This is a genomic window from Vogesella sp. EB (assembly GCF_001037925.1).
GTDB lineage: Bacteria > Pseudomonadota > Gammaproteobacteria > Burkholderiales > Chromobacteriaceae > Vogesella > Vogesella indigofera.
The window spans coordinates 1-55,486 of record NZ_LFDT01000019.1; the positions used below are offsets into that span (position 1 = coordinate 1).

Sequence of the window (55,486 nt, forward strand, 5' to 3'; positions counted from 1 at the left end):
AAACAGTACCACTACCATGCAAACCTAGGACTTCTCTCCTTATCGCTGGTATGGCTGGCGGGGGCAGATCACAGACTCCTTTTCAGTGGAAAGGAGTCTGATTATTGGTGGCTACGCAATACGGCGAGGAGGAGGCTGCGGATCGGCCATTGCCGCCGTTCGATCAGTGAGGCATTTCAGTCAGTAATGTATCGCTTAGCGGCCCGTGGCCAGTGAGTCGTACTGAGCGACCTTTCTGAAAGTATTCATACGGGTCGCTCAGAGACTTTCAACAGGACATCTTAGCCATGGCAGCCCTGTTGTCCGATTCCATCATAGCTTCGGAAAACGTTTTATCCGTTATTTCAATGACAAGTAGATATCCGTTACCAGCTCATTCTCCGGCGTTTCCGGCATCAAGTTCAGGTAATGGAAATAGAGCGGAAAGTCGCGCAATTCTTCGCCGCTTTCGGGCAGCCAATTCCGATAAAGCGGGTAGATGCTCTCGCCAATCCGGGTGTGGGAGCCGTGATACCGCACTCGGGCGCAACGACCGCCGGGTATGGTCTTCAACACCACCCCCTGGGGGTTGGACGGGACCTCGGCTGTCACCTCGCCACAGATGTCGAACCGGAATTGTGCGGGCTCGGTGGTATCCGGGTTGTCGTAGGCGATGCCGAAGCTACGGCGGCTCTGTCTGGGTGAAAGGCCGCTTTCCTTGCGCCAAGCAATGAATTGGGCAACAGAGTCGTTGACCCTCTGGGTGGAACCGCGATGTTCTAGCGCGGCGACACGGGTAGTTTCGAAATTGACGATCTCGACCTGCACGGATTGATTCCTTTCTGGTACTCGGAACCGGTAGCGCTCGTGCCAGGACTCCCAGTCTGGTTGCCTCCTGAATTGGGAGGGAAACTGGCCGAAGGTGTTCCTGAAAGCGCGGCTAAACGATTCCGGGTTCTCGAAACCGGCTTCCAGGGCGATGTCGATGATCTTGGCGCCACGGTCGAAGGCGAGCTGTTGTGAAGCTCGCCGCCGCCGCAGCAGCAGGACGTATCGAGCTACGCTGGTGCCGATGTAGTCGGCGAATTGCCGGTGAAATGGAACTTGGAGAAGTTGGCGACCCGGCTAAGTCGTTCCACGGTCAGCGCTTCGCCCAGGTGTGCCTCGATATAGTCGAGTACCTTGCCTAATCGTGCCGCGTACGCCGTTGTCCGAAGTTCGTTCATCTGTCTTCCTCTGTCCATGGGAAGCACTATGCGTGTTACGACTCGCAAAATCCTGACTACGATTGCTGAGTGTATCGACCACGCCCAGAAACCATCAGCCAACTGTGACCGTCTGCAATCGGTTGCTCAACTTTCCCAAGCGGCAGTCTGGTCTGTTCCCTGTGATCGTTAACTTAAGGCGTCTGGACTGCCCAGATTCGTACAGCACAATCAGATCAACGCGCTCCAGTAAGTGTAAGGCGCAACCAAGCTAGGGCTAGCGTGAGAACACGTTCTAGCCCCGGCCACGGGTTGCTACCAGCCTAGCCTTATCTGGCCGCAGTCAGCGTGGTGTAGCTGGTAATCAGATTGCGGTAATCCGGAATGTGGTTGGAAAACAGCGCGCCCAGGCCTTCCACATCATTGCGCCAATCGCGATGCAGTTCGCAGGCTACGCCAAACCAGGTCATCAACTGGGCACCGGCACCCGCCATACGCTCCCAGGCAGCATGGCGGGTGATTTCGTTGAAGGTCCCGGAGGCATCAGTGACGATAAATACCTCGAAGCCCTCGGCCAGCGCCGACAACGCCGGGAATGCCACGCACACCTCGGTAACCACACCGGCGATGATGAGCTGCTTCTTGCCGGTGGCCTTCACCGCCTTCACGAAATCCTCGTTGTCCCAAGCATTGATCTGTCCTGGGCGGGCGATGTAGGGGGCCTCCGGGAACTGCTCTTTCAGCTCCGGCACCAACGGGCCGTTCGGTCCGCTTTCGAAACTGGTAGTCAGGATGGTGGGTAGATTGAAGTACTTGGCCAGATCGCCCAGTGCCAGCACATTGTTCTTGAACTTGTCCGGATCGATATCGCGCACAAGCGACAACAGGCCGGCTTGGTGATCCACCAGCAGTACGGCAGCATTGTTCTTATCAAGACGGGTATAGGGGGTAGTCATCACATGCTCCTTTAGCTAACAAAATGCACCGGCTGCTGCCAGCACACGGGGTAAACACGCTAGGCAACAGTTTCAGCTTGGTCCAGCAATCCGGCCGAACACGCCTAGGTGCAAGTCCTGGAAGGCCTGCCGGATTTCTTCATCGCTGTTCATCACGAAGGGACCGTGGCCGGCAATCGGTTCATTCAACGGTTCGCCACTCAGCAGCAGCAGGATGCTGTCGACATCTGCCTCGATCTGCACATCGTCGCCATTTGGCCCGAGCAGGGCCCATTGCCCGTCGCCGACGATACTGCCGCCCAAGCGCACCAAGCCTCGCAACACGACAATGGCGGCACTCCTGCCGTTGTGCAGCGGCAAGTTGGCCTGCCTGTTCTTGTGCAGGCGCACATCCCATACATCCATCGCGCTGAAAGTGCGTGCCGGCCCAACATGGCCAGCGAACCCACCGGCGATCAGTCGCACGCTACCAGCCTCTTGCGGTAGGAGCAGAGCTGGAATGTCCTGATTCAGGATAGTCTGGTAAGCTGGGGGCGCCATCTTGTGGCGAGCGGGCAGATTCACCCACAGCTGCGCCATTTCCAGCGTGCCACCTCCATGTGTGAAGGACGCCGAGTGAAACTCCTCATGCAGGATGCCAGCCCCTGCCGTCATCCACTGCACATCACCCGGGCCGATCAAGCCGCCACCGCCGACGGAATCGCGATGCTCCAGTTCCCCCTGGTAGACGATGGTCACCGTTTCAAAGCCACGGTGGGGATGCTGCCCCACGCCCCGGCGTCGTTCAGATGGCGAAAATACAGCCGGCCCGGCCAGATCGAGCAACAAGAACGGACTGAGGTGCTGTCCCAGTGATTGATAGGAAAACAGGGTACGCACCGGGAAGCCATCACCCACCCAGTGGGTCTGCGGCGCACTGTAGACACCAAGTACGGGTTTCATGTCCTACCTCCTGACTGTTGTTTTCAGCTTATCTGCACAACAAACAGTCCGGTAGAGCCGTAAAATGCCGACAGTGTTCTACCAAAGGAACGACCATGGATGACCTGAACGACCTCTATTACTTTGTGAAAGTGGTAGAGCACGGCGGCTTCACCCCGGCAGGGCGTGCCTTGCAGATGCCGAAATCCAAGCTGAGCCGGCGCATCTCGGCACTGGAGGAGAAATACGGCGTAAGGCTGCTGCAGCGCTCAACTCGGCACTTCTCGGTAACGGAAACGGGGAAGGAGTTTTACCAGCATTGTGTAGCGGTGCTGGTAGAGGCGGAGGCAGCACGCGAAGTCATGCTGCGCCAGCACGCTGAACCGCAGGGCATTGTGCGCATGAGCTGTCCGACCGCTCTGCTGGAATATCGCATAAGCGAGCTGGTCTGCCGCTTCATGGCGGCACACCCCAAAGTGCAGATTCACCTGGAAGCAAGTAACCGCCGCGTGGATCTGCTGGGCGAAAGACTGGACATCGCGCTGAGGGTGCGCTTCCCGCCACTGGATAACAGCGACCTGGTGATGCGGGTACTGGCGGAAAGCCCGCAGCGGCTGGTGGCCTGCCCTGGCTTTCTCCTGGAACGAGAGCTACCGAAGCATCCCGCCGACCTTGCCGGGCTGCCCAGTCTGGATTGGGGGCCACCGCGCGATCATGTCTGGCACTTGCAGGGGCCCGAGGGGCAGGAGGCCCGGATCAGGCACCAGCCGCGCTACATCACTGACGACATGACCGCCCTGCGACAGGCAGCGCTATCCGGTGTCGGTATGGTGCAGCTGCCCTGCATGGTAGTGGAAGAGGATCTGCGGCAGGGCAGGCTGGTGGACATCATGCCGGGCTGGGCGCCCAGCGGCGGCATCATCCATGCCGTGTTCCCGTCACGACGCGGGCAGCTGCCGGCGGTGCGCCTGCTGATCGACTACCTAGCGCAACACATCCGAAAAGACTGATAGCCGGCCCCGGCTCCCGGGCAGTTCAGTTCAATCAACCAGTCACGTATGTAGTCACCGTTTGTGTCCGCAACAAATCCGGACATGGCCTATTGACCTTGCCATCGTGGCAAGGTCCAGACTGCATGTACGGCCAAGGTTGGCCGCATCATTGCGAAGGACATGCCATGTATACCCTGCAAGTAGACAATATCGGTTGCGGCAGCTGTGTCGCCAAGATCAACCAGGCGCTGAAGGATCTGGATAGCCAGGCATCGGTGGATATCGACCGCACCAGTGGCCGCGCCAGTATCCGTACCGACGAGGCGCTGCAGACCGTCTGCGAGCTGCTGACCGAGATGGGCTATCCGGCCCGGCCGGCGTAAGCGCTCCCGCCCCCGCATGCCCCTGCCCCCACAGGGGCATGTTGCTTTTTGAGCGCTGCCGCCATTGATTCGATTTTCCAAAAATAGGACTTGACCTTCCCATGATGGGAAGGCCGATGCTGAATTCACAACCCCGATAAAGGAGTCAGTATCATGTCCCGTCCTACTTCTGTCGCTGCCAGCCAGACCCTGCGCTTTCCCGTGCTGGGCATGACTTGCGCCAGCTGTGTTTCCCGCGTGGAGAAGGCCCTGCACCAGGTGCCGGGCATCCAGGCGGCCAGCGTCAACCTTGCCACCGAGACCGTTACCCTGCATACCGAGCCGCATTTCGCGCTGGAGGCGGCGCATGCCGCCATCGCGCGTGCCGGCTACCAGGTTGGCAGCGACACGGTGCAGCTGGAAATCCGCGGCATGACCTGCGCCAGCTGCGTCAGCCGGGTGGAAAAAGCCCTGCTGGCGGTGGCGGGCGTCACTGCCGCCAGTGTCAACCTGGCCACGGAAACCGCCCGCGTCAGCTGGCCGGCGGGTGGCGACAATGCGCTGCTGCTGGCAGCGGTAGCCAAAGCCGGCTACCAGGCCAGCCTGCGCGAGCAGGCACAAACTGCACCAGTAACGCACCATGTACCGTGGTGGCCGGTGGCGGTGGCGGCCTTGCTGTCGCTGCCGCTGGTGCTGCCGATGTTCGGCGAGCTGTTCGGCGAGCACTGGATGCTGCCGGCCTGGCTGCAGTTTGTGCTGGCGACCCCGGTGCAATTCTGGCTGGGCGCGCGCTTCTATCGCGCCGGCTGGAAGGCGCTGCAGGCGCGCAGCGGCAATATGGACTTGCTGGTAGCCATCGGCACCAGCGCGGCCTACGGCTTGTCGCTGTACCAGTGGTGGCTGCATGCCGACCATGGTGGCGGGCATCTGTATTTCGAGGCGTCGGCGGTGATCATCACCCTGGTGCTGCTGGGCAAATGGCTGGAAGCACGCGCCAAGCAGCAGACCTCTGCCGCCATCCGGGCATTGCAGGCGCTGCGTCCGGCCACGGCTCGCGTGCGCCGCGATGGCGTCGATGTCGACCTGCCATTGCAGCAGGTGCGACTGGGCGACCTGGTGGTGGTGCGTCCGGGCGAGCGGGTGGCCGTCGATGGCGTCATCCGTGAAGGCAGCAGCCAGCTGGATGAGTCCATGCTCACCGGCGAGAGCCTGCCTGTCAGCAAGCAGGTCGGCGATCCGGTCACCGGCGGCGCCATCAACCACGACGGCCTGCTGCTGGTGGAAACCCGTGCGCTGGGCGAGGACAGCACCCTGGCCCGCATCATCCGCATGGTGGAGGATGCCCAGGCCGGCAAGGCGCCGGTGCAGCGGCTGGTGGACCGGGTGAGCGCGGTGTTCGTGCCGGTGGTGCTGCTGATCGCCGTGCTGACGCTGGTCGGCTGGTGGTGGTTCAGCGGCGATATCGAGCAGGCGATTCTCAATGCCGTTGCCGTGCTGGTGATTGCCTGTCCCTGTGCGCTGGGTCTGGCCACGCCGACAGCCATCATGGCCGGTACTGGCGTGGCGGCACGGCACGGCATCCTGATCAAGGACGCCGAGGCGCTGGAGCTGGCACATGGCGTACAGGTCGTCGCCTTCGACAAGACCGGCACCCTGACCGAGGGCAAGCCCAAGCTGATGCATACCGTTGCGGTCAGCGGCGACGAACAGCAGCTGCTGCAGCTGGCCGCCAGCCTGCAGCAAGGCAGCGAGCACCCGCTGGCCAAGGCTGTGCTGCAGGCACTGCCGGAGGCACCCGCCAGCAGGGTGGCGCAGTTGCAGGCGCTGCCGGGGCGCGGGCTGCGCGGGCAGGTAGATGGCGTGGAATGTCTGCTCGGCAATCAGCGGCTGATGCAGGAGCACGGCATCAGCCTGTCGTCGATGCACAGCTTCCAGCAGGAGGAGGAGCTGCTGGGCCGCACCGTGTCCTGGCTGGCGCGTGCCGGCGACGGCAAACTGCTGGGTATGCTGTCCTTCGGGGACAGTGTCAAACCGGCTGCGACAGCCGCCATCAGCCAATTGCATGCACTGGGTATCCGCAGCGTGATGATCTCCGGCGACAACCGGGCGGCAGCCCGCCAGGTGGCGGATGCGCTGGGTATCGACGAGGTGATTGCCGAGGTGCTGCCCGCGGACAAGGCCGGCCACATTGCCCGCTTGCGCCAGGACGGCAGCCGTGTGGCCATGGTGGGGGACGGGGTCAACGATGCGCCGGCGCTGGCGGCTGCCGATGTCGGCATGGCCATGGGTACCGGTACCGATGTGGCCATGCAGGCGGCGGGGGTAACGCTGATGCGTGGTGACCCCACGCTGGTGGCGCAGGCGGTTGCCATCTCCCGTCTGACTTACGGCAAGATCCGGCAGAACCTGTTCTGGGCATTTATCTTTAACCTGGTAGGCATTCCGCTGGCAGCGCTGGGCATGCTCAGCCCTATCATCGCCGGGGCCGCCATGGCGCTGTCCAGCGTCAGCGTGGTATCCAATGCGCTGCTGCTGCGTCGCTGGCGGCCGGCCAAGCAGCATTAAACCAAGGCGGGCCGCATGGCCCGCCTGTGTCATACCCTTGGTCATAAAAAGAGGAGCGAAGCATGAATATCGGTCAGGCCGCTGCTGCCAGCGGCGTTTCCGCCAAGATGGTCCGCCACTACGAAAGCATCGGCCTGATTGCGCCGGGGCAGCGTACCCAGTCCGGTTACCGCCAGTACAGCGAGCGTGAGGTGCACCTGCTGCGTTTCATCCGCCAGGCGCGCAACCTGGGCTTTCCGCTGGAGCAGATTCGTGTGCTGCTGTCGCTATGGCAGGACACCGGCCGCGCCAGTGGCGATGTCAAAAGGTTGGCCGCAAGCCATATTGCCGAGCTGGATGAACGCATCCGGGCGCTCAGCGACATGCGCAATACCCTGCAGACCCTGGCCGATGCCTGCTCCGGCGACAGCCGGCCAGATTGCCCCATCCTGCAGGGGCTGGCCGACGGCCATGGCGGGCAGTGTGCCCACCATGCGGATGCGGCTCACCCCGCCAGCGGCGACTGAGCGGGAAACCACAGCGTGAAGCAGGTGCTGTTGTCGGCGGAGGTAACGCTGATGCGCCCGCCGTGCACTTCTGCAATCGAGCGGGTGATGGCCAGCCCCAGCCCGGCGCCATCGGATTCACCGGCCACGCGGGCAGGATCGGCGCGGAAGAAGCGGTCGAACAGCCGTGGCAGTTGCTCCGGTGGTATGCCGCTGCCGGCATTGCACACCCGTACCGTGCTGCCATCATCCTGCTGCGCGATGTCGATGGTCACCACGCTGCCGGCCGGGGCATGGCGCAGCGCATTGGAGAGCAGGTTGCTCAGCGCACGGCGCAGCATCAGCCGGTCTCCCAGCAGCTGGCCGCTGCCGCTTTGCTGCAGCCGGATGTTTTTCTCTTCCGCCAGCGCATCGTAGAACTCCAGCAGCGCCGCTACTTCGTCCTCGATGGCAATCCGCTCCCGGCTGGGCAGCACCAGTCCGTGCTCGGCCTTGGCCAGGAACAGCATGTCCGACACCGTGCGCGCCAGTCTCTGAAACTCCTCGGCATTGGAAGCCAGGATGTCGCGGTATTCGTCGGCGCTGCGTGGCTGGGCAATGGCGACCTGGGTCTCGGTGAGCAGGTTGCTGATCGGGGTGCGCAACTCATGCGCGAGGTCGGAGGAAAACTCCGACAGCTTCCGAAAATCCTCCTGCAGCCGGCGCAGCATGGCGTTCAGCGATTCGGCCAGGTCGGCCATTTCCGGCGGTACCGACGCCACCGGCATCTGGGTGTCCAGTTGCTGTCCGGTAATGGCTTGCGCCCTGGCCTTCATGGCGCGCAGCGGTGCCAGACCGTTGTGCGCCACCCACCAAGCCAGCACGCCGCCCAGCAGTGCCGACAGCAGGATGTAGACCGCCAGTGACCGGCCTATCATCTGCATGAAATGCTCATGCCGTCCGGTGTCGATCGCTGCACAGATGGTCAGCTCGGTGCGACCACCGTCGGCCAGTCTGCCGCTACTGCACATGCCATGATAGTTGGCGTTGCCATACTGCCAGCTCACCATCTGCCGGTTCGCGGCCGCATCAACGGCGGGGAAGTGGAACGCCGCCGGTGATTGGGAGGCATACACCGGGTAGCCCAGCCGCTGCAATTGCACGTACAGGTCGCGGTGGTTGTGTACCACGTCGTCCAGCCGGTCGGCCAGCGTGGCGATATCGGGCGAAGTGCTCATCACCTCGCGGATCAGCCCCAGCTTGTCACGCAGGTCGTCGGCATCCTGCTCGGCAAAGTGGCGGTCCATCATTACGCTGACCAGCACGCCCAACCCGGTCAGCAGTAGCACGGAAACCAGCGCGTAGAGCAGGGTCAGTCGTGCCGTCAGGGAAAGGCGCTGCCTCATGCGTCCGGCTCCGGCACTTCCAGCACGTAGCCCATGCCGCGTACGGTGTGGATCAGCCGCGGCTCGAAGCCGTCATCCACTTTTGCCCGCAGCCGGCGCACGGCGACGTCGATCACATTGGTATCGCTGTCGAAATTCATGTCCCACACCTGCGAGGCAATCAGGCTGCGCGGCAATACTTCACCCTGCCGGCGCATCAGCAGCTCCAGCAGGCCGAACTCTTTGGCGGTGAGGGTGATGCGCTTGCCGTCGCGGCTGACGCGGCGGCGCAGCAGGTCCAGCTCCAGGCCGGCAATCTGCAGGGTGGTGGCCTCTACTGTGCCACGGCCCCGGCGCAGGATGGTGCGCACCCGCGCCAGCAGCTCGGCAAAGGAAAACGGCTTTACCAGGTAGTCGTCCGCGCCCAGCTCCAGGCCTTTTACCCGGTCTTCCACCTGGTCGCGGGCGGTCAGGAACAGCACCGGCATGGTCTTGTGCTGCAGCCGCAGCCGGGTGAGCACCTGCCAGCCATCCATGCCCGGCAGCATCACGTCCAGAATCAGCAGGTCGTGCCCGCCCTCCAGCGCCAGGTGCAGCCCTTCCAGGCCGTCATGCGCCAGATCCACGGCAAACCCCGCCTCCCGCAAGCCCTGGCGCAGGTACTCGCCGGTCTTGATCTCGTCTTCGACAATCAGAATCTTCATCGCTGTTTCCTGTAGCAATGCCGACAGTTTGCCACCGTCAACGCGCCGCTGCGCCAGATGACAGATTTGTAATCTGGCTGTCAGTTTGCTGTTGGCCTCAATCCGCCACACTGCTTGCACCAAAGTCAGAACCTGTATTCCCGCCATGCTGCCAGATTTACCGCGTGTTGGCCGGGAAGGAGACCGGAGCATGAACAAACCAAGAATGCTGCTTGCCGCCTTGCCACTGCTGGTCGGTGTGGCACAGGCACAGCAGCCCCCAGAGAGCGAATGGCGGCAGGCCAACCGGCAGGTCGCCGAGTTTCCGCGCGGCCACGCCGATGTATTGAAGTGGGAGCAGGCGCATCTCGCCGCCGCCACACCCGCTCCTGCCAAACCAGCCACGCTGGTGCTGAGTACGCTTGCCGACGGTGTGCGGCTGGCCTGGCAGGCCCACCCGGAGCTGGCCAAGCCCCTGGCCCAACTGGGCGCGGAGGAGGCTGGCTTGCTGGCCAGCGGCCAGTGGCAGGCCTTGTCCGCCGTCAAGCTGCGCAGGATCGAAGACGCCGCGGAGCTCATCGAAGTCGCGCATGGCACCCGAAAAACGCTGTTGGCCGCGATGGCGGTCGAGCAGGCACTGCCCTGCCAGCAGCAAGCGCTACAGGCGGCAGAGGCGGCGGCGGAGCTGGGCGCCCGCATGGCGCGGACCGGCAACTGGAGCAAGCTGCAGGATGCCAGGGAGCAGCTGTTGAAGGTGAGCGCCCTGCAGCAGTGGCAGCGCAGTCAATACGCAGCCGATCAAAGTCGGGCCGCGGTGCTGAAAGCCTTGCAGCAGTGGACGCGTCGCCCATCACAGACAGTCAGCCTGCCGCCGGGTCTGCCGGCGCTGCCGACATCCATCCTGTCCGAACAAGCCTTCCAGAGCCGTCTGGAGAGCATGGCCGCCACGCTCCCCGCGAGCGAACACATCACGATGCGCGCCAATGCCGAGCTGGCCTATAGCGCCTATCGCACGGCTTTCACCCTCGCCAGCAGCAGCCAGCAAGACATGCTCAAGCTGCGGCAGTTCATCTACGACGAAACCGTGCTGCGCTACAACGGCATGCTGTTGAATACCTGGGATCTGTTGGCCGAATCCCGGGCACTGGCCGAGGCCCGTGTGGAGGCCATCGGCGCCGTGCGTGATTTCTGGCTGGCCGAGGCAGACCTGCAGTTGCTGCTGCTGGGCCATGTGCCGGAAAGCTTTGTAACGTTGGCCGCAGGCGGCGGCGACAGCCCTGCCGCGGCGGGCCATTGAAAGGACTATCCATGAGCATCGATCAATCCCGCCGCCAGTTCTTCGCCGGGGCGGCCACCGCCGTGGTCGGCGCCACCGTGGCCCGTTCGGCGCTGGCCGCACTGCCGGAGGCGGTGATCCAGACCTCGGTGGAAACCGCGCCGCCGCTGCTGCCGGAAAGCGGCCGCCCGTACAACCCGGTGGTTACCCTGAACGGCTGGACCTTGCCGTGGCGCATGAACAACGGCGTCAAGGAGTTCCACCTGGTGGCCGAGCCGGTGGAGCGCGAGATGGCACCGGGCTTTACTGCACAGCTGTGGGGCTACAACGGCCAGAGTCCGGGCCCGACCATCGAAGTGGTGGAAGGCGACCGCGTGCGCATTTTCGTCACCAACAAGCTGCCGGAACATACCAGTATCCACTGGCACGGCCAGCGCCTGCCCAATGGCATGGATGGCGTATCCGGCCTGACCCAGCGCAGCATCAAGCCTGGCAAAACCTTCGTTTACGGGTTCGTGGCGCGCCGCCCCGGCACCTTCATGTATCACCCGCATGCCGACGAAATGGTGCAGATGGCGATGGGCATGCATGGCTTCTGGGTGACGCACCCCAAGGGCAAACACCCGCTGATCGACGAGGTGGACCGCGACTTCTGCTTCCTGCTCAACGCCTTCGACGTGGAGCCTGGCAGCAAGACACCCAAGGTCAATACCATGACCGATTTCAATATCTGGGCGTGGAACAGCCGCATCTTCCCGGGCATCGACTCGCTGAATGTGCGCCTGAACGACAAGGTGCGCATCCGGGTCGGCAACCTGACCATGACCAACCACCCGATCCACTTGCATGGCCATGAGTTTCTGGTCACCGGCACCGATGGCGGCCCGACGCCCAGATCTACCCGCTGGCACGAGGTCACCACCGACGTGGCCGTCGGCCAGATGCGGCAGCTGGAGTTCGTCGCCGACGAGGAAGGCGACTGGGCGATTCACTGTCACAAGAGCCACCACACCATGAATGCCATGGGCCACGACGTGCCGACCATGATCGGCGTGGATCACCGCGGGCTGGTGGGCAAGATCCAGCAGGTGGCACCGGACTACATGCTGATGGGCGAGCGCGGCATGGCCGACATGGGCGAGATGGAGATGCCGATTCCCGATAACACCGCGCCGATGATGACTGGGCAGGGACCTTTCGGCCCGCTGGAAATGGGCGGCATGTTCAGTGTGCTGAAAGTGCGCAAGGACCAGCCGGCCGGCAACTACAAGGATCCGGGCTGGTTCCGCCACCCGGCAGGCACGGTGGCCTACGAATACAACGGTGAACTGCCGGCTGCGTCACGCCAGCCGGCTGCGGCCAACCCTGCCGCGGCCACGGTCAAGGCCAAAAAACCGGGAACGCACCCGGAGCAGCATTAATCCCGCACCACCATCAGGAAAGAAAGCACTGCATGAAAACCACCCACCGCCTTCTCATTACCACGCTATTGGCCGGTCTGAGCATTGCACCGGCCATCGCCGCCGGCACCCACGCGGGCAGCCACGGTGAAAGCGCCATTGGCCAGCCGGGCAAGACCGCCAATGTCACCCGCACCATTCAGGTCGACATGTCCGACAACATGCGTTTTTCCGCACCGCTGATCACTGTGAAGCAAGGGGAGACCATCCGCTTCGTGGTGAAAAACCTGGGCAAGGTAAAGCACGAGTTCAGTCTGGGCACCAAGCAGGAACTGCTGGAACACTACGAAGTGATGAAGAAATTCCCGGACATGGAGCACGACGAGCCCAGCAAAGTATCGCTGGCTCCGGGTGCCAAAGGCGAGGTGATCTGGCACTTCAGCAAGGCGGGTACGGTCAACTTCGCCTGCCTGCATCCGGGCCACTACGATGCCGGTATGAAGGGGCAGATCAAGGTGGCAAAAAAATAATGCTGCTTCGTGGCCAGCTAGCCGCCGCAGGTTGGCCGCAACACCGTTTTCACACTTCTGGAGCATGACAACATGACTATCCGCGCACTGATTCTTGCCACCACCCTGGGGATGGCTACCCTCAGCCCCCTTGCCCATGCCTCTCAACCGGCTACCGCCAGCAGCATGGCGATGCTGACCGATGGCGAAGTCCGCAAGATCGACCCGGCAGCCGGCAAGATCACCATCAAGCATGGCCCGATCCAGCATATGGATATGCCTGGCATGACCATGGTGTTCACCGCCAGGGACAAGGCGCTGCTGGACAAGGTCAAGGTGGGTGACAAGATCCGTTTCATGGTCAGCCATGAAGACGGCAAGATGCTGGTGACCGAGATTCAGCCCGCCAGCTGATGCACATGGCCGGGGAAGCCCGGCCATGCTTTATTTCCTTGATGCCGACCATACAACCATGCCGTCACTGACCCGCAAGCAAGTCCTCCTCCCGGTAATCACCGTCGCCCTGTTGGCCGCAGGCCTGGGCGCCTACCTGTATATCGGCCGCTCGCCGCAGCCGGCAGCGTTCACGCTGCAGCCGGACGATACTGCCCTGGTAGCGCGCGGCAAGCAGGTTTACCTGGCCAATTGCGCCAGCTGCCATGGCGGCAAGCTGGAAGGCCAGCCGAACTGGCGCGAACGCAATGCGCTGGGCATGTTGCCGGCGCCGCCGCACAACGAAACCGGCCACACCTGGCACCACCCGGACGAGATGCTGTTTGCCCTGACCAAATACGGCATTGCCAAGGTTGCCAACATGCCGGACTACCAGTCGGCCATGCCCGTCTATGAAGGCACACTGAGCGATGCCGATATTGTTGCCGCACTGTCGTGGATAAAAAGCCAATGGCCTGGCGAGACACGCGCCCAGCACGATGCGGTAAACCAGCGGGCGCGGAAAGGCTGACCATGCCAGCCAGAAGTGATTGACCGCCATCAAGCCCGGTTGGTGGGCTGCGGTCTATAGTGCTATTAACGTTTATGAGAGCCTGTCATCATGCGCCTCACCCAAACAAGAACCCGGCAACTGTGTCGCCTGTTACTGACGACATGGTGTCTGGTGTTTGCGTTTGGCGTGCTGCTTGGTTGTCAGGGGCAAGTGCAGGAAACCACCCATCGCTTTGCCACGCCGGGCACCATGCAGACCCTGCAACTGACGGCAACTGACCATGCCGGAACTCATGACGAGTCCTCCCTGTGCGAACAAGCCTGCCAGACGCTTTCCGCCCCCGTCGCCAAGGGTGACGTCAGCTTTACGATGCCCTCCCTGCTGTCTGTCCTGCTGATTACCTGGTTCCTGCTGCCGCCATTGCTGCTGCGATCACCTGCCATCGTCACACGTCTGAATTCCCCTGCCACTCCCGGTGGCACACCTCCCCGCCCACATCTGCTGTTCCTGCGCTTCAACAATTAGACCGCTTTGCATTCACGCCACTACGACGCCCTGCCTCGTAGCGACTTCACTCGCGCCTGTTGCGCGAAAACCGTCCGTTCTCACGTTTAAGGAATCCAATCATGAAAAACCAGAAAACCTGGTCTGCGGCACTGCTGCTACTGGCGCTGGCCACGCCAACCTGGGCGGCACAGCCACCGATGCCAGCAAGCCCTGCCAACATGGAAATGCAGATGCAGAGGATGCGCACCATGCACGACAAGATGATGGCGGCGAAGACGCCACAGGAACGGCAAAAGCTCATGGCTGAGCAAATGCAGTCAATGCAGGAGGGCATGGCCATGATGCAGAGCATGGATAAAGACATGATGGCCAAAGGCATGATGCCGTGTCAGGGCATGGGCGCGGGGGCCGCAGACGCTAAGGTGATGATGGACCAGCGCATGAAGATGATGGACATGCTGCAGCAGATGATGGGGCAATCAGGCGGCATGATGCCCATGCAGTAAATCGGGCACCAGCAGGTGGGGCGTGGCTCGAATAGCGCGCACGCCCCACACGCTCACCCGCCCTCTCGCAGGAGTATCCCGATGAAGTCCTCACACTGGCATACCGGTCGCAGTCTCGCGATCACCATGGCCATCAGTTACACCGTTTGCGCCCTGTTGTACCGGCTGTGGCCGGAGCAAGGCGTTGCCTTCCTGAACGCCCTGTTTCACGGACTGGACTTTGGCAGGCTCAGAACATCGACACCATTCAGCCTGGGGGATTTTTTCTTCCCGCTGACGGTGCTGGTGGTGTGGGGTTTTGTCACTGGCACGGTGTTCAGCTGGGTGAGCCAGTGTCTGGCGCGCTGCTGTAAGCACCAGGCGCACTGTGCGCCACCTGACAAGGAGTGAAAGCATGGCTAGCGTCAAAGACCCGGTCTGCAGCATGACCATAGACAGCGGAACCGCTGCGGCCAACTATCGCTACGCGGGGCAGGACTACTGGTTCTGTTCCGCGCACTGCCAACAGGCATTTATTGCCGACCCGCAGCGCTATGCGCCGGCGAATGAGGCACAGATGGCTGCGGTGCCACATGAGCATCATCACCAGCACACGCATGCGGCAATGACAGATGCCGCTGCGCCCGGCGACAAGGCTAAAGACCCGATCTGCGGCATGGTCGTCAATAAGGCCACCGCGCTGAAAAGCGAACGCGGCGGGCGTAGCTACTACTTCTGCAGCGAGACCTGCCTGCGCACCTTCGAGTCGCCGGAGAACGAACTCAAGTCGATGAAGACCCGCGTCGCCATCGCCATGACCGGGGTGCTGGCGCTGGCCGTGCTGCGCGCCGGCGCCTTCCTCGGGCTGGCGACCGGTGCCACGCTTTTGAGCTGGGCGCCCATTCCCAATCTGCCATGGTTCACCTGGGGAATGTGGTTGTTCCTGCTGGTGACCCCGGTGCAATTCATCGGCGGCTGGAGCTTTTATCGCGGTGCCTGGAATACGCTGCGCACCGGCAACATCAACATGGACTTCCTGATCGCGCTGGGTACCTCGGTGGCGTACTTCTACAGCGTGGTGGTGATGTTCTTTCCGGACGTGCTGCCGATCAAAGTAGCCGAGCGCGACGTGTACTTTGAAGTCTCCGCCGTGATTATCGCCTTCGTGCTTTTGGGGCGTTACATGGAAGAAATCATCAAGAAGAAATCTTCCGCCGCCGTACGCCGGCTACTGGACCTCAAGCCTGCCACTGCCCATGTGCTGCGCGATGGTCAGGAGCTAGAGATTCCGGCCGGCAGCATCATGGTGGGGGAAACCGTGGTGGTGAAGCCCGGCGAGAAAGTCGCCACCGACGGCGAAGTCATCTCCGGCCAGTCCACGGTGGATGAGTCGATGCTGACCGGCGAATCGATGCCGGTGGAGAAACAGGTCGGCAACACCGTGATCGGCGGCACCCTCAATCGTGCCAGGGTATTCAGTTTCCGGGCGACGCGCATCGGCGCCGATACCGCACTGGCGCAGATCATCCGCATGGTGGAAGAAGCGCAGACCAGCACCGCCCACATCCAGCGGCTGGCGGACGAAGTGACCCGCTACTTTGTGCCGGCAGTGATCAGCGTGGCGGTACTGGCATTTGTCGGTTGGTGGCTGGCCGGCGACTTCCCGCAAGGACTGCTGGCCTTCATCGCGGTACTGATCATCTCCTGCCCGTGTGCGCTGGGTATCGCGACCCCGGCGGCGCTGATGGTGGGTGTCGGCAAAGGGGCGGACGGCGGCATGCTGATCCGTGGCGGCGAAGTGCTGGAGCGCGCGGAGAAGCTCAGCTGCGTGGTCTTCGACAAGACCGGTACCCTTACCCGTGGCGAACCGACGGTGACCGACATCGTACCGTTCGATGTGCACGACGAGCTGGACGTGCTGCGCCTGGCGGCGGCGGTGGAAACAGGCTCGGAGCACCCGCTGGGTGAGGCCATCGTGCGTGCGGCCAACCATCGGCAGCTGACTTTGCCGCAGGCCAGCGCCATTACCGGTCTTGCCGGCTTGGGCATTCGCGGCCAGGTCAATGGTTTACCCGTTTGGCTAGGTAACCGGCGGCTACTGTCCCAGCAGGGCATCGCCACCGGCGCGGCGGATGACGCCATGCGGCATCTGGAGCAGAACGGCAAGACGGCGATGCTGGTGGGCTATGCCGACAAGCTGATTGGCATCATCGCCGTGGCCGACACCCTCAAGCCCGAGGCCAGCGAAGCCATTGCCCTGCTCAAGCAGCAGCACATCAAGGTGGTCATGCTCAGCGGCGACAACCAGCGCACGGCAGACGCCATCGCCCGCCAGCTGGGGATCGAACGGGTGATTGCCGAAGTGCTGCCGGAGGACAAGGTCAAGGTGATCCAGCAGCTGCAACAGGAAGGTGAGGTGGTGGCCATGGTGGGCGACGGCGTCAACGATGCGCCGGCACTGGCGACCGCCGACATCGGTATCGCCATCGGCTCCGGCTCCGACGTGGCCAAGGAAACCGGCGGCATCATCCTGATCCGCAACGATGTCCGTGACGTGGAAAACGCCATCCGGCTGTCCCGCGCCACCATGCGCAAGATCAAGCAGAACCTGTTCTGGGCCTTCATCTACAACAGCATCGGCATCCCCATTGCCGCCCTGGGTTTCATGAACCCGATGGTGGCCGGCGCCGCCATGGCGTTGAGCTCGCTGTCCGTCATCGTCAACTCGGCGTTGCTGAAGCGCGTGCGCATCAGTACCCAGGCGGAAGGAGCGGCATCATGAAGACCCGGGCTTATCAGCTGTGTGCGGTGCTGGCGGTTGCCATCATGGTGTTTGTGCTGCTGCGTTTCGGTTTTTCGCTTGGCACGCTGTTGCTGGCGCTGTTGTTGGCCGCATGTCCGTGGGGCGTGATCTGGCTGAGCTACCGGCTGGCACGGCAGGCGGAATCCGAGATTGATGCGGCTATCGCGACCAAGAAGCCGAAAGAGCAAAACAGCGAACCTGGAAACGGAGTCTGAAATGACCGAACAACACGATCAACATGGCAAGCGCAGCCACTGGGTCTTCATCGGTTTTGTGCTGGTGGCTGGCTTCTTGCTGTTCACCGAGCACCGGGCGCATGTGCTGGGTGCACTGCCGTACCTGCTGCTGCTTGCCTGTCTGTTGATGCACCTGTTCATGCATCACGGCCACGGCCATCACCATGGCGGGCCATCACGCCGCCCGCACCAGCACGATCAGGATGGAGAACAGCCATGAACGACCATATGCAGGCCTACGGCTTATGGGGGCTGGTACTGATCAACTCGCTGGTCTTCATCATCTTTGCCTTCAGCTTCACCAAGCCAAAGTCGGTACGGGACTGGCGCTCGCTGGGCGTGTTTTCCGCCTTCATCGTGGCGCTGTTTACCGAGATGTACGGCTTCCCGCTGACCATCTACCTGCTGTCCGGTTGGCTGGGCAGCCGCTTCCCCGGCATCGACTTCATGTCACACGACAATGGCCACCTGCTGGAAGTGATGTTCGGCTGGCGTGCCAATCCGCACTGGGGGCCATTCCACCTGCTCAGCACCGTGCTGATCTTCGCCGGTTTCTGGCTGCTGTCTGCCGCCTGGCGCGTGCTGTATCACGCCCAGCGCCGGCATGAGCTGGCGACGGCGGGGCCCTATGCCCGCATTCGCCATCCGCAATACGTCGGCTTCGTCATCATCATGTTCGGTTTCCTGCTGCAGTGGCCAACCTTGGTGACCTTGCTGATGTTCCCGATTCTGGTCTGGATCTACTCTCGCCTCGCGCAGCACGAAGAGGCCGACATGCTGGCGCAGTTTGGTGAGCGCTACCAATCCTATCGACAGCACACCCCCGCCTTCATTCCCGCCAAGGGGCAAACACAAAATCATTAAAGGATCTCCTCATGCGTAAACTTATTTCCGCCTCGCTGCTGCTCGCCTTCTCGCTGGCTGCCACCTCCGTACTGGCAGCGCCATCCGGTACGGTGTTTACCGCCAACGAGCGCGGCAACTCCATCAGCCAGATCACGCTGGCAGACGGCAAGGTTGCCACCATCCCGCTGGAGATTTCGCCGCACAATGTACAGGTCAGTGCCGATGGCAAGCGCCTGCTGGCGGTCGGCATGAATATCCATGCCGGCCACCATGGCAGCGGCCAGAGTGCTGGTGAACTGCAGGTTTTTGACTTGCCGCTGGGAGGCAAACCAAGCTTTGTCCTGCCGGTGGCGGGTCACCCGGGGCACGTTGTTACCGACCGCGACAGCAAGCTGGCTTTTGTCACCGATGCCGGCAACAACGCCGTGCAGGTGTATGACCTGGCAAGCAAGAGCCAGATTGCTAGTATCAAAACCGGCACCTACCCGCATGGTTTGCGCCTGAGCCCCAACGGCAGCATCCTGTACGTGGCCAACGTGAAGAGCGACAGCGTATCGGTGATCGACGTGGCCAGCCTGCAGGAAACCGGGCGTATCGCCGTGGGCAATGCCCCGGTGCAGGTGGGGTTTGCCGCCGATGGCAAGCAGGCCTATGTGTCGCTCAGCGCCGAAAACGCCCTCGGTCTGATCGATACCGCCAGTCGCAAATTGACCGGCAAGGTCAAGGTTGGCCGCAACCCGATCCAGATGTACGCCACGCCGGATGGCAGCAAGGTGTTCGTGGCCAACCAGGGCAGCAGCAAGCAGCCGGATGGCCGAGCAGATCGCTACGTTAGAGAGGCGATCGGGCGAGCGCACGGCCAAGGAGTTGCAATGGCTCGCCACCGCGCGCAGCAACCGCAACCGCCTGTTCCTCGGCAGCGGGAAGAGCGGGATTGTGCCAATCTCAGCTACTGCCTGGGGGCGTAACCTGAAGCAGTTCGCCCGCGCCGCTGGTACCGGTTGGGTGCTTGCCCCCCACCAGATGCGTCGGCTTTACGCCTACACCTTTGTGCGCCACCGGCTGGGTGACCTGCTGTTCCTCAAGGAGCAGTTCAAGCACTCTAGCATCTACATGTCCCAACTCTACGGCGCTAACCCACGGCAGGATCCTGCGCTCTACGACGACATCCTGACCGAGCTGATGCAGTACAAGACCAAGGTGGTGGCGCAGTGGCTAGAGAAGGACGAACCGCTCGCCGGCGGGGCCGGGCGCAAGATTATGGAATTGCGTGCGCACGACTTTAAGAATCGCACGGAATTGATTGCTGAGACCTCGCGCCGAGTCAATATGCGTTCCACAGGACATTCGTGGTGCCTGGCGCAGGACGAAGGCTGCGGTGGGTCTGGAATTTATGCCAAGGGGTCGTGCAGCACCTGCCACAATGGCCTGATCGACTCTCGCTTCGTGCCGGTCTGGCAGGAGGCCTACCGCCACCACAAGGAGCTCCTGACAGATGCCGAGGCATTGGGTCCAGGCGCGATGAAACGGGTGAATGAGGATCTGGCTAAGGCCGCCAAGATTTTGACAGACCTCGGTATCGATCCCGAGCAAGGATAAAGAGGATGCCCAAAGCAAAACCGGCTAAGACCGTTGCCAATAGTGACGGCAATGCACCCCGCAGGCGGGATCGAGAGCGCACGTTAAGAGAGCTTAAGTTTGCCCTTCTCCGCCTGCAGGAGGAGGGGAAGAAGGTCACGTTGCGAGCAGTGGCGGAAGAGGCGCAGGTGTCCCCAGCGCTGCTCAACAACCGCTATCCCGACTTCGCCGAGCAGGTGCGGGCGGTCATAGGGAAGACGGTGCGTCAGCAGCGCAACGAGAAGGCCGACCTACTGAGCAAGGAAAGGGAGAGGAATCGCCAGCTGCGGGAATTGGTGGAGAGCCAACTGACGGAGATCACCCGGCTTGCATCGGTGAATGAATCCTTGCGGGCAGAACTGGCGTTGCAGAAAGCCATCGCCGAGGGAAAGGTCGCACAGGGTGCCTTCGGGCGCAAAACGGCAGGCCCTGGGCCTAACGCGGAAGCGGAAAAGCTATGAAATTGTTTACTAAGAAATTCCCTTGTAAAATTAAGCACTAACGAATTAAGTAAATTTACAAGGAATCTTAACCAATGAGCGAAGAAGAATTCACCAACTGGTCGATGGGCATCCTGCTCACCGGCCTGATCATTTTCATGGGCTTCATCATCTGGGATCTGGGCAAGAAATCCGGCGCCGGCAGGACCGGCATGATCGCGCTGTTCGTGGTGCTGGGCTTTGGCGTGATGGGCTTCGTGTTCAAGAACATCCTGGTTGAATTCCTGGTGATGAAATGAGCGGTGGCGCGCGACAGGAAAAGGGCGTCATCAGCCGCTGGCAGGACGAGCGCGGTTTCGGCTTCATCCAGCCGGAGCAGGGCGCGGCGCTGTTTGTGCACGTCAGCGCCTTTGCCGCCACGCCGCGACGGCCGGCGGTGGGGGACGCGGTGTATTTCCTGCGCGCGCGGGACGACAAGGGCAAGCCGCGCGCCAGTTGGGCCGCGTTCGCCGGTGTGCCGCAGCAGGCGGTGACGGCGCGGGCGTTGCCGGACAACACGCCGCGGCCGTGGCTGGCGGTGCTGTTCGTGATCGTACTGTGCGCGCTGTACGTGCGCGGCCTGCTGCCGCGCGACGTGCTGATGCTGTACGCGGTGATCAGCGTGCTGACGGTGCTGGTCTACCACCGCGACAAGGCGGCGGCGCTGCGCAACCGCTGGCGCACGCCGGAGCGCACGCTGCACTGGCTGGCGCTGCTCGGCGGCTGGCCGGGCGCAATGCTGGCGCAATACTGGTTCCGCCACAAGTCGACCAAGCCGGCCTTCCGCCGCTGGTTCTGGGCGACGGTGCTGGGCAATGGCGCGCTGCTGGGCTGCGGCCTGTACCAGGGCGAGCGGCTGCTGGCGTTGCTGCGCTGACAATTGCCGGGCGCGGCGCTAGAATAAGCGGCAATTTTGATAAGGAAGATGTGATGCCGTCATTTGATACCGTTTCCGAAGTGGATACCGTTGAAGTTCGCAACGCGGTCGACCAGACCAGCAAGGAAGTGGCGACCCGCTACGATTTCAAGGGCACCAGCGCCAGCCTGGAGCTGAAGGAAAAAGTGATTACCCTGCACGGTGACGCCGAATTCCAGATCCAGCAGATCATGGACATCCTGCTGGGCAAGCTGGCCAAGCGCGGCATCGACGTGCGCTGCCTGGAGTACGGCGACGTGAAGCAGGTCGGCGGTAACAAGGCCACCCAGACCGTGACCGTCAAGGAAGGCATCGAGACCGAGCTGGCGAAAAAGATCGTCAAGCTGATCAAGGATGCCAAGCTCAAGGTGCAGGCCAGCATCCAGGGCGAAGCGGTGCGCGTGACCGGCGCCAAGCGCGACGACCTGCAGGCGGTGATGGCGCTGCTGCGCAAGGAAGTGACCGATTTTCCGCTGCAATTCAACAACTTCCGCGACTGATTGCCGCGCGTTGTCACCAAAAAGGCTGCCCATCGGGCAGCCTTTTTTCATGGTGGCGGTAGTTCGGCGCCGTGTCCGCCGTTGCCGCCGTGCTAGCGCAACAGGCTGTACGGCCCGCCTTGTGCCAGCGCGCGCTGGTAGGCCGGACGGGCATGGATCGCCTGCAGCCAGGCCAGCAGCCGCGGTTGCCGCGCATCGATAAAGCCGCGCGCTTGTGCCGCCTCCAGCGGGAAGCTCATCTGGATGTCGGCGGCGCTGAAGGTATCGCCGGCGAACCAGCCGCTTTCGGCCAGCGCCGCTTCCATGAACGCCACGTGCTGGCGGATCTGCGGCCCGAGGTAGCTCTTCTGCACCCCCTTGGCGATGGCACCGGCGAGCGGCCGCAGCAGCCACGGCATCGGTGGCAGCGACAGACGGCTGAACACCAGGTGCATCAGCAGCGGCGGCATCGCCGAGCCTTCGGCGTAGTGCAGCCAGTAGCGGTACTGCCGTGCCGCCTCGCTGTCTGCGGGCGGCTGCAGCTGGCCGTTACCGTAGCGCGCCAGCAGGTATTCGATGATGGCGCCGGATTCGGCGACGGTGATGTCGCCATCGCTGATCACCGGCGACTTGCCCAGCGGGTGCACCGCTTTCAGCTCCGGCGGCGCCAGCAGGGTGCTGGCGTTGCGCTGGTAGCGCTTGATCTGGTACGGCAGCTGCAGCTCTTCCAGTAGCCACAGGATGCGCTGCGAGCGCGAGTTTTCCAGGTGGTGCAGCGTGATCATGGTCGCTCCTTGCGGTGGGGGTGTTCATGATAGTCAGTTTGGCGGCGCGTGGCACAGGCGCTGAAACAAATGTTTGATTCCGAGGTGGCGGCGGTGCTTGCGGCCAACTTTTGCGGCCCGCGTCGCCGCTGCGGCAAGCCGCCTTGCCATTGCCGTCACCCCGGCGGATCAGCCCGCGCCAGTCTAGCCATTTTGCCTATGTGTGCTGCGGAACGGAGCGCAGCGGTAGGCTTGCGCATACTGGTGGCACGCTTGCGGCGCGATGGGGCCGGGCGGGCGCGGATTTTTCGCGGCCATGCCGCGACTGCCGGCACCGATCCCGGCGCGCGCTGCTATGGTTCTGGAGTAGGGGCTGCGACATGGTGCGGCCCGCCGGCAGTCCGCTGCTGCTGTCTTTCGCCTGTCCCGGTGCCGCTTGCCGAGGGCCGGCAGGTATTTCTCATGCGTACTTCGTTCCGACAATGGCTGCCTGATCTTGCTGCCTGGCGCCGGCTGCTGACGCCGCTGGCCGGCTGGCGCTGGACGCTGCAGCGCCATGGCATGCCGGAGTTTCCGCTGGAGGACGAGGCGCCGCTGCGCGCCGAGCTGTTCAGTGCCGAGCAGATGGCGCAGTACGGCCGGCAGCTGGCGGCATCGCACCAGCTGGCCGCCGCGCGCACGCCGGATCCGCTGCTGGCAAGGTTGGCCGCCAACGAGGAAACCCTGCTCGAAGTCTGCAAGCTGCTGACCATCACCGTCTCGGCGCGGCATCGCATCTCGCCGGCGGCGGAATGGCTGCTCGACAACTTCTACCTGATCGAAGAACAGATCCGCACCGCGCGCCGCCATCTGCCCAAAGGCTATAGCCGCGAGCTGCCGTGCCTGGCCGCCGGCAACGCCGACGCCAGCTGCCATCCGCGCGTCTACGACATCGCGCTGGAAATCGTCACCCACAGCGACAGCCGCGTCGATGGCGACAGCCTGCGCCGCTTTGTCGCCGCCTACCAGGGCGTGACGCCGCTGCAGCTGGGCGAGCTGTGGGCGATCCCGATCATGCTGCGCCTGGCGGTGATCGAGAACCTGCGCCGCGTCGCGGTGCGCATCGCCGCCGGCTGGTCGGCGCGCAATCTGGCCGATTCCTGGGCCGACCAGATGCGCGAAGCGGCGGAGAAAGACCCGAAAAGCCTGATCCTGGTGGTCGCCGACATGGCGCGTTCCAATCCGCCGATGATCAGCACCTTTGTCGCCGAACTGGCGCGCCGGCTGCAGGGGCGCGGCCCGGCGCTGGCGCTGCCGCTGACCTGGATCGCGCAGCGGCTGAGTGAATCCGGCTTCACCATCGAGCAGCTGGTGCAGTCGGAAAACCAGCAGCAGGCGGCCGACCAGGTGACGATCAGCAACAGCATCGGCAGCCTGCGCGCGCTGGGGGCGCTGAACTGGCGCGACTTTGTCGAGAGCATGAGCGCGGTGGAGCAGGTGCTGCAGCAGGACCCGTATGGCGTGTACGGGCTGATGGATTTTGCCACCCGCGACCGCTATCGCCACGCGGTCGAGGCCATCGCCAAACGCAGTGCGCTGAGCGAAGTGGCGGTGGCGCAACTGGTGGTGACGCTGGCGCGCGGTGTCGCAGTCGAGGATCTGGGGCGGCGGCTGAGCGAGCCGAGCAGCCATGTCGGCTATTACCTGGTCGGCAACGGGCTGCCGCAGCTGGAACGGGCGGCCGCGGTACGTTTTTCGCTGTTGGCCGCGCTGTGCCACGCCGGCTTCCGCCACGCGCTGCCGCTGTTCCTGGGCGGCATCGCGCTGCTGACCGCGCTGTTCAGCGGCCTGCTGCTGTGGCAGGCCCAGGCCAGCGGCCTCGGCCTGTGGCCGCTGCTGTTGCTGGGGCTGCTGGCGACCCTGTCCACCAGCCAGCTGGCGGTCACGCTGATGAACTGGCTGGCGACGCTGACGGTGACGCCACACCTGCTGCCGCGCATGGATTTCAGCCACGGCCTGCCACCGACGGCGCGCACGCTGGTGGTGATCCCGACCATGCTCAGCAACGACGACGGTGTCGACAGCCTGCTGGAAGGGCTGGAGGTGCGCTTTCTTGCCAACCGCAGCGCGCATCTGCACTTTGGCCTGCTCACCGATCTGTGCGATGCCGCATCGGAAGTGCTGCCCGGCGATGCCGCGCTGATCGCCCGGGCGCAGGCCGGCATCGTTGCCCTCAACCACCGCTACGCCACCGCGACCGAGGGCGAGGGCGAGGCAGGCGAGCTGTTCTTCCTGTTTCACCGCCCGCGGCGCTGGAATGCCGAGGCCGGGGTGTGGATGGGCTACGAGCGCAAGCGCGGCAAGCTGGCGGACCTGAACACCCTGCTGCGCAGCAGCGCGGCATCGGTGGCCGACAGCGGTTTTGCGCTGGTGGAAGGCGCGCGCCAGGTGCTGAACAGCGTCAAGTATGTGATCACGCTGGACACCGATACCCAGCTGCCGCGCGACGCGGCGCAGCAGTTTGTCGCGGCGATGGCGCACCCGCTCAACCAGCCGCACTACGACGCGCGCAAGCGCTGCGTGGTGGCCGGTTACGGCATCCTGCAGCCGCGGGTGGCGGTGAGCCTGCCCAGCACCAACCGCTCGCGCTATGCGCGGCTGTACGGCGGCGATACCGGCATCGACCCCTACACCCGCGCGGTGTCGGATGTGTACCAGGACGTGTTCGGCGAAGGCTCCTTCATCGGCAAGGGCATCTACGACGTGGACATGTTCGCGCTGGCGCTGGACGGCCGCTTTCCGGAAAACCGGGTGCTGAGCCACGACCTGCTGGAAGGCTGCTACCTGCGCGCCGGCCTGCTCAGCGATGTGCAGCTGTACGAGGACTACCCGGCGCGCTACAGCGCCGATGTCAGCCGCCGCTACCGCTGGATCCGCGGCGACTGGCAGCTGGTGTCGTGGTTGCGGCGCAAGGTGCCGGACGCGACGCAGGCGAGCTGCAGCGGCAAGGGACGACCCTGCCAGGCCAACCCGCTGTCGGTGCTGTCGCAGTGGAAGCTGCTGGACAACCTGCGCCGCAGCCTGACCCCGGGCGGGCTGATGTTGCTGCTGCTGTTCGGCTGGCTGCTGCTGCCGGCGGTCGGGCTGTGGACGCTGTCGGTGATCGGCGTGATGCTGGTGACCTCGCTCAGCGCCGCGATCCTGGACCTGTTCCGCAAACCGCAGGATGTGCTGCTGCGCCAGCATTTGCAGGCGGTGGTGCGCGTCGCGCTGCGCCACATGCAGCAGGTGGCGTTCGAGCTGGCCTGCCTGCCGTTCGAGGCCGCCTACAGCCTGGGTGCCGCCACGCGCACGCTGTGGCGGGTACTGGTGTCGCGGCGGCGGTTGCTGGAATGGAACCCGTCCAGCGAGGTCGAACGCCTGCTGGCGACGCGCGACCGCAGCAGCCTTGCGGCCAGCTATCGCAGCATGTGGCAGGCACCGGGCAGCGCGCTGCTGGTGGCGGCGCTCTTGCTGCGGCTGAACCCGGCGGTGCTGCCGGTGGCGCTGCCCTTGCTGCTGCTATGGTTGGCCGCACCGCTGCTGGCGTGGTGGCTGAGCCGGCCGCTGTCGACGCAGCCGCCGCAGCTGACGGCCGAGCAGACCCGCTTCCTGCGCCAGCTGTCGCGGCGGACCTGGGCGTTTTTTGCGCGCTATGTCACCGCCGCCGATCACTGGCTGCCGCCGGACAATGTGCAGGCGTCGCGGGCCGACGCCATCGCGCACCGCACCTCGCCGACCAATATCGGCCTGGCGCTGCTGGCCAACCTGGCGGCGCATGACTTTGGCTACATCCCCAGCAGCGTGCTGCTGGAGCGCAGCGACAACACCCTGCGCAGCATGCTGCGGCTGGCGCGCCATCGCGGCCATTTTTACAACTGGTACGACACGCAGACGCTGCAGCCCTTGCCGCCCTTGTACGTGTCCAGCGTCGACAGCGGCAATCTGGCGGCGCATCTACTGGTACTGCGCGCCGGGCTGCTGGCACTGGCGGATGCACCGCTGCTGTCGCCACGGCTGCTGGACGGCCTCGGCGACACCTTGCTGCTGCTGGCCGGCAGCGGTAGCGGCGCTAGCGCGGCACGGGCCGGCCAGCTGTACCAGGCGCTGGATGATCGCCCCCTGACCGCCAATACCCCGCTGGGTGCCCTGCAGCAGCGGCTGCAACACCTGCAGGGGGAGGCCGACGAGCTGGTGGCGCTGGCGGCGCGCGAGCTGGGCAGCGGCAGCGATATCGACGCCGGCAACGAGGCGCACGACTGGGCGCTGGCGCTGCAGCAGCAATGCCAGCAGGCACTTGACCAGCTGCTGTGGCTGGCACCATGGCTGGCACTGCCGTCGCCACCGCCCGGGCTGGACGAGGTGGGGCTGCCATCCACCGCCAGCACGCTGCAGCAGCTGGCGACACCGCAACAGGACATCCGCCTGCCGGACGCGGCCACCCCGGCCCAGCGCAGCTGGCTGGCCGAGCTGCAGCAGGCGCTGGCCACCGGCCGGCAGCGCGCGGCGCTACAGCTGCAGCAGGCTAACCAGCTGGCGCAGCTGGCCGGGGAACTGGCGCAGATGGACTACGACTTCCTGTTCGACCCCACCCGCAAGCTGCTCAGCATCGGCTACAACGTCAGCGATGGGCGCAGCGATGCCGGCTTTTATGACCTGCTCGCCTCCGAGGCGCGGCTGAGCAGTTTCGTCGCCATCGCCCAGGGGCAGTTGCCGCAGGACAGCTGGTTTGCGCTGGGGCGGCTGCTGACCGGCAGTACCGGCGAGCCGGTGCTGCTGTCGTGGAGCGGCTCGATGTTCGAGTACCTGATGCCGCTGCTGGTGATGCCCAGCTACGAGCACACCCTGCTGGACCAGACCTGCAAGGGCGCCGTGGCGCGGCAAATCCAGTACGGCGCGCAGCGCGGCGTGCCATGGGGGGTGTCCGAATCCGGCTATAACGCGGTCGATCCGCAGCACAATTACCAGTATCACGCCTTCGGCGTGCCCGGGCTGGGGCTGAAGCGCGGCCTGGCCGACGATCTGGTGATCGCACCGTACGCCGCGGTGATGGCGCTGATGGTGGCGCCGGAGGCGGCCTGCAGCAATCTGCAAAGGTTGGCCGCAGAAGGCGTGCTCGGTCGCGACGGCTTTTTCGAGGCGGTGGACTACACCCCGCTGCGCCAGCTGCGCGGCCAGACGCGCACGGTGGTGCGCTCGTTCATGGCCCACCACCAGGGCATGAGCCTGCTGGCGCTGGCGCACTGGCTGCTGGCACAGCCGATGCAGCGCCGCTTTGTCGCCGATCCGCTGCTGCAGTCCAGCCTGCTGCTGCTGCAGGAACGGGTGCCGAAGGCGACGGCGCTGTTTGCCCACCACGTCCGCCGTTTCGACGCGGTGGCGGTGGCGGAGCCGGCGCAGACCCCGACGCGGCACTTCACCTCGCCGCAGACCCCGGCGCCGGCGGTGCAGCTGCTGTCCAACGGCCGCTACCACGTGATGCTGACCCAGGCCGGCGGCGGTTACAGCCGCTGGAAAGGGCTGGCGGTCAGCCGCTGGAACGAGGACCCCACCTGCGACAACTGGGGCAGTTTCTGCTACATCCGCGATCTGGCCAGCGGCGTGTTCTGGTCCGGCGGCTTCCAGCCGACGCTGAAGCAGCCGGAGCAGTTCGAGGCGATCTTTTCCGAAGGCCGCGCCGAATACCGCCGCCACGACACGCTGGGCGCCAACGAGGGCCACTTCGAAACCTATACCGAGATCGTGGTGTCGCCGGAAGATGATATCGAGCTGCGCCGCCTGCGCATCACCAACCGCTCGGCACAGCCGCGCGAGCTGGACATCACCAGCTACGCCGAGGTGGTGATCGCGCCGCCGGTCGCCGACACGCTGCATCCGGCGTTCAGCAAGCTGTTCGTGCAGAGCGAGATCCTCGCCGCGCGCCACGCGATACTGTGCACGCGCCGGCCGCGCGCGCAGGACGAGGCGGTGCCATACCTGCTGCACCTGATGCAGGTGCACGGTGTGGCGGCGGAAATGTCCTACGAAACCGACCGCCTGCGCTTTATCGGCCGCGGCCGCAGCACGGTATCGCCGGCGGCGCTGCACGGCACCGCGCCGCTGTCCGGCAGCGACGGCGCGGTGCTGGATCCGATCGTGGCCATTCGCGGTCGCCTCACGCTGGCGCCGCAGCAGGCGGTCACCGTCGATCTGGTTACCGGCATGGCCGATAGCCGCAGCGCGGCCGAGGCGCTGATCGACAAATACCAGGACCGGCATCTGGCCGACCGCGTGTTCGACCTGGCGTGGACGCACAACCAGGTGATGCTGCGCCAGCTCAATGCCAGCGAGACCGAGGCGCAGCTGTACGGGCGGCTGGCCGGCGCCATCCTGTACGCCCACGGCGCGCTGCGCGTCAGCTCGGCGATCCTGGCCAGCAACCGTCGCAGCCAGTCCGGGCTGTGGGGCTACGCCATTTCCGGCGATCTGCCCATCGTGCTGTTGCAGATTGCCGATGCGGCCAACATTGCGCTGGTGCGGCAGCTGGTGCAGGCCCACAACTACTGGCGGCTGAAAGGGCTGCCGGTGGATCTGGTGATCTGGAACGAGGACCACGCCGGCTATCGCCAGCAATTGCAGGAACAGATCCTCGGGCTGATCGCTGCCGGGGTCGAGGCCAGCGTGATCGACCGCCCCGGTGGCATATTCGTGCGCTCGGCCGAGCATATCTCCGCCGAAGACCGCATCCTGCTGCAGGCGGTGGCGCGGGTGGTGCTCAGCGACAGCCGCGGCACGCTGGCCGAGCAGCTGGAGCAGATCCCGGCGCGGCTGCCGCTGCCGGCGCCGCTGTTGCCGGCGCAGCGCTACCGTCCGGTGCTGCCGGCCAGTCCGGAGCCGCCGCCGCGCGAACTGCTGCTGGACAACGGCCTCGGCGGTTTCAGTGCCGATGGCCGCGAGTACGTGATCCGGCTGCGCGCCGGGCAGAGCACGCCGGCGCCGTGGGCCAACGTGCTGGCCAACGAGCAGTTCGGCACCGTGCTGTCGGAAAGCGGCGCCGGCTACACCTGGTACGGCAATGCCCACGAATACCGGCTGTCGCCGTGGCATAACGACCCGGTCAGCGACGCCAGCGGCGAGGCGATCTACCTGCGCGACGAGGAAAGCGGCCACTTCTGGTCGCCAACGCCGCTGCCGGCGTGCACGCCCTTGCCCTACGTCATCCGCCACGGCTTTGGCTACAGCGTGTTCGAGACGGTGACGGACGGCATCGAATCGGCGCTGTGGGTGTATGTCGCCAGCGACGCGGCGGTGAAGTTCTCGGTGCTGAAGCTGCGCAATGTCTCCGGCCGTGCGCGGCGGCTGTCGGTGACCGGCTACGTGGAGTGGGTGCTGGGCGACCTGCGCGCCAAGTCGGCGCTGCACGTCGCCACCGAGATCGCGCCGCAAAGCGGGGCGTTGTACGCGCGCAATGTCTACAACAGCGAGTTTGCCGCGCTGGTGGCGTTTTTCGATGTCGACGACAGCACGCGCAAGCTCACCGCCGACCGTGGCGAATTCCTCGGCCGCAACGGCTGCCTGCGCCACCCGGCGGCGCTGCAGCGCAGCACGCTGTCCGGCAAGGTCGGCGCCGGGCTGGACCCGTGCGCGGCGATGCAGCTGCAGCTGACGCTGCAGGCGGACGAGGGGCGCGAGGTGATCTTCCGCCTGGGGGTTGGCCGCAACAGCGAGGAGGCGGCGGCACTGGTGCAGCGCTATCGCGGCAGTGACGCCGCCAGGCTGGCGCTGGACGCGGTGCGCGGCCACTGGCTGCAGACGCTGGGCGTGCTGCAGGTGCAGACGCCGGATGCCTCGCTGAACGTGCTGGCCAATGGCTGGCTGCTGTACCAGACGCTGGCGTGCCGGGTGTGGGCGCGCAGCGGCTACTACCAGTCCGGCGGCGCCTTCGGATTCCGTGACCAGCTGCAGGACATGATGGCACTGGTGTACGCGGCGCCGGCGCGGGTGCGCGCGCACCTGCTGCTGTGCGCCAGCCGCCAGTTCCGCGAGGGCGACGTGCAGCACTGGTGGCATCCGCCGCTGGGGCGCGGCGTGCGTACCCGCTGCTCGGACGACTACCTGTGGCTGCCGCTGGCGGTGTGCCGCTATGTCGCGGTGACTGGCGACGCGGCGCTGCTGGGCGAATCGGTACTGTTCCTGGAAGGGCGGCCGCTGACGGCGGAAGAGGACTCCTACTACGATCTGCCCGGCGGCGGGGTGGAGGCGGCCAGCCTGTACCGCCACTGCGTGCTGGCGATCCGCCACGGCGGGCGCCTGGGGGCGCACGGCCTGCCGCTGATCGGCTCCGGCGACTGGAACGACGGCATGGACCGCGTCGGGGTGCTGGGCCGGGGCGAGAGCGTGTGGCTCGGCTTTTTCCTGTGCGAGGTGCTGCGCCAGTTCGCGCCGCTGGCGCGCGGGCAGGGCGACACCGCCTTTGCCGACGAGTGCGAGGCACAGCGCGCGCGACTGGCCGCCAGCCTGGCGACGCACGGCTGGGACGGCGCCTGGTATCGCCGCGCCTACTTTGACGATGGCACGCCGCTGGGCTCGGCCAGCAACGAGGAGTGCCGCATCGACTCCATCTCGCAGAGCTGGGCGGTGCTGTCCGGCGTCGCCGACGCCGTGCGCGGCCGGCAGGCGATGGACGAGGTCTACCGCCAGCTGGTGCGGCCGGAGGCGGCGCTGGTGCAGCTGCTCGATCCGCCGTTCGATCACTCCAACTTGTATCCGGGCTATATCCGCGGCTATGTGCCGGGCGTGCGCGAGAACGGCGGCCAGTACACCCACGGCGCGATCTGGGCGGCGATGGCGTTTGCCGCGCAGGGCGATCAGCAGCGGACGTGGGCGCTGCTGTCGATGATCAACCCGCTGCAGCACAGCCGCAACGCGGCGGAGGTACAGCGCTACAAGGTGGAACCGTATGTGATGGCGGCGGACGTGTACGCGCTGGCGCCGCACACCGGCCGTGGTGGCTGGAGCTGGTATACCGGCTCGGCCGGCTGGATGTACCGGCTGATACTGGAGTCGGTGCTGGGGCTGACACTGCACGGCGCCCGGCTGCGCATCGTGCCGTGCCTGCCGCCGGCGTGGCCGGGCTATACCCTGACGTATCGCTATCACGACACCCCGTACCGGATCGAGGTGCAGCGCGCGGCGGAGGCGGGCATCACGCTGGATGGCGTGCCGCAGGTCGGCGACGAGGTGCTGCTGCAGGATGACGGCCAGCCGCACCTGCTGCAGGTGAACTGGACGCCCGCGCCCTGACGGCGGGCAGGGCGGTGCAAGGTTGGCCGCAAGCGGGGCTGTGTACGATGGCGTACCGACTGCCGCCGCGGCGCTGGCTAGCATGCCTTATTGCCCGTGCGACTGCCGCCGGGCATCCAGCCACGGAGCGCCCTGCCATGAAGCTGTTTGTCCTGGAACACGAAAAAGCGGCCTACCGTGTCGATTTTGCGCTGTACGGCGTGGCCATTGCCGCGCTGCTGCTGTTTCTGCTGCTGAGCGGCAGCGGTGGCCACCGGCTGGACAGCACGGTGCTGGTGATCGCCGGTCTGCTGGTATGGAGCGCGCTGGAGTATGCGTCGCACCGCTTTGTGCTGCACGGTATCGCCCCGTTCTCACGCTGGCATGCCGAGCATCACCGGCGGCCGGCAGCGCTGATCTATACCCCAACGCTGCTCAGCGGCTTGCTGTTTGCCGGGCTGGTGTTCCTGCCGCTGTGGTGGCTGGGCGACCTGCGTCGTGCCAGTGCGCTGACGCTGGGCGTGCTGCTGGGCTATGTCGGCTATGCGCTGACCCATCACGCGCTGCATCACCTGCGGCGCGACCACGGTGCGCTGTATCGGCTGAAGTGCCGGCACGCCCGTCATCATCTCGGCAGCGCGCCGACCGTGTGTTACGGCGTCACCAGCCGCTTTTGGGATGTGCTGCTGCTGACCGACGGTCCGCGGCACGGGGTGCCGCGCTGGCGGCGGCTGGCGGGGCCACTGCTGTCCGGCTTGCTGCTGGCGGCGCTGTTGCTGCTGCTGTACCGGCCGCTGGACTGAGCCAAGGTTGGCCGCAACGTGCGTTTTGGCCATGAACGGCTAATGTTGATGGAGACACCGGCGTGCCGGCCTGGCCGCACGCCTGGTGCCGGCCCGGACCTGCGCCGTGGCCGTTTGCCCGGCAACCGGAGGCAGCAGCATGGAATGTTCACCCGCAATTGGCAGGCTGTGTCGGCACTGGCTGCTGGCGGCGCTGTTGCTGCTGGCCGGCTGCGCGTCGCTGCCGCCGGGGGCCGACTACGCCAAAACGCCGTCGGTGGCGCTGGCGGCGCCGGAAACGACACAGCTGGGGCGGCAGTTTGCCGCACTGGCACGCGGCCACGACGGTCAGTCCGGCTTTCGCATCATCCCGGTCGGCGCCGACGGTTTTCTGCTGCGCATGCAGATGATCAACGCCGCGGAACGGGCGCTCGACCTGCAGTACTTCATTTTCCGTGGTGACGACACCGGCCGGCTGCTGACCGGTGCCGTGCTGCGCGCCGCCGACCGTGGCGTGCGGGTGCGGGTGCTGCTCGACGATGGCGAAACCGAGGCCGGCGACGAGCAGATCATCAAGCTGGCCGCGCACCCGATGATCGAGGTGCGCATCTTCAATCCGTTCGCCTACCGTGGCCACTCGCTGGCGCTGAAGGCGGTGGAGTTCATGTTCAACGCGGCGCGGCTCGACTACCGCATGCACAACAAGCTGCTGGTGGTCGACAACGCCGCGGCGCTGCTGGGCGGGCGCAATATCGGCGACCAGTACTTCCAGATCGATCCCGAATCGCAGTTTGCCGACGACGACGTGTTTGCCGGCGGCCCCATCGTGCGGCCGCTGTCGGCCAGCTTCGACGAGTTCTGGAACAGCGCGCTGGCTATCCCGGTAGAGGCGCTGGCCGGCGGCGGATCGTCGCACACCGAGCTGCAGGAACACCGCGGCCAGCTGCAGGCGGAGCACCGCCAGTCGCAATCCGCCGGTGTCGACTATGTGGCGCGTCTGGCCAGCGGCGAGCCGTTCGCGGCGATGGTGAGCGGGCGCTTGCCGCTGGTCTGGGCGCCGGCGCAGCTGGTCTACGACAGCCCGGACAAGAAGAAGGTGCTCAGTGGCGCGATGGTGGGGCGGCTGATGCAGCGCCAGGTGGCCGGCGCCACGCTGGCGGTGCAGCGCGAGCTGCTGATGGTGACCCCGTACCTGATCCCCGGCCACGAGGGCATGCAACTGTTCAGTGCGCTGCGCCAGCGCCAGGTGCAGGTCCGCATCCTGACCAGCTCGCTGGAATCGACCACGGTGCTGGTGGCGCATTCCGGCTACATGCACTACCGGCGGCCCTTGCTGCAGGATGGCGTCGCGCTGCACGAAATCCGCGCGCTGCTGGGCAATAGCAAGGGTAGCGGCCAGAGCCACGCCATCTCGCGGCACGGCAATTATTCGCTGCACGCCAAGCTGTTCGTGTTCGACCGGCAGCGGCTTTATGTCGGATCGATGAATTTTGACCAGCGCTCGATGCACCTCAATACCGAGATCGGCCTGATCATCGACAGCCCGCAGCTGGCACAGCAGGTGGCCGCGCGCTTCGAGGCGATGACGCAGCCGGAAAACGCCTACCGGTTGCTGCTGCGGCCGCCAGCGGCGGGCGGCGCGCCGCAACTGGTGTGGCAGACATGGGAAAACGGCGAGCTTGTCGAATACCGGCGCGAGCCGGCGCGCAGCGACTGGCAGCGGCTGGCGGTGCGGTTGCTGTCGCTGTTGCCGCTGGACAAAGAGCTGTGACGCGGCGCGGGTGGTGGCTACTGCTGCCATGGCTGGCGGCGATGAGCCAGGCGCAGCCGCAGCCGCCGGTGCAGCAGGAGGTCACCCTGTTGCTGGCCGAGGTGGCGGCCAGCGGCTGCGAGTTTTACCGCAATGGTGGCTGGTACGACGCGGCGGCGGCGGCGCGCCATTTGCGCGACAAGTTCCAATACCTGCAGGCCCGCCGGCCGCTCAAGCGCACCGAAGACTTCATCGAGCAGGCGGCCAGCCGCAGCAGCTTCAGCGGCAACGCCTACCGGGTGCGCTGCCCGGGACAGACCACGGTTGCCAGCCGGCAATGGCTGCTGGCACGGCTGGCACGCTTGCGCGGCGGCTGAAGCCGGACTGGCCAACGGGGCGGGCACAAACGGCTGCCGACCTGCTCGCGGGCGAGGAGGTCGGCAGGGTCAGTGGCGCCGGGCGGCGGCAATGTCGCCGGCAGGGCGCCTAGCGGTCGTTCTGGTAGCCGTCGTTATTGTTGTTGTACCAGGGCGCGGTGCCTTGCTGGCGGTAGTCGCGGTTGTCCGGGTTGTTATCGTAGCGGTACTGATCCTGGCGCTGGCGGCGCTGGTGCTGGCGATCACGCTGATAGCGCTGGTAGCGCGGCACGTACTCGTTGTTGTACCAGCGATCCTGCACGAAGTAGACCCGTTCACCACAGGCGTTGTAGGTGCGGCAATGGCGCGCCCAGTTGCGGGCGTGGCCCGGCGGTACCCGCAGATAGATCGGCGGGCGGGCGACCGGTACGCGGCGGATGGCGATCGGCTCGCGGTAGAGCACGCGCGGCGGCGGGTAGCCGCCGATGTCGAGGCGGCCGTAGAAGCCGGGCTGGCCGATGCTGATCGAGACGCCAACGTCGGCGGCAAGGGCCGGGGTGGCGATGACGGTGACGGCGGCAATGGCCGTGGCAAGCAGAATACGTTTCATGTTGACTCTCCTGTGGCCCGTAGCGGGCGGCTGCGTCTGCCGGGGGCAGGTGGACGACGGCGGGGCTGGCCCGGGGTGTCCGGTCGCGCCTGACGCTGCGGGCGGGGTAGGGCTTGAAAGATTGCGGTGTGGCGTGGCATGCCGGGATTGTCTGATGGTGCGCCTGGCCACGCGGCCTGTGCCGGCGTTGCTGTGGCGCGGACAGGATCATCATCGCGCCAGGGTTGGCCGCAGTCTGTTCGTTGCCATACATAGCCGCCCGTTGATGTCGTAACCGGGCCCCAGCGCCAGACCGGCGCCCGCGGCCGGCCCTCCTTCCGTTTTCCCCGCTCGTTCCCTTTCCTGATCGCCGCACCGCATGCGGCCAGCCACTTGCCGGTCATGCCGTGGCGATTCCCCTTGTCTGTGTGCTAGCAGACAGACGGCCTGTAGGTGGCGCTTTTAAGCTGTATCCATTGGCGCCAATACCACTGCACCTGTTGCAGCGAGCCATACCGGCCTGACGGCCGCATGGTGCTGGCGACGAGCAGTGCGTGCGGTGGCTCCTGCCGGCATGGCACTGCCCATTCACGCAAAGGAGTCAACGTGAGCCGCGGCCCGCATGCGGTGCCGGTCACTCCGGCCAGGGCGTCAGCGATGTCCATGCCGCTGCGGCTCACCCGAAACACCCTGTTCAGGAAAAAGGTAACCCCATGAAAACAATGCAGAGATTGACACTCGGCGCAGTCAGCGTAGCCATGCTGCTGAGCCTGGGTGGGTGTGCCGGCATGTCGCGCCAAGGGCAGAACACCGCCGTCGGTGCTGGCGTGGGCGCTATCGGCGGTGCAGTGCTGACCGGTGGCAGTACGCTCGGTACCCTGGGTGGCGCCGCCATCGGCGGTGTCATCGGCCATGAAATGGATGACCGCCGTTAACTGAACGGCCTGCCCCGGCCGTCGTGGCCGGGCAGCGTCGCCGATTCCGGCGCCGGCGCAGTCATTGCGCTGGCGCCGTCCTTCCCTGATGCCACCCGTTGCGGGTGGTTTCCTTCACGATGCCAGCACGGCTGGTGGCTTTGCCAGGCAGCCTGCTGCCTGCCGCCGCCGCGGTGTCGTCGCCATGGGTCTTGCCATTGCGCTGCGCTTGTCGCATTGCCGGCCGAGGCCCGCCTGCTGTTGATGGTTTCAAAGTAATGAGGAATAACAACATGCTACCGAAAAAACTTCCCGTGGCACTGGCGCTGCTTGGCCTTGCTGGCAGCGCGGTCGCCGCCTCGACCGACGAACCGTGGTATTTCGGCGCCAAGGCCGGCCATGGCGAATTCCAGGGCATCAAGTACGGCGACAGCGTGATGAATCCGCGCCATGTCGACAAATCCGGCATCGCCGGCGGGCTGTTCCTTGGCTACCAGTTCAACGACTGGCTGGGCGTGGAGGCCGGTTACGATTATCTGGGCAAGCTCAAGTTCGATTTCGGTGCGGCCAACCATGCCGACCTGAAGGTGCAGGGCTTGCAGCTGGCGGCCAAGCTGGGCATGCCGGTGTCGGAATCATTCGATGTCTACACCCGCCTCGGGGTGATGGCCAGCCGCATGAGCGGTAACGGGGACAATATGCACCGTACCGCACCGCTGGCTGCCGTCGGGCTGGAATACGCGCTCAACCGCAACTGGGCGACGCGGCTGGAATACCAGTGGGTCGGGCGGCTGGGCAGCAAGGACGACGCCGGCGTGCGTGCCAACAACGGCCAGCTGGCGCTGGGCGTGCTGTACAAGTTCGGCGGCACGCCGCGTGCGGCACCGGCACCGGTGGCAATGACGGAGCCGGCCCCGCCGCCAGCACCGGCCCCGGTGGCCGCCGTGGTGCCGCAGGCGCGCGCGTTCACGCTCAATGCCGACACCCTGTTCGACTTTGACCTCGCGATACTGCGGCCGGGGGCAGAGCAGGCGCTGTTCGCGCTGATGCGGCAGATCCGTGCCGAAGCCGCGACCGATGCCAGCCTGTCCATCGTCGGCCATACCGACCGTCTCGGTAGCGAGCAGTACAACCTGGACCTGTCCCGTCGCCGGGCGCAGACGGTGGCAGATTTCCTGGTCAGCAACGGCGTGCCGCGCAATCTGGTCACGGTCGAGGGCGCGGGTGAGGCGATGCCGGTCAGCGGCGCGCAGTGCAACGCACTGCAAAACCGTGCCGCGTTGATTGCCTGTCTGGCACCGGACCGCCGCGTGGTGGTGCTGGTGCGCGGTACCACGATGTCTTAACCACGGTGGCTGCCACCAAAAAAAGCGTCCCCGCACCTCGGTGCGGGGACGCTTTTGTCTGGCTGGGGTGGCCGGCGGGCTACAAGCGCCCCATCAGCCACAGGATCAGCAGCACCAGCAAGACCAGTCCAAGCCCGCCACTGGGGCCGTAACCCCAGTTGCGGCTGTGCGGCCAACTGGGAATGGCGCCGATCAGCAGTATCACCACCACGATCAGCAGTATGGTTCCTAAGCTCATTTTGTCTCTCCTAACGATAAGTCGTAGCTTTGCAGCGCGCGGGAGAATTCCCGCAGCGCGTCAATGCCGCTTCCCTCGGCGCGGCGACACCAGTCTTCCAGCTGGGCAAGCAGCTGCTCCTTCGAGGTGCCGGAACGGCGCCACAGGGCGGTAAGATCCTGTCGCATCAGTTCAATGGTGTTCAGCTTGCGGTTGTGGCGCAGCGCCTGTTCCAGCGCGGCGCGCTGTGGCAACGGCAGGGCGCGGCTGCCGCGTTGCAGCCACTGGCGCACCGCCGCGTGCGGCAGTGGCGGTGGCAGCGCCGCACCGCTGCCCAGTTCGGCGACGGCGACGGGGTGCAGCAGGCGGGCAAAGCGCGCCAGCACGTGATGGCGATGTACGATCACCGCCTGCAGCGTGTCGGCATCGCACGCCGTCTTGGTGCGGTTGTAGCGCAGCGGCGGCGCCAGCTTGTGCACGGTGGCCAGTCGCAGCGCGGCCAGCAGGCGGATGTACAGCCAGCCGATGTCGAACTCCCAGCGCCGGCTGGACAGCCGGGCAGAGGCGGCATAGGCGTGGTGATTGTTGTGCAGCTCTTCGCCGCCGATCAGGATGCCCCACGGCACGACATTGCGTGAGCAGTCGTCTGGCGCGAAATTGCGGTAGCCCCAGTAGTGGCCGACGCCGTTGATGACGCCGGCGGCAAACAACGGAATCCACAGCATCTGCACCGCCCACACGCTGAGGCCGAGCGGGCCGAACAGCAGCAGGTCGATGACCAGCATCAGGCTCACGCCCAGCGCGCTGTAGCGGGCGTACAGGTGGCGTTCGATCCAGTCGTCGGGGGTGTGGTGGCCGTATTTTTCCAGCATTGCCGGATCGGTGGCCGCCCGACGGTACAGCTCGGCGCCCTGCAGCAACACCGTGCGCAGGCCGTACACCTGCGGGCTGTGCGGATCGTCCGCGCTTTCGCAGGCGGCGTGGTGCTTGCGGTGGATCGCCACCCACTCGCGGGTGACCATGCCGGTGGTCAGCCACAGCCAGAAACGGAACAGGTGGCTGACGACCGGGTGCAGCGCCAGCGCGTGGTGCGCCTGGTGGCGGTGCAAGAAGATGGTCACCGCGGCAATGGTGACGTGGGTCAGCCCCAGCGTGACCAGCAGCGTGCCCCACCAGGGCAGATCAAGCAGGCCGAGTTGCATATTCCGCTCCTTTGCAATCGTGCACCGCGCACGGCCGGCGTCTGCGGCCAACCTTGGGCGTGCCATTCCATGCTACGACAACGGCCGCCGCCGTCTGTTCGCCAGCGCACCCAACGCCGTCGGTGCCAGCAGCAGTGGCCGTCAGCGCCACACCACGCGCTGGGGCGGTATGTATGCCAGCGAACGGAGGCCGCCGCCGCGACGGCGTAGCTTGGGCTGACAAGGCCGGCGGTTGGTCCACGCCCGTGCTTGTCCTTAACCCAAGCGAAGGAATGATCATGAAAAATTCGATGAAGATGTCAGGGGCACTGATGGTGCTGGCCCTGACCGCCTGCGAACGGCCGACGCCGGTGGTGGTGACCCAGCCGGCGGCGCCGACCGTGGTGGTGCCGGGGCCGGCTGGCCCGGCCGGCGCCTCGGGGCCTGCCGGTGCCATCGGTTATAGCGGCGACACCGGTGCCACGGGGGATACCGGCGCCACCGGCGGTGCCGGCGCGACTGGCAATACCGGCGCGACAGGAGACACCGGTGCGACCGGGGACACCGGCGAGCGCGGCAAAACGGGGGGCGATGTGGTGGTCGTGGTGCCGGCACCGGCGGCCGAGCCTTGAGCCGCAGCAGGCAGCGCGTGGCGGACTATCATCTAACTATGTCTGCCAGCGTACCGACAGGGCCGCCGGCGCTGACTATCCTTGAACCTGTAACCGGCTTATCCATCAGCGCAGCACAAACGATGGCCAACCTTGGCCGCAGTATCCTGTCCTTGCATGAGTGCACCCGCGGTGCACGGTCGGCTGCATCATTGGCGGCCTGACTGGCGATGCCAGCATCCGGGCACCATGCGGAAGGAACAATAATGGACTGGAACAGGGTAGAGGGAAACTGGAAGGAATTCAGGGGCAAGGTGAAAGCCGAGTGGAGCAATCTGCCCGACGATTGTCTTGACATGATTGCCGGCAAACGCGTGGCGTTGTCGGGCAGGCTTCAGGAGGCCTACGGCATCAGCAGGAACGAGGCCGAGCAGCTGATCAAGCGTTTTGAACGGCAGCAACATAGCAGGTTCCTGAAGTAACAGGGCAATGCGCCGAGTATTGCGCCGGAGCGGCAACCGAGTTGCCGGCTCCGGCTGGCGAGCCGGCGCCGGAAAAGGAGTACGAAGCATGCTTACCACCATTGCAGTGATCCTGCTGATTCTGTGGCTGCTGGGGCTGGTGTCGTCATACACCCTCGGCGGTTTCATTCACATCTTGCTGGTCATCGCCGTCGTGATGTTCCTGGTGCGGCTGACCACCGGTCGTCTTTAAGCCGCGGCACGCGGTGCGCGCCGCTGCGGTTCAGCCGCCAAAGGTTGGCCGCAGCCGCGCGCCCGCTGTCCGGCTTGTCAATTGCAGCCCGCGGTGAGCCACCGGCGTCACAGAGGAGCGAGCGTGGATCTCTATCTCAAGGGTTTTGTCATCGGTGTCGCCACCCTGTGCGGCCTGGCGCTGTACTGGATGCTGGCGCCGTTCTGGGATGCGCTGGCGTGGGGCATCTGTCTGGCCTTTCTGCTGGCGCCGTTGCAGCGCTGGCTGACGCACAAGCTGCGCGGTCGCGACGGCTTGTCCGCCGGCATCATCACCGTGCTGGTGCCGCTGGTGCTGGCCGGGCCGCTGGTCAGCCTCGGCGTGGCCTTTGCCAACCAGTTTGCCGAGCTGGTCACCCGCCTGCAAAAACAGCCGCTGCGTTTCGATCTCGACCTGCTGATGCAGCTGGAGCGCTATCCGCTGCTCGGAAGCCTGTCGACGTGGCTGCGGCACAATTTCACCACTAGTCACGATCAGCTGCAGGGCTGGCTGGACAGCGGCGCCCGGCTGCTGCTGCAGTCGCTGGCCAGCACCGGCGGCCAGGTGGTGCTCGGCACCCTCGACATGGTGATCCACTTCTTCATGATGCTGTTCCTGCTGTTCTTCCTGCTGCGCGACGGCCGCGTGCTGCTCAATCGCGCGGTGCGGCTGGTACCGATGGAGCCGCAACGGCGCGGCCGCCTGCTGCAGCTGATCGGCAACACCACCCGCGCCGTGGTCTACGGCACCGGCCTGACCGCGCTGGCGCAGGGTGTGCTGGTCGCCATCGGCTTTGCCATCAGCGGCCTGCCGTCGCCGGTGGTGTTCGGCGTGCTGGCGGCCTCGCTGGCGCTGCTGCCGATGGGCGGCGCGGCGCTGGTGTGGGCGCCGGCGGTGCTGGCGCTGGCGCTGATGTCGCAGTGGGGCTGGGCGATTTTCATGCTGGTGTGGGGGCTGGGGGTGTCGGTATCCGACAACCTGCTGCGGCCGCTGCTGATTTCCAGCCGGGAGCCGGTGTCGATGCTGGCGGTGTTCATCGGCGTGATCGGCGGCCTGTCCGCCTTTGGCATGATCGGCATCATCATCGGCCCGGTGCTGCTGACGGTGATGGCGGCGCTGCTGCGCTTTGTCGACGAGACGCTGTCCGGCACGCCGTGACGGCGACGCGCGGCCTTAGCGGTGCGGGGTGACGGTGTAGGGCAGCAGGCGGTCGGTTTCCTTCTTGACCACCGCGTAGCACTCGCAGCACAGCTGCTCCAGCTGCGGCCGGTCCAGCACGGTGATGTGGCCGCGGCTGTACTCGATGACCCCCAGCTTTTGCAGCTTGCCGGCGGCGTCGGTAACGCCTTCGCGGCGCACGCCCAGCATGTTGGCGATCAGCTCCTGGGTCATGGTCAGCTGGTTGCTGGGCAACCGGTCCAGCGACAGCAGCAGCCAGCGGCACAGCTGCTGGTCGATGGAGTGGTGGCGGTTGCACACTGCGGTCTGCGCCATCTGCGTGATCAGTGCCTGGGTATAGCGCAACATCAGCTGCAGCAGCTCGGCGTGGCGGTTGACCTCGTTCTTGAAGTGGCTGCCGGACAGGCGGAAGGCGTAGCCGGCGCTTTGCACGATGGCGCGGCTGGGGGTGCTTTCGCCGCCCATGAACACCGCGATGCCGACCATGCCCTCGTTGCCGACCACCGAGATTTCCGCCGAGGAGCCGCTTTCCATCACGTACAGCAGCGACACGATGGCATCGGTGGGAAAGAACACGTGGCGCAAGGCGTCGCCGGATTCGTACAGCACCTTGCCCAGCGGCATCTCGATCAGCTCGAAATGTGGCAGCAGCCGGTCGAGCACCTCAGCCGGCAAGGCGCCCAGCAGGTGGTTTTGCTGTGGCGTGACAATCATGGACATGGCCGGCTCCTGCTGGTGGTGACCCTCATAAAAGCAATATAGATCAGCCGCCGTCGATTTATGCCCCGTCACTGCGCCAGCACAGGGGGCTAGGCCTGACGGGCAGGCTGCCCGTTACGGCACGCCGCCACGCGGTGCTGCCGGCGGCCGTGGTGGCCGCAATGTGGCGCAGCGTACCGACAGCACCGCGCCGTGGCCGCAACATGGTGACACTGTCCGGTACGGATGCGGCCCAGCATGATGGTAGTGCGCGCTGCCGGTGCCGGGGGCAGCGGATGCCAACTTGACCATCTTGTCAGCCGCATCCGGCGTCAAAAGGAGCAAGTCATGAACTGGGACATCATCGAAGGTAACTGGAAACAGTACAAAGGCAAGGTGCGCGAACAGTGGGGTGATCTGACCGATGATCATCTGGACGTGATTGCCGGCAAACGCACCATCCTCGCCGGCAAGCTGCAGGAAGCCTACGGCATCTCCAAGCAGGCTGCCGAGGATCAGATCCGCCGTTTCGAGGAAAGCAACAAGGACTCCGATTCCGAGTCTTGATGCCGACGGCGGCGGCGAGTGGCAACGCTGCCGCCCCGCCGCGTTAAACCCTGCAAACCGCTGCCCGCCGCGCGCTATTGAGCCGCGGATGGCGGCAGTGGTGGCCGGCTGGCCAGCAACACGCCGCCGGCACGCGCAACCATTGTGGAGCATCCATCATGAAAGCATTAAACAAGTATCTGTCCGCGTTTTTCGTGGTCGCCTCGCTGATGTCGGTGGCGGCCTGTTCCGCGACCCGCGAACATCAAAGCACCGGCCAGTACATGGACGACAGCGTGATTACCGGCCGCGTGAAAACCGCGATCTTCAACGATCCGGTGCTGAAAGTGACCGAAATCAACGTCGAAACCTATATGGGACGTGTGCAGCTGAGCGGCTTTGTGCGCTCGAGTTCGGATGCCGACCGGGCAGTACAGCTGACCCGTGGCGTCAGTGGCGTGAAGTCGGTCAAAGACAATATGCAAATCAAGTAAGCGCCGTCTCCGGCTACCTCCGGATGGCGTGACCCCTGTTGCCAGTCCGGACAGGGGTTTTTTCATGCGCTGGCCGCAGCGGTCTCTGCGGTTTCTACGGTCATAGCCGGTCCGCACGGTCGCCGGCTCCGCCACCTTGCCGTACCAGCCATGACGACGGCGCCGCCATTTGAACGTGATATTGATTTTGCATCGCAAACCCGCGATGCTTGCCGGCTTTGCGGCCAACGTTGGCCGCAGTCTCGGACGGGGGTGGCGGGTGAAGAGGGCAATCAGGCTGGGGCTGGCGCTGCTGTTGCTGGCGGGGTTGCTGTTCGGTGCGCAGTACGCGTTGACGCGGATGGCGCTGAACGCCAAGGCGGCACGCGGCGCGGTGATCGACAGCTTCAACGGCGTGGCGGTGTACTACAACGGCGGTGTCAATGAAACCCACGGCCGCCATCTGACGGCCGACGGCTACAACCTCGGCCTCAAGTACCAGTGCGTGGAGTTCGTGAAACGCTACTACCACGCCCGCTTCGGCCACCGCATGGCGGACGCCTACGGCCACGCCAGGGCGTTCTTCCAGCCGGGGCTGGCCAGCGGCGCGCTCAACCGCCAGCGCGGCCTGCTGCAGTTTGCCAATGGCGGCAGCGAGCCGCCGCGGGTGGAGGACATCCTGGTGTTCGGCCCGTCGCTGTTCAATCCCTACGGCCATGTCGCCATCGTGGCGGAGGTGAATGCCCACGCGGTGATCGTGGTGCAGCAGAACGCCGGGCCGCTGCTGTCGTCGCGCGAGGCGTTTCCGTACCGGCGCCGTGGCGCGCGGCTGTGGCTGGCCGATGAGCGGGTGCTGGGCTGGTTGCGGCTGCCGCCGCCCGTTGCGCTGGCCTCGGCGCCGCTGGCACTGGCGCCATCGTCTGCCGCCGCGCTGAGCGTTACAGCGCGCTGACGCAGACCCGGTTGCGGCCCTGTTCCTTGGCCGCGTACAGCTGCAGGTCGGCCTGCAGGAACAGCTCGCGCAGTGGGGTGCGGCCGCGCGCGGCGACCACCAGCCCGGTGCTCACCGTCTGCTGCAGCGTGTTGCCGTCGCTGGTGGTGATCGGCGCGGCGGCCAGGGTTTGACGCAGCGTTTCCGCCAGCACCGGTGCGTGCGGCACCGCGCTGCCGCTGAGCAGCACCGAGAATTCCTCGCCGCCGTTGCGGCCGTACACCGCATCGAAGTGGCCGAAGTGGCGATCCAGCAGCGTGGCAAAGTGCACCAGCACCTCGTCGCCGGCGAGGTGGCCGTGGCTGTCGTTGACACGCTTGAACCAGTCCAGGTCCATCACCAGCAGCGCCACCGGCGCATCGGGATTGGCCGCCAGCCGCTGCTCGGCCTGCTCGTGAAAGGCGCGGCGGTTGGCCAGCCCGGTCAGGCTGTCCAGCATCGCCTGCTGGTAGAGGCGGATTTCCAGCCGCTCGAAGCAGATGAAGATGAAGCACAGCAGCTTGGCGTACTCCAGCCACATCGCCTGGTAGTCGAGGTAGGCAAACAGCGCCGAATTGGCCAGCCAGCCGCTGCTGACGGCGCTGGAGTACAGCAGGCGCACGCTGTAGGTCAGCATCAGCAGCAGCACGATCAGCCGGCCAAGACGGTAGCCCAGCCGCGCCTGGTGCGGGCTGCGGCGCAGGCTGCGCCACAGCAGCGCGTGGAACAGCAGGTAGGCGGCGCTGAACAGCAGGATGCGCCAGGCGAAGGCCTCGGCCCCGAACGGCAGCAGCAGGAACACGCCGCTGACCGCGCCCGCCAGCAGCAGCCCCGGTCGCCACGGCAGCCGCGTGTGCTCCAGCGCCACGCCGCCGACCCAGGTCAGCATCAGCGAGAAAAACAGCAGGCAGTTGGCGAGGCCGACGCCCAGCCACGGTGACAGGTAGGGGCGCAGCGCGATCAGCGCGATGCCGGCGCAGGCCAGCACGCCGGCCACGCCCCAGATGCGCAGCGCCTGCTCCTGGCGATAGCGCAGGCCGATCAGCAGCAGGATGGTGGTCATCAGCACAAAGGTGGTGACGTGTCCGACATACAGGGTGTAGAGATCGAGTTTCATGCGGCCGTTTGCAAAGGCGGGATGCGGTGATGGTAAGGGATGCTGCCGGCAACCGGCGGGTGTTCATGACCGGCAGATCGCCAAGGTTGTCCGCAGGCTCAATGCGATGCGGCCAACCTTGCGGCCGGGGGCGGCCTCAGCCGGCCAGCTGGCTGGCCACCTGCTGCAGCGTGGCGTCGTCCAGTGCCGGTACGGTCAGCGGCTGCACCGCCTGCGTGTAGTGCTTGCCCTGCGAGCGCAGGTAGAGCGGGTCGTAGTGGCCGGTCAGCAGCTCGCCGACCAGGGCGTCGAAATCGCCACCGCGTGCCATCGCCGCCCACGCCTCCAGCTGCGCCTTGCCGTGCACATTGCGCAGGAAGCCGAGCTGGGTCACCAGCCGTTCCGGCTCGCTGAGGTAGAAGTCGTAGTCGCGCTTGAGGAACGCCACCCGCGCCGCCAGCGGCACTTCCAGCTGCAGGCACTCGCTGTCGTGCATGCGGCCGTACAGCGCGTCCGGCAGTGACACGAAGCCGATCTTCTTGCTTTCCGCCTCCACGAACACCGGCCGCGTCGGGTCGAAAGCCTGCAGCGCGACATCGAGCAGGCTGTCGAAGCGCTTTTGCGACGGCTGCATCACGTCCGGCAGCCGCCCCAGCACCGAGCCGCGGTGGGCGGCGAGACCTTCCAGGTCCAGCACCTGTGCGCCCTGTGCCGCCAGCGCCGCCAGCAGCCGGCTCTTGCCGCTGCCGGTGGGGCCGCTGATCACGCGGAAACGGAATTGCTGCGGCAGGGTGGCGAGGTCTGCCAGCACCTGGTGGCGATAGGCCTTGTAGCCGCCTTCCAGCTGGTGCGCCGCCCAGCCGATCTGCGCCAGGATGATGGCCATCGAGCCGGAGCGCTGCCCGCCGCGCCAGCAGTACACCAGCGGCCGCCACGACTTGGGGTGGCGTGCAAACTGCTCGTCGAGGTGGCGCGCGATATTGCGCGCGGCGATGGCGGCGCCGACCTTGCGCGCCTCGAACGGCGACACCTGCTTGTACAGGGTGCCGACGCGCACGCGCTCCTCGTCGCTCATCACCGGGCAGTTGATGGCGCCGGGAATGTGGTCTTCGGCAAATTCTGCCGGGGTGCGCACGTCGATGATCTCGTCAAATTGGTGGCGCTGTGCTACGGTCGCGAGCTTGAAAAACATAGATAGGAAGGCGTGGGCCATGACAGGAATCAGATTGACGCAATTGTCGCACGGTGGCGGATGTGGCTGCAAAATTGCACCGTCGGTATTGCAGGCGATCCTGTCCGGCGCCCGCGACAAGCTGCCGTACCCGGAGCTGCTGGTCGGCGCCGAAACCAGCGACGACGCGGCGGTGTACCGCCTCAACGACAGCCAGGCGCTGGTGGCGACCACCGACTTCTTCCTGCCCATCGTCGATGACGCGCGCGATTTCGGCCGCATCGCCGCCACCAATGCCATCTCCGACATCTACGCGATGGGCGCCACGCCGATCATGGCGCTGGCCATCGTCGGCATGCCGGTGAACACGCTGCCGGTGGAAACCATCCGCGACATCTTGCAGGGCGGCGAATCGGTGTGCCGCGAGGCTGGCATCCCGATTGCCGGCGGCCACTCCATCGACGCGCCGGAGCCGATCTACGGCCTGGTGGTGATGGGGCTGATGCACCCCGAGCAGATCAAGCGCAACTGCGATGCAAAAGACGGCGACGTGCTGATCCTCGGCAAGGGGCTGGGCGTCGGCATCCTGGCGCAGGCGATGAAGAAGGGCGAGCTGGACGCCGCCGGCTATCAGGCGCTGATCGCCTCCACTACGCAGCTGAACAAGGTCGGCAGCCAGCTGGCGGCGCTGCCCGAGGTACACGCGCTGACCGACGTCACCGGTTTCGGCCTGCTCGGCCACCTGCTGGAAATCTGCCGCGGCTCGCAACTGGCCGCGCATCTGGACATGGCGCAGGTGCCGGTGATCCGCGAGGCGCAGGCGTGGGCGGAAAAGGGCTACGGCCCCGGCGCCATCGAGCGCAATCTGGCCAGCTTTGGCGAGGACGTGCACACCGCCGCCAGCGTTGCCGAGTGGCAGCTGCGGGTGCTGGCCGATGCGCAGACCAGCGGCGGCCTGCTGGTGGCGGTCGCGCCGGAAGCGGCCGACAGCGTGCTGGCGCAGTTCCATGCCGCCGGCTTCGGCTACGCCAGCATCATCGGCACGCTGCAGCAGGGCGAGGCGAAAATCCACGTGCGCTGAGCCATTGGCGCAGGCATGAAAAAGGTTGGCCGCAGTGATGCGGCCAACCTTTTTATTTGCCTGCTGCCGGGCTTACAGCTGTTCCAGCGCCAGCAGCTCTTCCACTGTCTGGCGGCGGCGGATCAGGCGGTCGGCATCGCCATCCACCAGCACCTCGGCGATCAGCGGGCGGGTGTTGTAGTTGCTGGACATCGACGCGCCGTAGGCGCCGGTGTCGTGGAACACCAGCAGGTCGCCGACATTGGCCGCCGGCAGGCGGCGCGGCAGTACCACGCCGCCGTCGCCCTGGGTGAACACGTCGCCGGATTCGCACAGCGGGCCGCCGACCACGGTGTCTTTTTCCGGCTTCTGCACGCCGTCCTGCGGTACCACGGTGATGTGGTGGTAGCTGCCGTACATCGACGGCCGCATCAGCTCGTTGAAGCCGGCGTCGACCAGCACGAAGTGGTTGCTGCCGGCGTCCTTGGCGGCGCGCACCTCGGCCAGCAGGTTGCCGGATTCGGCCACCAGATAGCGGCCCGGCTCGATCTCCAGCGCCAGCGGATGGCCGATCACGGCGGCGGCGTCCTGCCGCGCGGCATCCCACAGCGTGAAGTAGTGGTCGGTGTCGATGCTGGCGTCGCCGTCGCGGTACGGGATCGACAGCCCGCCACCGGCGGAGATGGCGTGCAGGTCGTGGCCGTGGGCTTTCACCTGTTGCACCAGCTCGACCATGGTGCCGCACACCTGCTGCAGGTGGCTGTAGTCGACGCCGGAGCCGATGTGCATGTGCAGGCCGACCAGGTTGAGGCCGTGCTGGCGGATCACGTTCAGTGCCGCCGGCAGGTCGCTGTGCCAGATGCCGTGCTTGCTGTGCTCGCCGCCGGTATTGGTCTTGTTGCTGTGGCCGTGGCCGAAGCCGGGGTTGATGCGCAGCCACACGCGGTGGCCGGGCGAGGCGGCGCCCAGCTGGTGCAGCATGTCGATGGAGCCGGCGTTGACCGGAATGCGGTGCTCGATCACCGTCGCCAGCGTGTCGCGGTCGATCAGGTCGGCGGTGAACACGATGCCGGATGGCTCGCCGGCGGCGTCATAGCCGGCGGCCAGCGCGCGCAGGATCTCGCCGCGCGACACCGCGTCCACCTTCACCCCCTGTTCGCGCATCAGGCGCAGGATGTGGGTGTTGCTGCACGCCTTCTGCGCAAAACGGATGGTGTCGAACTGGCGCAGCGCGGCGATGCGCTGGCGGATGACCGCGGCGTCATAAGTCCACAGCGGGGTGCCGTAGTGCTGGGCGAGGGCGGCGAGGCGGGCGGTGTCGGGGGTCTGCATCTCTGTATGATCCTTGGCGATTGGGAGCCGGCCCGTGCGGTGCGGGGCGGCGGTATCGGGGGCCTGGCGGTGGCAAACTGCGGGTGCGTCCCGCCAGGCTGAGGGTGCCTTCTGTCTCGTCGGCGTTTTGCGGCCTGTTCGCTTGCGCCAGGGTTGGCCGCAAGGGAGCACGATTGCGGTCTGTGCCGCGCTGCGTGCCCCACCGTTAGCCGCATCATGCCCTTGGTGGGTGATTCAGTAAAATGCTAATATTTTGGCTGGTAATTCATTTTTGATATGGAGTGCGCCGTGAGCATCAGCCACCGTCACATCGAAGTGTTCCGCGCGGTGATGACCAGCGGCAGCGTCACCGGCGCCGCCAGCCTGCTGTACACCTCGCAGCCGACGGTCAGCCGCGAGCTGGCGCGGCTGGAGCAGCTGCTGGGCTTTGCGCTGTTCGAGCGCCAGCGTGGCCGGCTGCAGCCGACGGCGCCGGCGCTGGCGCTGTTCGACGAGGTGCAGCGCTCCTATATCGGGCTGGAGCGCATTGCCGGCGTGGCTGCCAACCTTGGCCGCCAGGATCGCGGGCAGCTGTCGCTGCTGTGCCTGCCGGCGTTCGCCCACGCGCTGCTGCCGGCGGTGTGCCGCCGCTTTGCCGCCGGCCACCACGGTGTCGGCATCGCCATCACGCCGCAGGAGTCGCCGCTGCTGGAAGAGTGGCTGTCGGCGCAGCGCTACGATCTGGGGCTGACCGAGCACGAGGCCGCGCCGCCGGGCACCCGGCTGCAGGCGCAATGGCTGGCCGACGAGGTATGCGTGCTGCCGGACGGCCATCCGCTGCTGGCGCGCACGGTGCTGGCGCCGCAGGATTTTGCCGGCCAGGCCTTTGTCAGCCTGTCGCCGGACGACCCCTACCGCGTGCAGCTGGATCGCGTGTTTGCCGACGCCGGCGTGGCGCGACAGATGCTGCTGGAGACGCACAGCGCGGTGGCGGTGTGCGCGATGGTGGCCGCCGGGCTGGGGGTCGCCATCGTCAACCCGCTGACCGCGCTGTCGCTGGCCGGGCAGGGGGTGCAGCTGCGCCGCTTCGCGGTGTCGGTGCCGTTTCGCGTCAGCCTGGTGCTGCCGGAATTCCGCCCGTCGACGCCGCTGACCGGTGCCTTTGCCGATGCGGTGGTCGCCGAGCTGGCGCACGCCACCGCCGCGCTGGCTGAGGCGCTGGCCTGATGCTGGCGATGCGGTTGGCGATTGTTGCTGCATTGCAAAAAATGTTGTGCCGCGCTATGTGGTTGATTGAAAATAAAAAACCCTGATTTTGATCGGCGTTTCCGGCGGGCGGGCCGCTATCCTGCTGGAATTTTTTGACGCGACGCGCGGTCAGACGCTGTTATACCCTGCAGTTCGTGCCGCCATTGCCCGCCGCGGCACCCTCCCATCGCAACGTGTCAAACGTGACGCAAACTGTCCAACGGATGACTTATGGATCAAATACTTTCCCAATTGGCCAACCGCCACAGTGATACCCCGCCGGTACCGTATCTGGCGCGGCTGGTGGCGCAGGTCCGCCCCGAAGACGCGGGCGATTTTGTGCAGGCCACCAGCAATCTGCGTGCGCTGACCTACCTGCTGTCGCGCCACGCCAGCTACCGCGCCGGCCTGCGCCAGGCGCTGATTGACCTGCTCGGCTCCACCCGCCAGGTGCAGCTGTATACCGATACCGGCACGCTGTCCAACGAGACCTTTTCCCAGGCGCTGCGCCGTCGCATCGGCGAGCGCCTGCTGCCGCCGGCACGCTCCGGCGCCCACCTGGCCGACCAGTTCGGCGTGATCTTCTGCCAGCGCGAGGACTACCGCTGGGTGGCCGCGCTGTCGCAGGAAGTGTGGCAGGAGCTGTGGCAGGCGCTGGCGTGGGACGAGGAGCGGCAGATGGTCGCCAATCCGACGCGGCTGCAGCTGCTGGAAGCGGTACAGGTGCTGACCGCGCGCATTACCGCCATCGGGCTGGAGCCGGAGCTGGTGAAGACCTATCCCGACATCGAGCGCTTCGAGTCGCCCTTCCTGCACCTGTCCGCCGAAGCGCAGCGCTATGTCGAATCGGCGCGCGCGGCGATGGTGGACGAGACCTGCCCCGACGAGGACGACCGCCAGATGCTGGTGCTGCTGGAGCAGTGCGAGGACGTGATCGCCCGCCTGCGCAAGGCGGCGGCCAACCGCGGCGTGTCGGTGAGCCTGACCTACCACGTCACCCGCCTGCGCCAGCACATCCAGCGCCTGCGCACGCTGCTGGCGCTGCTGGACCCGGAGCGCAGCCCGGCGCGCGATGCCACGCTGTTTCACCTGTTGGCCGAGCTGGTGCGCGCGGAAAACCGCAAGTACAGCCTGCGCGACGTGTTCGCCAGCAATACCGAGCTGCTGGCGCGGCAGGTCACCGAGCACGCCGGCCGCCACGGCGAGCACTACATCGCGGAAAACCGCAGCCAGTGGCTGGCGATGGGCAAGGCGGCGATGGGTGCCGGCGTCATCGTCGGCTTCATGGCGCTGTTCAAGCTGCTGATCGCCACGCTGCACCTGCCGCTGATCTGGGAGGCGCTGGCCTTCGGCCTCAACTACTCGCTGGGTTTCATGCTGGTGCACGTGCTGCACTTCACCATCGCCACCAAGCAGCCGGCGATGACGGCGGCGCGCATCGCCGCCGCCATCCACGAGGCCGGCGGCAAGGCCGACATGGCCGAGCTGGCCGAGCTGGTGGTGAAGGTGATGCGCACCCAGTTCGTGGCCATTCTCGGCAACGTGCTGCTGGCCATCCCGGTGGCGTGGGCGATCGCCGAGTCCTGGCTGTGGCTGGCCGGCACACCGGTGATCGACCAGGCCAAGGCGGCGCACCTGCTGCACGACCTGCATCCGCTGAGTAGCCTGGCGCTGTTCCACGCCGCCATCGCCGGCGTCTACCTGTTCCTGTCCGGCCTGATCGCCGGCTACTACGACAACAAGGCGATCTACCGCCAGATCCCGCAGCGGCTGGCCGCGGTGCCGTGGCTGAACCGGCTGCTGGGCGAGGCGCGCACCCGCCGCTTTGCCCACTATGTCGAGCACAACCTCGGCGGCCTGGCCGGCAACTTCTACTTCGGCATGTTCCTCGGCGTCACCGGTACCATCGGCTTTCTGCTTGGCCTGCCGCTGGACATCCGCCACATCACCTTCTCCTCGGCCTATCTGTCCTACGCCGCGGTCACCTATGACTACGCGCTGCCGCTCGCGACGGTGCTGTGGTCGGTGGTCGGGGTGGCGCTGATCGGCATGACCAACCTGCTGGTCAGCTTCAGCCTGGCGCTGTGGGTGGCGCTGCGCTCGCGCAAGCTGCGCGGCAGCGACGCCTTGCCGCTGCTGCCGGCGGTGTTCAAGCGCTTCCTGCGCGGGCCGAAGGCGTTCTTCATTCCGCCGCGCGAGCGGGTGGAGGAGCCGGAGGAGACCGCGCCACCGGTCTGAGAGCCAGTCCACGATCTGCTGCGCTTCGTGAAACGTTACACGGTGAGTACGCCTTCGGAATGCTTGTTTATATCCAGCTAAACGCCGCTTCCTCAGTCGTTTTCGCCTTGTCTCGCGTGAGCGTGCGAGATCGTGAACAGGCTCTGAACCTTTGCCGCTTGATGCCGCGTTTGCCGTCACGCCCCGCCTTGAGCGGGGCGTTTTGCTGCCGGCGGCGGCTTGTCCCTGCTCGTGTCAGCGTTTTTATTGTGATGGTTAAAGTGTATATTTTAAACATCTTCAATTAGCCGGTCGTGACGGGAAATCAAGATGAACATCGTAGAAACGGAAGTGATCCGCGTGCAGCACTGCTCCGCGCGCGGCGTCACCCTGCTGACCAGCAAGCCGGAAGGCTTTGCTTTCCAGGCCGGGCATTACGCGCGGCTGTCGGTGCCGGCACTGGCCGAGCCGGTGTGGCGCGCCTATTCCATCGTGTCGGCGCCGCACGAACCGTGGCTGGAATACTTTTTTACCGTCATCCCCGGCGGTGCGCTGTCGCCGCATCTGGGCGCGCTGCAGCCGGGCGACACGGTGCTGATGGCGAAGGCGGCGATGGGCTTCTTCCTGGCCGACAGTCTGGCCGACGGCGAGGTGCTGTGGCTGCTGGCCACCGGCACCGGCATCGGCCCCTATCTGTCGATGCTGCGGCAGCAGGGCGTGCTGCAGCGCTTTGCCCGCGTCAATCTGGTGTGCAGCGTGCGCGAGGCGGCGGACCTGGCCTACGACGCCGAATGCCGCGCCTGGGCGGCGCAACACGCGCACTGCCACTACGTACCGGTGGTGACGCGCGGCGAGGTGGCCGGCGGCCTGCGCGAGCGCATCCCGACACTGTTGCGCAGCGGCGCGCTGGAGCAGCATCTGGCGATGACGCCGCTCGATCCGCAGCGTGACCGGGTGATGGTGTGCGGCAACCCGGACTTCACCGCCGACATGCGCGCGCTGCTCAACGAGCGCGGCTTCACCCCGTGCCGCCGCGGCCTGAGCGGCAACATGCTGTTCGAAAACTACTGGCAAAAGGCGACGCCATGAGCAGCATCGCCCAGCGCCTCGGCCGCGAGGTGATCGACACCGTCAGCCGCCAGTTTTACGCGCAGATCCGCGTGCACCCGCGGCTGGCGCCGATCTTCGCCGTGGTGCACGACTGGCCGCAGCACGAGGCGCACATCGGCCACTTCTGGTGGACGCTGCTCGGCGGCGACGCCTACCTCGACACCCAGTACAACGTGGCGCGCAAGCACCTCGACATCGGCGCCACCCCGGCGCTGGTCGACGAGTGGCTGGCGCTGTTCGAGCCCATCGTGCGCCGCCATGTCGCCTCGCCCGACGCCGATGAGTGGCTGCGCAAGGCGCGCATGATCGGGCAATCGATCGCGCTGATGAACACGCCACTCGACTGAATCCGGTGACTGAAACCGGCTTGCGGCCAACGTTGGCCGCAAGCCGGCCCGGCGCCGCGCCGGCCGCGTGAGCGTGGCGGTTCGGTGTCAAACCCTGACTCCACCACGCCGACGCGGCTAGATACTGCCTTCCTGCTCGATCACCAGAATGCGCGCCTCGCCGTGCGGATGGGCGACGTGCTCGCAGCCGGCGCCGGCGTAGAAGATGTCGCCGCACTGCAGCGCGATCACCCGCACGCTGCCGTCCGCGTCGCGCACATGCATGTCCACCGCACCGTCCAGCAGCACGAACACTTCCTCGCCGTCGTTGATATGCCAGCGGTAGGGCTGGTCGGTCCAGTGCAGGCGGGTGCTGATGCCGTTCATGCAGGCGATGGTGCGCGCGCCCCAGGCACGCTCGGCGGTGAAGCCGGCGGGGCGGATGTGCTGTGTGTTCATGTTGCTCTCCTGTGCTGGCTGACGAATGCCGCCATTGTCCGCTCGGTCATGGCGCTTGCCACTGGCTGGCTACGCCAGGATGCGGACCGATCCGGCCGAGATGCACTGCGGCCGGATCGCGCCTTGTTCCGACCGCCACTCCCCCCTCCATCCCGCCGGCTACGCCAAAAGCATCATATTTTTATATCCCGTTTATACCGCCGCCCGGCCTTTTAACCGCTTTTTTGCACCGCAAAACCTACAGTGGCAGTGTCTGTGACCAACAAGGGGAATGTGATGCAAGACCTGATCTGGCTGGCAGGGTTGGCCGCACTGTATCTGGCAGTGCTCGGCCTGCTGCGGCTGTATGCGACCACGTCGCAGGGGGTGGCGCGATGAGCGTGCTATCAAGTTTGTGCGCGCTGGTGGCGCTGCTGTTGGCGGTGTGGCTGCTGTACGCGCTGCTGCATGCGGAGGAGATGTGATGATGACCGCTTTTTTCTGGTTGCTGGCGCTGTTCATGCTGCTGCTGACGTTAAGCGTGCGGCCGATGGGTGCCTGGTTGGCGCCGCTGGCCAGCGGCAGCTTGCCACGTCGCTGGCAGGCGTTTGACGCCGCCTTGCTGCGCCGGCTGGGGCTGAACGATGCCGGCATGGGCTGGCGTGACTACACGCTGGCGCTGCTGGCGTTCAATGTGCTGGGCGCCGTGTTGCTGTACGGCCTGCAGCGGCTGCAGGGTGCGCTGCCGCTCAACCCGCAGCAGCTGGGTGCGGTGGAGGCCGGTTCGGCGTTCAACACCGCGGTGAGTTTCGTCGCCAATACCAACTGGCAGGGCTATGCCGGCGAAACGACCATGAGCTACCTGACGCAGATGGCCGGCCTCGCGGTACAGAACTTCCTGTCCGCCGCCACCGGCATCGCGGTGGCGTTTGCGCTGATGCGCGGCTTTGCGCGGCGCGAGAGCGGCGACATCGGCAATTTCTGGGCCGACGTGCTGCGCATCACGCTGTACCTGCTGCTGCCGCTGTCCATCGTGCTGGCGCTGCTGCTGGTCAGCCAGGGGGTGTTGCAGAACCTGTCCGGCTACCTCGGCTTCGAGGCGCTGGCCGG

General features: G+C 65.7%; 56 protein-coding genes and 1 pseudogene (1 of these 57 cut by a window edge). 41 read left to right on the plus strand and 16 right to left on the minus strand.

Annotated elements, in window-relative coordinates:
* Positions 1-339: 339 nt before the first annotated feature.
* The 5 genes and pseudogenes from ACG97_RS17860 to ACG97_RS11470 form a co-directional block, all read right to left on the minus strand.
* Positions 340-807: a GyrI-like domain-containing protein gene (locus ACG97_RS17860; RefSeq protein ID WP_202902760.1), complete on the minus strand. Its 468-nt coding sequence runs from the start codon at positions 805-807 to the stop codon at positions 340-342.
* Positions 808-918: 111 nt separating this feature from the next.
* Positions 919-1,053: pseudogene (locus tag ACG97_RS18260) on the minus strand (helix-turn-helix domain-containing protein); the annotation flags it as partial.
* Positions 1,038-1,205, minus strand: a complete 168-nt coding sequence (locus ACG97_RS17865; RefSeq protein WP_202902761.1) for a helix-turn-helix transcriptional regulator — start codon at positions 1,203-1,205, stop codon at positions 1,038-1,040. The gene ACG97_RS17865 and the pseudogene ACG97_RS18260, both read right to left, overlap by 16 nt.
* Positions 1,206-1,513: 308 nt before the next feature.
* On the minus strand, positions 1,514-2,140 hold the full coding sequence (gene ycaC, locus ACG97_RS11465) for an isochorismate family cysteine hydrolase YcaC (RefSeq protein WP_047967504.1): 627 nt from the start codon (positions 2,138-2,140) through the stop codon (positions 1,514-1,516).
* Between the two features lie 72 nt (positions 2,141-2,212).
* The gene (locus ACG97_RS11470; RefSeq protein ID WP_047967505.1) at positions 2,213-3,082 is read right to left on the minus strand and encodes a pirin family protein; all 870 of its coding nucleotides are present in this window, start codon (positions 3,080-3,082) and stop codon (positions 2,213-2,215) included.
* A 95-nt stretch (positions 3,083-3,177) separates the two neighbouring features.
* On the opposite strand from ACG97_RS11470, the gene ACG97_RS11475 reads away from it, so the two are divergent.
* From ACG97_RS11475 to cueR, 4 genes are all read left to right on the plus strand, one after another.
* Positions 3,178-4,071: a LysR substrate-binding domain-containing protein gene (locus ACG97_RS11475; RefSeq protein WP_047967506.1), complete on the plus strand. Its 894-nt coding sequence runs from the start codon at positions 3,178-3,180 to the stop codon at positions 4,069-4,071.
* A gap of 167 nt (positions 4,072-4,238) precedes the next feature.
* A complete protein-coding gene (locus ACG97_RS11480; protein WP_047967507.1) occupies positions 4,239-4,436 on the plus strand; it encodes a heavy-metal-associated domain-containing protein in 198 nt (65 codons plus the stop codon).
* Positions 4,437-4,589: 153 nt separating this feature from the next.
* Positions 4,590-6,980 (plus strand): heavy metal translocating P-type ATPase, encoded by a 2,391-nt coding sequence (locus tag ACG97_RS11485; RefSeq protein WP_047967508.1) that lies wholly within the window; start codon positions 4,590-4,592, stop codon positions 6,978-6,980.
* Positions 6,981-7,042: 62 nt separating this feature from the next.
* Positions 7,043-7,486 carry a Cu(I)-responsive transcriptional regulator gene (gene cueR / locus ACG97_RS11490; protein ID WP_047967509.1) on the plus strand — a complete coding sequence of 148 codons (444 nt, stop codon included), beginning with the start codon at positions 7,043-7,045 and terminating at the stop codon, positions 7,484-7,486.
* On the opposite strand, the gene ACG97_RS11495 is transcribed toward cueR, so the two are convergent.
* Positions 7,465-8,850: a heavy metal sensor histidine kinase gene (locus tag ACG97_RS11495; RefSeq protein WP_047967510.1), complete on the minus strand. Its 1,386-nt coding sequence runs from the start codon at positions 8,848-8,850 to the stop codon at positions 7,465-7,467. The two genes, cueR and ACG97_RS11495, sit on opposite strands and share 22 nt — an antisense overlap.
* Positions 8,847-9,533 (minus strand): heavy metal response regulator transcription factor, encoded by a 687-nt coding sequence (locus ACG97_RS11500; RefSeq protein ID WP_047967511.1) that lies wholly within the window; start codon positions 9,531-9,533, stop codon positions 8,847-8,849. The genes ACG97_RS11495 and ACG97_RS11500 overlap by 4 nt, the downstream gene beginning before the upstream one ends.
* 205 nt (positions 9,534-9,738) lie before the next feature.
* Here ACG97_RS11500 and ACG97_RS11505 point away from each other — a divergent pair, with 205 nt between their 5' ends.
* The 18 genes from ACG97_RS11505 (at position 9,739) to ACG97_RS11585 (ending at position 22,032) form a co-directional block, all read left to right on the plus strand.
* Positions 9,739-10,809, plus strand: coding sequence for a hypothetical protein (locus tag ACG97_RS11505; RefSeq protein ID WP_047967512.1), 1,071 nt, complete (start codon positions 9,739-9,741; stop codon positions 10,807-10,809).
* Positions 10,810-10,820: 11 nt separating this feature from the next.
* Positions 10,821-12,209, plus strand: coding sequence for a multicopper oxidase family protein (locus ACG97_RS11510; RefSeq protein WP_047967513.1), 1,389 nt, complete (start codon positions 10,821-10,823; stop codon positions 12,207-12,209).
* Positions 12,210-12,241: 32 nt separating this feature from the next.
* Positions 12,242-12,718, plus strand: a complete 477-nt coding sequence (locus ACG97_RS11515; protein WP_047967514.1) for a plastocyanin/azurin family copper-binding protein — start codon at positions 12,242-12,244, stop codon at positions 12,716-12,718.
* Between the two features lie 72 nt (positions 12,719-12,790).
* On the plus strand, positions 12,791-13,111 hold the full coding sequence (locus ACG97_RS11520) for a copper-binding protein (protein WP_053068154.1): 321 nt from the start codon (positions 12,791-12,793) through the stop codon (positions 13,109-13,111).
* Between the two features lie 58 nt (positions 13,112-13,169).
* Positions 13,170-13,661: a cytochrome c gene (locus tag ACG97_RS11525; protein ID WP_047967515.1), complete on the plus strand. Its 492-nt coding sequence runs from the start codon at positions 13,170-13,172 to the stop codon at positions 13,659-13,661.
* Between the two features lie 90 nt (positions 13,662-13,751).
* A complete protein-coding gene (locus ACG97_RS17640) occupies positions 13,752-14,168 on the plus strand; it encodes a hypothetical protein (protein WP_156168025.1) in 417 nt (138 codons plus the stop codon).
* A gap of 101 nt (positions 14,169-14,269) precedes the next feature.
* The gene (locus tag ACG97_RS11530) at positions 14,270-14,656 is read left to right on the plus strand and encodes a hypothetical protein (RefSeq protein ID WP_156168026.1); all 387 of its coding nucleotides are present in this window, start codon (positions 14,270-14,272) and stop codon (positions 14,654-14,656) included.
* 81 nt (positions 14,657-14,737) lie between these two features.
* Positions 14,738-15,046, plus strand: coding sequence for a DUF5676 family membrane protein (locus ACG97_RS11535; RefSeq protein WP_047967516.1), 309 nt, complete (start codon positions 14,738-14,740; stop codon positions 15,044-15,046).
* Between the two features lie 4 nt (positions 15,047-15,050).
* Positions 15,051-17,417 carry a heavy metal translocating P-type ATPase gene (locus ACG97_RS11540; protein WP_082133759.1) on the plus strand — a complete coding sequence of 789 codons (2,367 nt, stop codon included), beginning with the start codon at positions 15,051-15,053 and terminating at the stop codon, positions 17,415-17,417.
* The gene (locus ACG97_RS11545) at positions 17,414-17,653 is read left to right on the plus strand and encodes a hypothetical protein (protein WP_047967518.1); all 240 of its coding nucleotides are present in this window, start codon (positions 17,414-17,416) and stop codon (positions 17,651-17,653) included. Before ACG97_RS11540 ends, ACG97_RS11545 begins: the two co-directional genes overlap by 4 nt.
* A gap of 1 nt (position 17,654) precedes the next feature.
* A complete protein-coding gene (locus ACG97_RS11550; protein WP_047967519.1) occupies positions 17,655-17,894 on the plus strand; it encodes a DUF2933 domain-containing protein in 240 nt (79 codons plus the stop codon).
* Positions 17,891-18,538 carry an isoprenylcysteine carboxylmethyltransferase family protein gene (locus tag ACG97_RS11555; protein WP_047967520.1) on the plus strand — a complete coding sequence of 216 codons (648 nt, stop codon included), beginning with the start codon at positions 17,891-17,893 and terminating at the stop codon, positions 18,536-18,538. The genes ACG97_RS11550 and ACG97_RS11555 overlap by 4 nt, the downstream gene beginning before the upstream one ends.
* Positions 18,539-18,549: 11 nt before the next feature.
* Positions 18,550-19,488, plus strand: coding sequence for a beta-propeller fold lactonase family protein (locus tag ACG97_RS11560; RefSeq protein ID WP_053068156.1), 939 nt, complete (start codon positions 18,550-18,552; stop codon positions 19,486-19,488).
* A 37-nt stretch (positions 19,489-19,525) separates the two neighbouring features.
* Positions 19,526-20,119, plus strand: coding sequence for a hypothetical protein (locus tag ACG97_RS11565; RefSeq protein ID WP_156168027.1), 594 nt, complete (start codon positions 19,526-19,528; stop codon positions 20,117-20,119).
* A gap of 5 nt (positions 20,120-20,124) precedes the next feature.
* On the plus strand, positions 20,125-20,598 hold the full coding sequence (locus tag ACG97_RS11570) for a hypothetical protein (RefSeq protein ID WP_047967521.1): 474 nt from the start codon (positions 20,125-20,127) through the stop codon (positions 20,596-20,598).
* Positions 20,599-20,672: 74 nt separating this feature from the next.
* Positions 20,673-20,876 carry a DUF2788 domain-containing protein gene (locus ACG97_RS11575; protein WP_047967522.1) on the plus strand — a complete coding sequence of 68 codons (204 nt, stop codon included), beginning with the start codon at positions 20,673-20,675 and terminating at the stop codon, positions 20,874-20,876.
* A complete protein-coding gene (locus ACG97_RS11580; RefSeq protein ID WP_047967523.1) occupies positions 20,873-21,493 on the plus strand; it encodes a DUF1294 domain-containing protein in 621 nt (206 codons plus the stop codon). The genes ACG97_RS11575 and ACG97_RS11580 overlap by 4 nt, the downstream gene beginning before the upstream one ends.
* A 53-nt stretch (positions 21,494-21,546) precedes the next feature.
* Positions 21,547-22,032, plus strand: coding sequence for a YajQ family cyclic di-GMP-binding protein (locus tag ACG97_RS11585; protein ID WP_047967524.1), 486 nt, complete (start codon positions 21,547-21,549; stop codon positions 22,030-22,032).
* A gap of 92 nt (positions 22,033-22,124) precedes the next feature.
* Here the strand turns inward: ACG97_RS11585 and ACG97_RS11590 are convergent, their stop codons facing one another.
* Positions 22,125-22,796 carry a glutathione S-transferase family protein gene (locus ACG97_RS11590; protein ID WP_047967525.1) on the minus strand — a complete coding sequence of 224 codons (672 nt, stop codon included), beginning with the start codon at positions 22,794-22,796 and terminating at the stop codon, positions 22,125-22,127.
* A gap of 441 nt (positions 22,797-23,237) precedes the next feature.
* Here ACG97_RS11590 and ACG97_RS11595 point away from each other — a divergent pair, with 441 nt between their 5' ends.
* From ACG97_RS11595 to ACG97_RS11610, 4 genes are all read left to right on the plus strand, one after another.
* A complete protein-coding gene (locus tag ACG97_RS11595) occupies positions 23,238-32,075 on the plus strand; it encodes a GH36-type glycosyl hydrolase domain-containing protein (protein ID WP_238377324.1) in 8,838 nt (2,945 codons plus the stop codon).
* 137 nt (positions 32,076-32,212) lie between these two features.
* Positions 32,213-32,857 carry a sterol desaturase family protein gene (locus ACG97_RS16965; RefSeq protein ID WP_053068158.1) on the plus strand — a complete coding sequence of 215 codons (645 nt, stop codon included), beginning with the start codon at positions 32,213-32,215 and terminating at the stop codon, positions 32,855-32,857.
* Positions 32,858-32,996: 139 nt separating this feature from the next.
* On the plus strand, positions 32,997-34,607 hold the full coding sequence (locus tag ACG97_RS11605; RefSeq protein ID WP_047967526.1) for a phospholipase D family protein: 1,611 nt from the start codon (positions 32,997-32,999) through the stop codon (positions 34,605-34,607).
* The gene (locus ACG97_RS11610; protein WP_238377325.1) at positions 34,604-34,963 is read left to right on the plus strand and encodes a DUF5329 domain-containing protein; all 360 of its coding nucleotides are present in this window, start codon (positions 34,604-34,606) and stop codon (positions 34,961-34,963) included. Before ACG97_RS11605 ends, ACG97_RS11610 begins: the two co-directional genes overlap by 4 nt.
* Before the next feature lie 109 nt (positions 34,964-35,072).
* Here the strand turns inward: ACG97_RS11610 and ACG97_RS11615 are convergent, their stop codons facing one another.
* Positions 35,073-35,552 carry a hypothetical protein gene (locus tag ACG97_RS11615; protein WP_047967528.1) on the minus strand — a complete coding sequence of 160 codons (480 nt, stop codon included), beginning with the start codon at positions 35,550-35,552 and terminating at the stop codon, positions 35,073-35,075.
* Positions 35,553-36,244: 692 nt separating this feature from the next.
* On the opposite strand from ACG97_RS11615, the gene ACG97_RS11620 reads away from it, so the two are divergent.
* Positions 36,245-36,466: a glycine zipper 2TM domain-containing protein gene (locus ACG97_RS11620; RefSeq protein ID WP_047967529.1), complete on the plus strand. Its 222-nt coding sequence runs from the start codon at positions 36,245-36,247 to the stop codon at positions 36,464-36,466.
* Positions 36,467-36,738: 272 nt separating this feature from the next.
* The gene (gene ompA, locus ACG97_RS11625; RefSeq protein ID WP_047967530.1) at positions 36,739-37,791 is read left to right on the plus strand and encodes a porin OmpA; all 1,053 of its coding nucleotides are present in this window, start codon (positions 36,739-36,741) and stop codon (positions 37,789-37,791) included.
* A 79-nt stretch (positions 37,792-37,870) separates the two neighbouring features.
* Here the strand turns inward: ompA and ACG97_RS17315 are convergent, their stop codons facing one another.
* Positions 37,871-38,029 carry a DUF3309 family protein gene (locus ACG97_RS17315; protein ID WP_082133764.1) on the minus strand — a complete coding sequence of 53 codons (159 nt, stop codon included), beginning with the start codon at positions 38,027-38,029 and terminating at the stop codon, positions 37,871-37,873.
* Positions 38,026-39,210 carry a fatty acid desaturase gene (locus ACG97_RS11630; protein ID WP_047967531.1) on the minus strand — a complete coding sequence of 395 codons (1,185 nt, stop codon included), beginning with the start codon at positions 39,208-39,210 and terminating at the stop codon, positions 38,026-38,028. The genes ACG97_RS17315 and ACG97_RS11630 overlap by 4 nt, the downstream gene beginning before the upstream one ends.
* A gap of 278 nt (positions 39,211-39,488) precedes the next feature.
* Here ACG97_RS11630 and ACG97_RS17645 point away from each other — a divergent pair, with 278 nt between their 5' ends.
* The 4 genes from ACG97_RS17645 (at position 39,489) to ACG97_RS11645 (ending at position 41,690) form a co-directional block, all read left to right on the plus strand.
* Positions 39,489-39,821 (plus strand): hypothetical protein, encoded by a 333-nt coding sequence (locus ACG97_RS17645; protein ID WP_047967552.1) that lies wholly within the window; start codon positions 39,489-39,491, stop codon positions 39,819-39,821.
* A 245-nt stretch (positions 39,822-40,066) separates the two neighbouring features.
* On the plus strand, positions 40,067-40,282 hold the full coding sequence (locus ACG97_RS11640; RefSeq protein WP_047967532.1) for a CsbD family protein: 216 nt from the start codon (positions 40,067-40,069) through the stop codon (positions 40,280-40,282).
* An 88-nt stretch (positions 40,283-40,370) separates the two neighbouring features.
* Entirely contained in the window at positions 40,371-40,514 is a 144-nt protein-coding gene (locus tag ACG97_RS17650; protein WP_156168028.1) for a lmo0937 family membrane protein, read from the plus strand.
* A gap of 123 nt (positions 40,515-40,637) precedes the next feature.
* Complete coding sequence (locus tag ACG97_RS11645) at positions 40,638-41,690, plus strand: AI-2E family transporter (RefSeq protein WP_047967533.1); 1,053 nt, start codon at positions 40,638-40,640, stop codon at positions 41,688-41,690.
* Between the two features lie 15 nt (positions 41,691-41,705).
* Here ACG97_RS11645 and ACG97_RS11650 read toward each other — a convergent pair whose 3' ends face one another.
* Positions 41,706-42,431, minus strand: coding sequence for a Crp/Fnr family transcriptional regulator (locus ACG97_RS11650; protein ID WP_047967534.1), 726 nt, complete (start codon positions 42,429-42,431; stop codon positions 41,706-41,708).
* A 327-nt stretch (positions 42,432-42,758) separates the two neighbouring features.
* Here ACG97_RS11650 and ACG97_RS11655 point away from each other — a divergent pair, with 327 nt between their 5' ends.
* From ACG97_RS11655 to ACG97_RS11665, 3 genes are all read left to right on the plus strand, one after another.
* The gene (locus tag ACG97_RS11655; RefSeq protein WP_047967535.1) at positions 42,759-42,977 is read left to right on the plus strand and encodes a CsbD family protein; all 219 of its coding nucleotides are present in this window, start codon (positions 42,759-42,761) and stop codon (positions 42,975-42,977) included.
* Positions 42,978-43,135: 158 nt separating this feature from the next.
* Positions 43,136-43,450, plus strand: coding sequence for a BON domain-containing protein (locus tag ACG97_RS11660; RefSeq protein WP_047967536.1), 315 nt, complete (start codon positions 43,136-43,138; stop codon positions 43,448-43,450).
* A 259-nt stretch (positions 43,451-43,709) separates the two neighbouring features.
* Entirely contained in the window at positions 43,710-44,381 is a 672-nt protein-coding gene (locus tag ACG97_RS11665) for a CHAP domain-containing protein (protein ID WP_047967553.1), read from the plus strand.
* Here ACG97_RS11665 and ACG97_RS16970 read toward each other — a convergent pair.
* Entirely contained in the window at positions 44,368-45,516 is a 1,149-nt protein-coding gene (locus ACG97_RS16970; protein WP_053068159.1) for a GGDEF domain-containing protein, read from the minus strand. The two genes, ACG97_RS11665 and ACG97_RS16970, sit on opposite strands and share 14 nt — an antisense overlap.
* Before the next feature lie 136 nt (positions 45,517-45,652).
* Positions 45,653-46,687, minus strand: coding sequence for a tRNA 2-selenouridine(34) synthase MnmH (mnmH, locus tag ACG97_RS11675; RefSeq protein WP_047967537.1), 1,035 nt, complete (start codon positions 46,685-46,687; stop codon positions 45,653-45,655).
* A gap of 19 nt (positions 46,688-46,706) precedes the next feature.
* Between mnmH and selD the strand changes: the two genes are divergently transcribed.
* Positions 46,707-47,747, plus strand: coding sequence for a selenide, water dikinase SelD (selD, locus tag ACG97_RS11680; protein WP_047967538.1), 1,041 nt, complete (start codon positions 46,707-46,709; stop codon positions 47,745-47,747).
* A 72-nt stretch (positions 47,748-47,819) separates the two neighbouring features.
* On the opposite strand, the gene lysA is transcribed toward selD, so the two are convergent.
* Positions 47,820-49,058: a diaminopimelate decarboxylase gene (gene lysA / locus ACG97_RS11685; protein ID WP_047967539.1), complete on the minus strand. Its 1,239-nt coding sequence runs from the start codon at positions 49,056-49,058 to the stop codon at positions 47,820-47,822.
* A 288-nt stretch (positions 49,059-49,346) separates the two neighbouring features.
* Here lysA and ACG97_RS11690 point away from each other — a divergent pair, with 288 nt between their 5' ends.
* The 4 genes from ACG97_RS11690 (at position 49,347) to ACG97_RS11705 (ending at position 53,959) form a co-directional block, all read left to right on the plus strand.
* Positions 49,347-50,264 carry a LysR family transcriptional regulator gene (locus ACG97_RS11690; protein WP_047967555.1) on the plus strand — a complete coding sequence of 306 codons (918 nt, stop codon included), beginning with the start codon at positions 49,347-49,349 and terminating at the stop codon, positions 50,262-50,264.
* A 252-nt stretch (positions 50,265-50,516) separates the two neighbouring features.
* Positions 50,517-52,523: a site-specific recombinase gene (locus ACG97_RS11695; RefSeq protein WP_047967540.1), complete on the plus strand. Its 2,007-nt coding sequence runs from the start codon at positions 50,517-50,519 to the stop codon at positions 52,521-52,523.
* A 309-nt stretch (positions 52,524-52,832) separates the two neighbouring features.
* On the plus strand, positions 52,833-53,591 hold the full coding sequence (locus ACG97_RS11700; RefSeq protein WP_047967541.1) for a ferredoxin--NADP reductase: 759 nt from the start codon (positions 52,833-52,835) through the stop codon (positions 53,589-53,591).
* Positions 53,588-53,959, plus strand: a complete 372-nt coding sequence (locus tag ACG97_RS11705; RefSeq protein WP_047967542.1) for a group III truncated hemoglobin — start codon at positions 53,588-53,590, stop codon at positions 53,957-53,959. Before ACG97_RS11700 ends, ACG97_RS11705 begins: the two co-directional genes overlap by 4 nt.
* Before the next feature lie 117 nt (positions 53,960-54,076).
* On the opposite strand, the gene ACG97_RS11710 is transcribed toward ACG97_RS11705, so the two are convergent.
* On the minus strand, positions 54,077-54,397 hold the full coding sequence (locus ACG97_RS11710; RefSeq protein WP_047967543.1) for a cupin: 321 nt from the start codon (positions 54,395-54,397) through the stop codon (positions 54,077-54,079).
* Positions 54,398-54,860: 463 nt separating this feature from the next.
* On the opposite strand from ACG97_RS11710, the gene kdpA reads away from it, so the two are divergent.
* Positions 54,861-55,486, plus strand: partial view of a potassium-transporting ATPase subunit KdpA gene (gene kdpA, locus ACG97_RS11715; RefSeq protein ID WP_202902764.1) — the start only. Its footprint extends 1,066 nt past the window's final position; only the first 626 of its 1,692 coding nucleotides appear in the window; the start codon lies at positions 54,861-54,863; its stop codon lies beyond the right edge, outside the window.

Excerpts from the sequence above, each read along its gene's own strand:
- ACG97_RS17865 (WP_202902761.1), bottom strand. The coding sequence starts at position 1,205 with ATGAACGAACTTCGGACAACGGCGTACGCGGCACGATTAGGCAAGGTA.
- ycaC (WP_047967504.1), bottom strand. The coding sequence starts at position 2,140 with ATGACTACCCCCTATACCCGTCTTGATAAGAACAATGCTGCCGTACTG.
- ACG97_RS11470 (WP_047967505.1), bottom strand. The coding sequence starts at position 3,082 with ATGAAACCCGTACTTGGTGTCTACAGTGCGCCGCAGACCCACTGGGTG.
- ACG97_RS11475 (WP_047967506.1), top strand. The coding sequence starts at position 3,178 with ATGGATGACCTGAACGACCTCTATTACTTTGTGAAAGTGGTAGAGCAC.
- ACG97_RS11480 (WP_047967507.1), top strand. The coding sequence starts at position 4,239 with ATGTATACCCTGCAAGTAGACAATATCGGTTGCGGCAGCTGTGTCGCC.
- ACG97_RS11485 (WP_047967508.1), top strand. The coding sequence starts at position 4,590 with ATGTCCCGTCCTACTTCTGTCGCTGCCAGCCAGACCCTGCGCTTTCCC.
- cueR (WP_047967509.1), top strand. The coding sequence starts at position 7,043 with ATGAATATCGGTCAGGCCGCTGCTGCCAGCGGCGTTTCCGCCAAGATG.
- ACG97_RS11495 (WP_047967510.1), bottom strand. The coding sequence starts at position 8,850 with ATGAGGCAGCGCCTTTCCCTGACGGCACGACTGACCCTGCTCTACGCG.
- ACG97_RS11500 (WP_047967511.1), bottom strand. The coding sequence starts at position 9,533 with ATGAAGATTCTGATTGTCGAAGACGAGATCAAGACCGGCGAGTACCTG.
- ACG97_RS11505 (WP_047967512.1), top strand. The coding sequence starts at position 9,739 with ATGCTGCTTGCCGCCTTGCCACTGCTGGTCGGTGTGGCACAGGCACAG.
- ACG97_RS11510 (WP_047967513.1), top strand. The coding sequence starts at position 10,821 with ATGAGCATCGATCAATCCCGCCGCCAGTTCTTCGCCGGGGCGGCCACC.
- ACG97_RS11515 (WP_047967514.1), top strand. The coding sequence starts at position 12,242 with ATGAAAACCACCCACCGCCTTCTCATTACCACGCTATTGGCCGGTCTG.
- ACG97_RS11520 (WP_053068154.1), top strand. The coding sequence starts at position 12,791 with ATGACTATCCGCGCACTGATTCTTGCCACCACCCTGGGGATGGCTACC.
- ACG97_RS11525 (WP_047967515.1), top strand. The coding sequence starts at position 13,170 with ATGCCGTCACTGACCCGCAAGCAAGTCCTCCTCCCGGTAATCACCGTC.
- ACG97_RS17640 (WP_156168025.1), top strand. The coding sequence starts at position 13,752 with ATGCGCCTCACCCAAACAAGAACCCGGCAACTGTGTCGCCTGTTACTG.
- ACG97_RS11530 (WP_156168026.1), top strand. The coding sequence starts at position 14,270 with ATGAAAAACCAGAAAACCTGGTCTGCGGCACTGCTGCTACTGGCGCTG.
- ACG97_RS11535 (WP_047967516.1), top strand. The coding sequence starts at position 14,738 with ATGAAGTCCTCACACTGGCATACCGGTCGCAGTCTCGCGATCACCATG.
- ACG97_RS11540 (WP_082133759.1), top strand. The coding sequence starts at position 15,051 with ATGGCTAGCGTCAAAGACCCGGTCTGCAGCATGACCATAGACAGCGGA.
- ACG97_RS11545 (WP_047967518.1), top strand. The coding sequence starts at position 17,414 with ATGAAGACCCGGGCTTATCAGCTGTGTGCGGTGCTGGCGGTTGCCATC.
- ACG97_RS11550 (WP_047967519.1), top strand. The coding sequence starts at position 17,655 with ATGACCGAACAACACGATCAACATGGCAAGCGCAGCCACTGGGTCTTC.
- ACG97_RS11555 (WP_047967520.1), top strand. The coding sequence starts at position 17,891 with ATGAACGACCATATGCAGGCCTACGGCTTATGGGGGCTGGTACTGATC.
- ACG97_RS11560 (WP_053068156.1), top strand. The coding sequence starts at position 18,550 with ATGCGTAAACTTATTTCCGCCTCGCTGCTGCTCGCCTTCTCGCTGGCT.
- ACG97_RS11570 (WP_047967521.1), top strand. The coding sequence starts at position 20,125 with ATGCCCAAAGCAAAACCGGCTAAGACCGTTGCCAATAGTGACGGCAAT.
- ACG97_RS11575 (WP_047967522.1), top strand. The coding sequence starts at position 20,673 with ATGAGCGAAGAAGAATTCACCAACTGGTCGATGGGCATCCTGCTCACC.
- ACG97_RS11580 (WP_047967523.1), top strand. The coding sequence starts at position 20,873 with ATGAGCGGTGGCGCGCGACAGGAAAAGGGCGTCATCAGCCGCTGGCAG.
- ACG97_RS11585 (WP_047967524.1), top strand. The coding sequence starts at position 21,547 with ATGCCGTCATTTGATACCGTTTCCGAAGTGGATACCGTTGAAGTTCGC.
- ACG97_RS11590 (WP_047967525.1), bottom strand. The coding sequence starts at position 22,796 with ATGATCACGCTGCACCACCTGGAAAACTCGCGCTCGCAGCGCATCCTG.
- ACG97_RS11595 (WP_238377324.1), top strand. The coding sequence starts at position 23,238 with ATGCGTACTTCGTTCCGACAATGGCTGCCTGATCTTGCTGCCTGGCGC.
- ACG97_RS16965 (WP_053068158.1), top strand. The coding sequence starts at position 32,213 with ATGAAGCTGTTTGTCCTGGAACACGAAAAAGCGGCCTACCGTGTCGAT.
- ACG97_RS11605 (WP_047967526.1), top strand. The coding sequence starts at position 32,997 with ATGGAATGTTCACCCGCAATTGGCAGGCTGTGTCGGCACTGGCTGCTG.
- ACG97_RS11615 (WP_047967528.1), bottom strand. The coding sequence starts at position 35,552 with ATGAAACGTATTCTGCTTGCCACGGCCATTGCCGCCGTCACCGTCATC.
- ACG97_RS11620 (WP_047967529.1), top strand. The coding sequence starts at position 36,245 with ATGAAAACAATGCAGAGATTGACACTCGGCGCAGTCAGCGTAGCCATG.
- ompA (WP_047967530.1), top strand. The coding sequence starts at position 36,739 with ATGCTACCGAAAAAACTTCCCGTGGCACTGGCGCTGCTTGGCCTTGCT.
- ACG97_RS17315 (WP_082133764.1), bottom strand. The coding sequence starts at position 38,029 with ATGAGCTTAGGAACCATACTGCTGATCGTGGTGGTGATACTGCTGATC.
- ACG97_RS11630 (WP_047967531.1), bottom strand. The coding sequence starts at position 39,210 with ATGCAACTCGGCCTGCTTGATCTGCCCTGGTGGGGCACGCTGCTGGTC.
- ACG97_RS17645 (WP_047967552.1), top strand. The coding sequence starts at position 39,489 with ATGAAAAATTCGATGAAGATGTCAGGGGCACTGATGGTGCTGGCCCTG.
- ACG97_RS11640 (WP_047967532.1), top strand. The coding sequence starts at position 40,067 with ATGGACTGGAACAGGGTAGAGGGAAACTGGAAGGAATTCAGGGGCAAG.
- ACG97_RS17650 (WP_156168028.1), top strand. The coding sequence starts at position 40,371 with ATGCTTACCACCATTGCAGTGATCCTGCTGATTCTGTGGCTGCTGGGG.
- ACG97_RS11650 (WP_047967534.1), bottom strand. The coding sequence starts at position 42,431 with ATGTCCATGATTGTCACGCCACAGCAAAACCACCTGCTGGGCGCCTTG.
- ACG97_RS11655 (WP_047967535.1), top strand. The coding sequence starts at position 42,759 with ATGAACTGGGACATCATCGAAGGTAACTGGAAACAGTACAAAGGCAAG.
- ACG97_RS11660 (WP_047967536.1), top strand. The coding sequence starts at position 43,136 with ATGAAAGCATTAAACAAGTATCTGTCCGCGTTTTTCGTGGTCGCCTCG.
- ACG97_RS16970 (WP_053068159.1), bottom strand. The coding sequence starts at position 45,516 with ATGAAACTCGATCTCTACACCCTGTATGTCGGACACGTCACCACCTTT.
- mnmH (WP_047967537.1), bottom strand. The coding sequence starts at position 46,687 with ATGTTTTTCAAGCTCGCGACCGTAGCACAGCGCCACCAATTTGACGAG.
- selD (WP_047967538.1), top strand. The coding sequence starts at position 46,707 with ATGACAGGAATCAGATTGACGCAATTGTCGCACGGTGGCGGATGTGGC.
- lysA (WP_047967539.1), bottom strand. The coding sequence starts at position 49,058 with ATGCAGACCCCCGACACCGCCCGCCTCGCCGCCCTCGCCCAGCACTAC.
- ACG97_RS11695 (WP_047967540.1), top strand. The coding sequence starts at position 50,517 with ATGGATCAAATACTTTCCCAATTGGCCAACCGCCACAGTGATACCCCG.
- ACG97_RS11700 (WP_047967541.1), top strand. The coding sequence starts at position 52,833 with ATGAACATCGTAGAAACGGAAGTGATCCGCGTGCAGCACTGCTCCGCG.
- ACG97_RS11705 (WP_047967542.1), top strand. The coding sequence starts at position 53,588 with ATGAGCAGCATCGCCCAGCGCCTCGGCCGCGAGGTGATCGACACCGTC.
- ACG97_RS11710 (WP_047967543.1), bottom strand. The coding sequence starts at position 54,397 with ATGAACACACAGCACATCCGCCCCGCCGGCTTCACCGCCGAGCGTGCC.